The organism is Deinococcus metallilatus, from assembly GCF_004758605.1.
GTDB classification, from domain to species: domain Bacteria; phylum Deinococcota; class Deinococci; order Deinococcales; family Deinococcaceae; genus Deinococcus; species Deinococcus metallilatus.
Window position 1 is genome coordinate 417,501 of record NZ_CP038512.1, and the last position, 56,386, is coordinate 473,886.

General features: G+C 69.0%; 51 protein-coding genes and 1 tRNA gene (2 of these 52 only partly in view). 25 read left to right on the plus strand and 27 right to left on the minus strand.

Annotated elements, in window-relative coordinates:
• A protein-coding gene (gene folK / locus E5F05_RS07940; protein WP_129118099.1) for a 2-amino-4-hydroxy-6-hydroxymethyldihydropteridine diphosphokinase crosses the window boundary here: on the plus strand, positions 1–302 show its 3' portion. The gene continues 190 nt to the left of window position 1, outside the view; only the last 302 of its 492 coding nucleotides appear in the window; its start codon lies off the left edge, out of view; it ends in the stop codon at positions 300–302.
• Positions 303–343: 41 nt separating this feature from the next.
• Complete coding sequence (locus E5F05_RS07945; RefSeq protein WP_129118100.1) at positions 344–811, plus strand: hypothetical protein; 468 nt, start codon at positions 344–346, stop codon at positions 809–811.
• A gap of 73 nt (positions 812–884) precedes the next feature.
• Here the strand turns inward: E5F05_RS07945 and E5F05_RS07950 are convergent, their stop codons facing one another.
• Positions 885–1,199, minus strand: a complete 315-nt coding sequence (locus tag E5F05_RS07950) for a hypothetical protein (protein ID WP_129118101.1) — start codon at positions 1,197–1,199, stop codon at positions 885–887.
• Between the two features lie 15 nt (positions 1,200–1,214).
• Between E5F05_RS07950 and E5F05_RS07955 the strand changes: the two genes are divergently transcribed.
• Positions 1,215–1,493, plus strand: a complete 279-nt coding sequence (locus E5F05_RS07955) for a hypothetical protein (protein ID WP_129118102.1) — start codon at positions 1,215–1,217, stop codon at positions 1,491–1,493.
• Positions 1,494–1,535: 42 nt separating this feature from the next.
• Here the strand turns inward: E5F05_RS07955 and pnp are convergent, their stop codons facing one another.
• Positions 1,536–3,695 carry a polyribonucleotide nucleotidyltransferase gene (gene pnp / locus E5F05_RS07960; RefSeq protein WP_129118103.1) on the minus strand — a complete coding sequence of 720 codons (2,160 nt, stop codon included), beginning with the start codon at positions 3,693–3,695 and terminating at the stop codon, positions 1,536–1,538.
• Between the two features lie 137 nt (positions 3,696–3,832).
• On the opposite strand from pnp, the gene E5F05_RS07965 reads away from it, so the two are divergent.
• Positions 3,833–4,021 carry a helix-hairpin-helix domain-containing protein gene (locus E5F05_RS07965; RefSeq protein ID WP_129118104.1) on the plus strand — a complete coding sequence of 63 codons (189 nt, stop codon included), beginning with the start codon at positions 3,833–3,835 and terminating at the stop codon, positions 4,019–4,021.
• Positions 4,022–4,045: 24 nt separating this feature from the next.
• The gene (locus tag E5F05_RS07970; RefSeq protein ID WP_129118105.1) at positions 4,046–6,088 is read left to right on the plus strand and encodes a molybdopterin oxidoreductase family protein; all 2,043 of its coding nucleotides are present in this window, start codon (positions 4,046–4,048) and stop codon (positions 6,086–6,088) included.
• Here E5F05_RS07970 and E5F05_RS07975 read toward each other — a convergent pair.
• From E5F05_RS07975 to ruvB, 3 genes are all read right to left on the minus strand, one after another.
• Complete coding sequence (locus tag E5F05_RS07975) at positions 6,085–6,591, minus strand: hypothetical protein (RefSeq protein WP_129118106.1); 507 nt, start codon at positions 6,589–6,591, stop codon at positions 6,085–6,087. The genes E5F05_RS07970 and E5F05_RS07975 overlap by 4 nt on opposite strands.
• A 4-nt stretch (positions 6,592–6,595) precedes the next feature.
• Positions 6,596–6,952: an ArsC/Spx/MgsR family protein gene (locus E5F05_RS07980; protein ID WP_171029504.1), complete on the minus strand. Its 357-nt coding sequence runs from the start codon at positions 6,950–6,952 to the stop codon at positions 6,596–6,598.
• Positions 6,953–7,056: 104 nt separating this feature from the next.
• Positions 7,057–8,052, minus strand: a complete 996-nt coding sequence (gene ruvB, locus E5F05_RS07985; protein ID WP_129118107.1) for a Holliday junction branch migration DNA helicase RuvB — start codon at positions 8,050–8,052, stop codon at positions 7,057–7,059.
• A gap of 168 nt (positions 8,053–8,220) precedes the next feature.
• Here ruvB and E5F05_RS07990 point away from each other — a divergent pair, with 168 nt between their 5' ends.
• From E5F05_RS07990 to E5F05_RS08000, 3 genes are all read left to right on the plus strand, one after another.
• Entirely contained in the window at positions 8,221–8,997 is a 777-nt protein-coding gene (locus tag E5F05_RS07990) for a VOC family protein (protein WP_129118108.1), read from the plus strand.
• Between the two features lie 111 nt (positions 8,998–9,108).
• A complete protein-coding gene (locus E5F05_RS07995; RefSeq protein WP_129118109.1) occupies positions 9,109–9,879 on the plus strand; it encodes a VOC family protein in 771 nt (256 codons plus the stop codon).
• Positions 9,876–10,547, plus strand: coding sequence for a Type 1 glutamine amidotransferase-like domain-containing protein (locus E5F05_RS08000; protein ID WP_129118110.1), 672 nt, complete (start codon positions 9,876–9,878; stop codon positions 10,545–10,547). The genes E5F05_RS07995 and E5F05_RS08000 overlap by 4 nt, the downstream gene beginning before the upstream one ends.
• Before the next feature lie 122 nt (positions 10,548–10,669).
• Here E5F05_RS08000 and E5F05_RS08005 read toward each other — a convergent pair whose 3' ends face one another.
• The 5 genes from E5F05_RS08005 to E5F05_RS08025 form a co-directional block, all read right to left on the minus strand.
• A complete protein-coding gene (locus E5F05_RS08005) occupies positions 10,670–11,359 on the minus strand; it encodes an SCO family protein (protein ID WP_129118111.1) in 690 nt (229 codons plus the stop codon).
• Positions 11,360–11,476: 117 nt separating this feature from the next.
• Positions 11,477–13,939 (minus strand): cbb3-type cytochrome c oxidase subunit I, encoded by a 2,463-nt coding sequence (locus E5F05_RS08010; RefSeq protein WP_129118112.1) that lies wholly within the window; start codon positions 13,937–13,939, stop codon positions 11,477–11,479.
• The gene (gene coxB / locus E5F05_RS08015; RefSeq protein WP_129118113.1) at positions 13,936–15,153 is read right to left on the minus strand and encodes a cytochrome c oxidase subunit II; all 1,218 of its coding nucleotides are present in this window, start codon (positions 15,151–15,153) and stop codon (positions 13,936–13,938) included. The genes E5F05_RS08010 and coxB overlap by 4 nt, the downstream gene beginning before the upstream one ends.
• A gap of 228 nt (positions 15,154–15,381) precedes the next feature.
• On the minus strand, positions 15,382–16,320 hold the full coding sequence (locus tag E5F05_RS08020) for a heme o synthase (RefSeq protein WP_206732998.1): 939 nt from the start codon (positions 16,318–16,320) through the stop codon (positions 15,382–15,384).
• Entirely contained in the window at positions 16,317–17,300 is a 984-nt protein-coding gene (locus tag E5F05_RS08025) for a COX15/CtaA family protein (RefSeq protein ID WP_129118114.1), read from the minus strand. Before E5F05_RS08025 ends, E5F05_RS08020 begins: the two co-directional genes overlap by 4 nt.
• 148 nt (positions 17,301–17,448) lie before the next feature.
• Between E5F05_RS08025 and E5F05_RS08030 the strand changes: the two genes are divergently transcribed.
• Both E5F05_RS08030 and panB read left to right on the plus strand, forming a co-directional pair.
• Positions 17,449–17,928, plus strand: a complete 480-nt coding sequence (locus tag E5F05_RS08030; RefSeq protein ID WP_129118115.1) for a DUF420 domain-containing protein — start codon at positions 17,449–17,451, stop codon at positions 17,926–17,928.
• A 94-nt stretch (positions 17,929–18,022) separates the two neighbouring features.
• Positions 18,023–18,844 carry a 3-methyl-2-oxobutanoate hydroxymethyltransferase gene (gene panB, locus E5F05_RS08035; protein ID WP_129118116.1) on the plus strand — a complete coding sequence of 274 codons (822 nt, stop codon included), beginning with the start codon at positions 18,023–18,025 and terminating at the stop codon, positions 18,842–18,844.
• Between the two features lie 111 nt (positions 18,845–18,955).
• Here the strand turns inward: panB and E5F05_RS08040 are convergent, their stop codons facing one another.
• Positions 18,956–20,416, minus strand: a complete 1,461-nt coding sequence (locus tag E5F05_RS08040) for a sigma 54-interacting transcriptional regulator (protein ID WP_129118117.1) — start codon at positions 20,414–20,416, stop codon at positions 18,956–18,958.
• A gap of 55 nt (positions 20,417–20,471) precedes the next feature.
• Positions 20,472–20,969 carry a hypothetical protein gene (locus E5F05_RS08045; RefSeq protein ID WP_129118118.1) on the minus strand — a complete coding sequence of 166 codons (498 nt, stop codon included), beginning with the start codon at positions 20,967–20,969 and terminating at the stop codon, positions 20,472–20,474.
• Positions 20,970–21,008: 39 nt separating this feature from the next.
• Here E5F05_RS08045 and E5F05_RS08050 point away from each other — a divergent pair, with 39 nt between their 5' ends.
• The 6 genes from E5F05_RS08050 (at position 21,009) to E5F05_RS08075 (ending at position 26,004) form a co-directional block, all read left to right on the plus strand.
• Positions 21,009–21,446 (plus strand): GNAT family N-acetyltransferase, encoded by a 438-nt coding sequence (locus E5F05_RS08050; protein ID WP_129118119.1) that lies wholly within the window; start codon positions 21,009–21,011, stop codon positions 21,444–21,446.
• Positions 21,447–21,510: 64 nt separating this feature from the next.
• Positions 21,511–22,926 (plus strand): Asp-tRNA(Asn)/Glu-tRNA(Gln) amidotransferase subunit GatB, encoded by a 1,416-nt coding sequence (gene gatB, locus E5F05_RS08055; RefSeq protein WP_129118120.1) that lies wholly within the window; start codon positions 21,511–21,513, stop codon positions 22,924–22,926.
• 115 nt (positions 22,927–23,041) lie between these two features.
• Positions 23,042–23,671, plus strand: a complete 630-nt coding sequence (locus E5F05_RS08060) for a hypothetical protein (protein WP_129118121.1) — start codon at positions 23,042–23,044, stop codon at positions 23,669–23,671.
• A 46-nt stretch (positions 23,672–23,717) separates the two neighbouring features.
• A complete protein-coding gene (locus E5F05_RS08065; RefSeq protein ID WP_129118122.1) occupies positions 23,718–24,680 on the plus strand; it encodes a carbohydrate kinase family protein in 963 nt (320 codons plus the stop codon).
• Positions 24,677–25,708 (plus strand): endolytic transglycosylase MltG, encoded by a 1,032-nt coding sequence (mltG, locus tag E5F05_RS08070; protein ID WP_129118123.1) that lies wholly within the window; start codon positions 24,677–24,679, stop codon positions 25,706–25,708. The genes E5F05_RS08065 and mltG overlap by 4 nt, the downstream gene beginning before the upstream one ends.
• Positions 25,709–25,812: 104 nt before the next feature.
• Positions 25,813–26,004: a hypothetical protein gene (locus E5F05_RS08075; protein ID WP_129118124.1), complete on the plus strand. Its 192-nt coding sequence runs from the start codon at positions 25,813–25,815 to the stop codon at positions 26,002–26,004.
• 6 nt (positions 26,005–26,010) lie between these two features.
• Here E5F05_RS08075 and E5F05_RS08080 read toward each other — a convergent pair whose 3' ends face one another.
• The 10 genes from E5F05_RS08080 to ruvX form a co-directional block, all read right to left on the minus strand.
• Entirely contained in the window at positions 26,011–26,376 is a 366-nt protein-coding gene (locus E5F05_RS08080; RefSeq protein WP_129118125.1) for a 2Fe-2S iron-sulfur cluster-binding protein, read from the minus strand.
• 25 nt (positions 26,377–26,401) lie between these two features.
• Positions 26,402–27,238: an alpha/beta fold hydrolase gene (locus E5F05_RS08085; protein WP_129118126.1), complete on the minus strand. Its 837-nt coding sequence runs from the start codon at positions 27,236–27,238 to the stop codon at positions 26,402–26,404.
• Between the two features lie 2 nt (positions 27,239–27,240).
• Complete coding sequence (locus tag E5F05_RS08090; RefSeq protein ID WP_129118127.1) at positions 27,241–28,935, minus strand: adenine deaminase; 1,695 nt, start codon at positions 28,933–28,935, stop codon at positions 27,241–27,243.
• Between the two features lie 32 nt (positions 28,936–28,967).
• Positions 28,968–29,750 carry a hypothetical protein gene (locus E5F05_RS08095; protein WP_129118128.1) on the minus strand — a complete coding sequence of 261 codons (783 nt, stop codon included), beginning with the start codon at positions 29,748–29,750 and terminating at the stop codon, positions 28,968–28,970.
• A 109-nt stretch (positions 29,751–29,859) separates the two neighbouring features.
• Positions 29,860–30,927: a peptidase C39 family protein gene (locus E5F05_RS08100; protein ID WP_129118129.1), complete on the minus strand. Its 1,068-nt coding sequence runs from the start codon at positions 30,925–30,927 to the stop codon at positions 29,860–29,862.
• 84 nt (positions 30,928–31,011) lie between these two features.
• Positions 31,012–32,022, minus strand: coding sequence for an alpha/beta hydrolase (locus E5F05_RS08105; protein WP_129118130.1), 1,011 nt, complete (start codon positions 32,020–32,022; stop codon positions 31,012–31,014).
• A 289-nt stretch (positions 32,023–32,311) separates the two neighbouring features.
• Positions 32,312–34,009 (minus strand): long-chain fatty acid--CoA ligase, encoded by a 1,698-nt coding sequence (locus E5F05_RS08110; protein WP_129118131.1) that lies wholly within the window; start codon positions 34,007–34,009, stop codon positions 32,312–32,314.
• A gap of 130 nt (positions 34,010–34,139) precedes the next feature.
• Entirely contained in the window at positions 34,140–34,400 is a 261-nt protein-coding gene (locus E5F05_RS08115; protein ID WP_129118132.1) for a hypothetical protein, read from the minus strand.
• 72 nt (positions 34,401–34,472) lie between these two features.
• The gene (locus tag E5F05_RS08120) at positions 34,473–37,364 is read right to left on the minus strand and encodes a phage tail tube protein (protein ID WP_241687086.1); all 2,892 of its coding nucleotides are present in this window, start codon (positions 37,362–37,364) and stop codon (positions 34,473–34,475) included.
• Positions 37,365–37,824: 460 nt separating this feature from the next.
• Positions 37,825–38,214 (minus strand): Holliday junction resolvase RuvX, encoded by a 390-nt coding sequence (gene ruvX, locus E5F05_RS08125; RefSeq protein WP_129118133.1) that lies wholly within the window; start codon positions 38,212–38,214, stop codon positions 37,825–37,827.
• Between the two features lie 119 nt (positions 38,215–38,333).
• Here ruvX and E5F05_RS08130 point away from each other — a divergent pair, with 119 nt between their 5' ends.
• The 3 genes from E5F05_RS08130 to E5F05_RS08140 all read left to right on the plus strand — a co-directional run bounded on the left by E5F05_RS08130 (position 38,334) and on the right by E5F05_RS08140 (position 41,310).
• On the plus strand, positions 38,334–39,119 hold the full coding sequence (locus tag E5F05_RS08130) for an enoyl-CoA hydratase-related protein (protein WP_129118134.1): 786 nt from the start codon (positions 38,334–38,336) through the stop codon (positions 39,117–39,119).
• Between the two features lie 464 nt (positions 39,120–39,583).
• Positions 39,584–40,318 (plus strand): M23 family metallopeptidase, encoded by a 735-nt coding sequence (locus E5F05_RS08135; protein WP_129118135.1) that lies wholly within the window; start codon positions 39,584–39,586, stop codon positions 40,316–40,318.
• Entirely contained in the window at positions 40,315–41,310 is a 996-nt protein-coding gene (locus E5F05_RS08140) for a TolB-like translocation protein (RefSeq protein ID WP_375791559.1), read from the plus strand. The genes E5F05_RS08135 and E5F05_RS08140 overlap by 4 nt, the downstream gene beginning before the upstream one ends.
• Before the next feature lie 24 nt (positions 41,311–41,334).
• On the opposite strand, the gene ilvA is transcribed toward E5F05_RS08140, so the two are convergent.
• The 3 genes from ilvA to E5F05_RS08155 form a co-directional block, all read right to left on the minus strand.
• Entirely contained in the window at positions 41,335–42,885 is a 1,551-nt protein-coding gene (gene ilvA, locus E5F05_RS08145) for a threonine ammonia-lyase, biosynthetic (protein WP_129118136.1), read from the minus strand.
• 411 nt (positions 42,886–43,296) lie between these two features.
• The gene (locus E5F05_RS08150; protein WP_129118137.1) at positions 43,297–43,785 is read right to left on the minus strand and encodes an SRPBCC family protein; all 489 of its coding nucleotides are present in this window, start codon (positions 43,783–43,785) and stop codon (positions 43,297–43,299) included.
• Positions 43,786–43,846: 61 nt separating this feature from the next.
• A complete protein-coding gene (locus E5F05_RS08155) occupies positions 43,847–45,022 on the minus strand; it encodes an FAD-dependent oxidoreductase (protein ID WP_129118138.1) in 1,176 nt (391 codons plus the stop codon).
• 116 nt (positions 45,023–45,138) lie between these two features.
• On the opposite strand from E5F05_RS08155, the gene E5F05_RS08160 reads away from it, so the two are divergent.
• Genes E5F05_RS08160 through E5F05_RS08170 form a run of 3 tightly spaced genes read left to right on the plus strand, consistent with a single transcriptional unit; the run spans position 45,139 to position 50,261 of the window.
• On the plus strand, positions 45,139–46,347 hold the full coding sequence (locus E5F05_RS08160) for a SpoIID/LytB domain-containing protein (protein ID WP_129118139.1): 1,209 nt from the start codon (positions 45,139–45,141) through the stop codon (positions 46,345–46,347).
• Complete coding sequence (locus E5F05_RS08165) at positions 46,337–49,114, plus strand: LPS-assembly protein LptD (protein ID WP_129118140.1); 2,778 nt, start codon at positions 46,337–46,339, stop codon at positions 49,112–49,114. The genes E5F05_RS08160 and E5F05_RS08165 overlap by 11 nt, the downstream gene beginning before the upstream one ends.
• Before the next feature lie 43 nt (positions 49,115–49,157).
• The gene (locus tag E5F05_RS08170) at positions 49,158–50,261 is read left to right on the plus strand and encodes a hypothetical protein (RefSeq protein ID WP_241687087.1); all 1,104 of its coding nucleotides are present in this window, start codon (positions 49,158–49,160) and stop codon (positions 50,259–50,261) included.
• A 483-nt stretch (positions 50,262–50,744) separates the two neighbouring features.
• Here E5F05_RS08170 and E5F05_RS08175 read toward each other — a convergent pair whose 3' ends face one another.
• On the minus strand, positions 50,745–51,770 hold the full coding sequence (locus tag E5F05_RS08175) for a serine hydrolase domain-containing protein (RefSeq protein ID WP_129118142.1): 1,026 nt from the start codon (positions 51,768–51,770) through the stop codon (positions 50,745–50,747).
• Positions 51,771–51,803: 33 nt separating this feature from the next.
• Between E5F05_RS08175 and E5F05_RS08180 the strand changes: the two genes are divergently transcribed.
• Positions 51,804–53,879 (plus strand): S9 family peptidase, encoded by a 2,076-nt coding sequence (locus E5F05_RS08180; protein ID WP_129118143.1) that lies wholly within the window; start codon positions 51,804–51,806, stop codon positions 53,877–53,879.
• 83 nt (positions 53,880–53,962) lie between these two features.
• Here the strand turns inward: E5F05_RS08180 and E5F05_RS08185 are convergent, their stop codons facing one another.
• The gene (locus E5F05_RS08185; RefSeq protein WP_129118144.1) at positions 53,963–54,967 is read right to left on the minus strand and encodes an asparaginase; all 1,005 of its coding nucleotides are present in this window, start codon (positions 54,965–54,967) and stop codon (positions 53,963–53,965) included.
• A gap of 89 nt (positions 54,968–55,056) precedes the next feature.
• On the opposite strand from E5F05_RS08185, the gene E5F05_RS08190 reads away from it, so the two are divergent.
• Both E5F05_RS08190 and speA read left to right on the plus strand, forming a co-directional pair.
• A tRNA-Asp gene (locus E5F05_RS08190) sits at positions 55,057–55,132 on the plus strand.
• A gap of 245 nt (positions 55,133–55,377) precedes the next feature.
• Positions 55,378–56,386: the 5' portion of a biosynthetic arginine decarboxylase gene (speA, locus tag E5F05_RS08195; RefSeq protein WP_164973397.1), read on the plus strand. Its footprint extends 902 nt past the window's final position; 1,009 of the gene's 1,911 nt are visible here — the first part of the coding sequence; it begins with the start codon at positions 55,378–55,380; the stop codon falls past the right edge of the window.

Here is a 56,386-nt window from a genome sequence, read left to right on the forward strand (position 1 = left end):
CCCTCGCGCCCGCCGAACTGCTCGCCGCGCTGCACGCTACCGAGGCCCGGGCGGGGCGGGTGCGCCGCGAACGCTGGGAGGCGCGGACGCTGGACCTCGACCTGATCCTGTACGGCGGCCGGGTGCAGGACACGCCGGGCCTGACCCTCCCCCACCCCCGCGCCTGGGAACGGGCCTTTGTGCTGGCCCCCCTCGCGGACCTCGACCCGGAGCTGGCGCATCCTGTCTCGGGCGAGACCGTGGGTGCGGCGCTGAACCGTGTCGGCCTGGGTGGCGTCACGCGCGTCGCTACCGACTGGTGAGGGCCCTCCCGCCTGCCCGGCCACGCTATGCTGGGGCCGACATGAGCGAGTTGACCTCTTCCCAACGTCACGGCAACGTGGGCCGCACGCTGCTGTGGGTCGCCATCCTGCTGAGTGTCCTGCTGCTCGGCTTCGTGACGGCCCTGACCGTCCGGCACAATCCCTACTACAGTGACCGCGCCGCCAACGGCATCAGCAAGTTCCGGTTTCTGGAAGCCTGCAAGGAAGGGATCGGCCAGGCCGAGCAACTGACCACCCTGAAGAGTGTTCTCCAGCAGACCGGGCAGCTTCAGCCGAACCAGAACCTGCGCGCGGAGATCGCCGCCGAACCCCGCCAACTGGTGCAGAGCGTCCAGACCCTGCCGGGCGGCGGCTGGACGCTGGCCGCCCCCGCGAATATCGGCATCCGGGGGCAGACCGCCGTTCTGGGGCAGCTCGGGGCGCAGTGCGTGTACGACAAGGCGCAGGGCCGCACCGTCGCCCAGCTCCAGTTGCCGGGTCAGCAGTAAGCCCGCCTCAGACAAGACGCTGCCCGGCCAGGTTTGCCTGCCGGGCAGCGTTCCTCTTGCGTTCTCCCGGCAGTCACAACACCACGTCCAGCCCGCTCAGGCACTCTTCGGCAATCGCGCGGGCGAGGGGATCACGGGTCGAGCGCGCGTAGCTGACGCCGAGGTGCAGGTGTTCCTGTCCGGCCTCGGGGTCCATCAGGGCGAGCGTCTGGTAGAAGGCCAGGTGCGTGTGGGCCAGCAGCACGTCGCGGGTGCGTTCGGGGGGCAGCGCGCGCAGGATGGAGAGGGCCTCCTCGTAGGCGTCGAGCGCCCGGTCCTGGTCCCCCTCGACCGCCCACTCGCGCCCGAGTTGCAGGTTGCGGGCGGCGGTCAGGTAGGCGGGCCTCATGCCGGGGATTCTAGCGTGGGCCGCTATGCTCTGGGCATGGGCTGGCCGGGCATAGGGTGGTTGGGGGCGCTGCTGCTGATCGTGTCGGGCTACGGCTGGGGCAGGCGGGTGTCCAGCCGCGCCGGGTCGCCTATGCCGCTCCCGGTCACGCTGCTGCTGATCCTGGGCATGAGTGTGCTGGGCCTGGGCCTCGTCATCCGGGCCTTTCTGGACGGGCAGGATGGGCCGCTGGTCACGGGTGCGGTTGGGGCGCTGGGGGCGGCGGCTCTGGCGGTGTTCACGGCGCGGGAATAGCGAGAAGGCCGCCCCACACGGAAGCGGCCCTCTCGGATTTGCCTACTCGCGCCGTTGAGGGCGCGGTCCCCGGTCGCCCCCCGCGCGGGCGGGACGCGGTTCGCGCGGCGCGATCTTGCCCTCCAGCTCGGGACGGATCAGGTCGATCTTGCCCCGGTCGTCGATGTTGGCGATCTTGACCCGCAGCCGGTCGCCCACGTTCAGCACGTCCTCGACGGCATTCACGCGGTTCTCGCTCATCTGGCTGATGTGCAGCATCCCGTCCTGACCGGGGTACAGGTTGACAAAGGCGCCGAAGGGAGCGGTCTTCACCACCGTGCCCTCGTACTCCTCGCCCACCTTGGCGGTCTTGGTCAGGCCCTCGATCTTCTGGCGGACGGCCTCGGCCGCCGCGCCGTCCGAGCTGAAGATGCGGATGGTGCCGTCCTCCTCGATGGTGACCTGCGCGCCCATCGCTTCCAGCTCGCGCACCTGCTTGCCGCCGGGGCCGATCACCTTGCCGATCAGTTCGGGGTTGATCTTGAGGGTCAGGATGCGCGGCGCGGTGGGGGAGAGTTCGGGGCGTGGGGTGGGCAGCACTTCCGCCATCTTGCCCAGGATGTAGAGCCGTCCCTCGCGGGCCTGCGCGAGCGCCTCCCGCATGATCGCGGGCGTGACGCCGCTCACCTTGATGTCCATTTGCAGCGCGGTGACACCCTCCGCCGTGCCGCAGACCTTGAAGTCCATGTCGCCCAGCGCGTCTTCCAACCCCAGGATGTCGGTCAGGATGCGGTACTTCTCGCCCTCCATCACCAGGCCCATCGCCACGCCCGCGACAGGGGCCTGGATCGGCACGCCCGCGTCCATCAGCGACAGCGTTCCGGCGCAGACGGTCGCCATGCTGCTCGACCCGTTCGACTCCAGCACCTCGCCCACCACGCGGATCACGTAGGGGAAGTCGTCGAAGGAGGGCAGCACCGCGCGGATGGCGCGCTTGGCGAGGTTGCCGTGGCCCACCTCGCGGCGCGACTGGCCGCCGACGCGCTTGACTTCGCCGGTCGAGTAGGGCGGGAAGTTGTAGTGCAGCAGGAAGCGGTCGTTCGTCTCGCCGGTCAGGTTGTCCACCAGCAATTCGTCGCGCTCGGTGCCCAGCGTGGTCACGCCCAGCACCTGCGTCTCGCCGCGGGTGAAGATCGCGCTGCCGTGCGCGCGGGGCAGGGGCCGGACCTCGATCCAGATCGGGCGCACGGTCTTGGAGTTGCGCCCGTCGGCGCGCAGGTCTTCTTGCAGGATCAGGCGGCGCAGTTCCTGCTTCTCGACCTTGGCGAAGGCGGCCTTGAGGGCTTCCACCTGTTCCTCGTTGCCCTCGCCTTCCGGCACGCGCTCCGCGATCAGCCGGTCACGCAAGGCCTTGAGGTTCGCGCTGCGCTCCTTCTTCCTGGTGGTCAGCAGCGCGTCCCGCAGGCCCGCCGCCCGCGCCGCCTCGCTCAACTCCGGCACCAGATCGGTGCTGAGGTCGCTGTCCGCCAGGAAGTTGAACTTCTCGCGGCCCACCTCGGCGCGCATCGTCTCGATCAGGTCCAGCACGCCCTGCATCTCGCGGTGCGCGAACTCGATGGCGCCCACCAGCACTTCCTCGCTGACACCCTGCGCGCCCGCCTCGACCATGTTCACGGCGTCGCGGGGCCCCGCCACCACCAGATCGAGGCTGGAGCGCGTGAGCTGGTCGCTGGTGGGGTTGATCACGTACTCGCCGTCGACCATCCCGACGCGCACGCAGGCGGTCGGCCCGTTCCAGGGAATGTCGCTGATGGTGAGGGCCGCCGACGCGCCGATGGCGCCCAGCACGTCCGGCGCGTTCTGCTGATCCGCCGACAGGACGCTGATGATGACCTGCGTCTCCTGACGGTAGCCCTTGGGAAAGAGGGGGCGAATCTGGCGGTCGGTGATGCGGGCGCTGAGGATGGCCTGCTCGCCGGGCCGCCCCTCGCGGCGATGGAAGGAGCCGGGAATCTTCCCGACGGCGTAATGCCGTTCCTCGAACTCGACGGTCAGCGGCAGGAAGTCCAGCGTGCTTCTTTCCTCGCGCGCCTGCGCGGTCACCAGCAGCAGCGTGTCGCCGTAGCGCAGCGTGACGCTGCCGCTGACGAGTTTCGCCAGCTTGCCGGTTTCGATGCTCAGTTCACGCCCGCCGAGCATCGTGGTGTAGGTCTTTGCGATCATCGCAAGATTCTACTGTGCTGGTGAGCGGGGAAATGGATGCGCGTTGGGCTGTTTGAATAGACCCGGGTGGCCTTGACCGTTCCCCAACGCCCCGTGTGCCCTCACCCTACGAGCGGGTGGGTGACTAGACTTCCTGCATGACTGACCTTCCCCGACTGGCCGCCCCCGCCCGCCGCGCCCTGATGGCAGCAGGCATCACGCGCCTGGAAGACCTGGCGCGGCATTCCGAAGCCGACCTGCTCGCCCTGCACGGGCTGGGGCCGAACGCGCTGGAGCAGTTGCGGGCGGCGTTGGCGGCGCGGGGTCTGGAGTTCCGCCCCGCCTGAAGGTTCGGGCGTAGACTTCCCCCCATGACCGCCGCCCCCACCCGCGAAGTCCTCCTCACCTGCCCGCTCGACTGCCCGGACGCCTGCCGCCTGCGCGTGACGCTCGCGCGCGGCGAGGACGGCATGGAGCGGGCGCTGAAGCTGACGGGCGACGCCAGCCATCCTTACACCAAGGGCTTCGCCTGCGCCAAGACGGTGCATTACCCGGTGCGGCAGAATCACCCGGATCGCCCGCTGTATCCCCTCCGGCGGGTGGGCAAGAAGACCGACCCCGAACCCCGCTTCGAGCGTGTGACCTGGGACGAGGCGCTGGACGACATCGCGGCACGCCTGCGGACGCTGCTGGACCGTAACGGCCCTTCCGCCATCCTGCGCTACAACTACGCGGGCACGATGGGTCTGATGGAAGGCTCGCACGCCCACGCCCTGTGGCGCGCGCTGGGCACCCCCGAACTGGACGAGACGATCTGCGCCACGGCGGGGACGGCGGCCTGGAGCATGGGCTACGGCGCCCGCTACGGGGTGGACCCGCTGGACGTGCCCCACGCGAGATTGATCATCCTGTGGGGCATCAACTCGCTCAGCACCAACGTCCACCTCACGCCGCAGATGACGGCAGCCCGCAAGAACGGCGCGCGCATCATCCACATTGACCCTTACCGCAACCGCACCAGCCAGTACGCCGACACCCACCTCAAGCTGAAACCTGGCACCGACGCGGCCCTCGCCCTGGGCGTGATGCATGAACTCTTCGCGCACGGCTGGACCGACGAGACGTACATCGCGGAGGCAACGCAGGGGGTGGGGGAACTGCGCGAGGCGGCGCGGGAGTGGACGCCCGAACGTACCGCGGAGGTGACCGGCCTGACGGTGGAGGAGGTGCGCGACCTCGCCCACGCCATCGGCACCACGCGGCCCACCTACATCCGGGTGGGGTACGGCATGACCCGGCACGAGTACGGCGGGACGAACCTGCGCGCCGTGACGCTGATTCCCGCGCTGACCGGCGACTGGCGGCACCGGGGCGGGGGCGTGGTCCTGAGTACCAGCGGGGCCTTTCCCCTCAACCGCTCGCGGCTGGGCGGGGCACACCTGGTCCGGCCTGACGTGCCCCACGTCAACATGAACGAACTGGCGAACGCCCTCGCGCCGGAAGCCGGGCTGGGTGCTCTGGTCGTCTACAACACCAATCCCGCCGTCGTCGCGCCCGACTCGGCCCGCGTGCGTGCTGGGATGCAGCGGGACGACCTGTTGATGGTCGTGCTGGAACAGGCGATGACCGAGACGGCCCGCCTGGCGGACTACGTGCTGCCCGCGACGACCTTCATGGAACACCCGGACCTGTACACCAGCTACGGCCACCACTGGCTGGGCTACAACCCCGCCGCGCTGGAGGCCCCCGGCGAGGCCCGCCCGAATACCTGGGTCTTTCAGCAGCTCGCCCGCCGCCTGGGGGTGACCGAGCCGTCGGTGTACTGGACGATGGATGAGCTGCTGGCCGAACTCCTGAATACGGATCACCCGTACCTCTCCGGCATCACCCCGGAGCGCCTGAAGGCCGAGGGCAGCGTGCATCTGAACCTCCCCGAAGGCTTCCTGCCCTACGCACACGGGGCGGACACGCCGAGCGGCAAGGTGCAGCTCTCGCCCGCGCCGCGCTACCGTGAACCGCAAGCGGTGCTGAACGCCGACTACCCCCTGCGCCTGATCACGCCGCCCGCGCACCACTTCCTGAACAGCACGTATGGGAACCTGCCCCAACTCACCCGCGCCGAGGGCAGCGAACCCCACGTCCTGATCCACCCCGCTGACGCGGAAGCGTACGCCCTGCTTGACGGCGAATACGCGGTGATTGCCAGCGAGGTCGGGCGGGCCACCCGGCGCGTCAAGGTGACGGAGGTGGTCCAGCCCGGCGTCGCCGTCCTGGAGGGGACGTGGTGGGGTCTCAGGGCTCCCGACGGCACCAGCATCAACGCCGTCACCGCGCAGACGCTCACCGACCTGGGCGGGGGGAGTACCTTTCACAACACGCGGGTGCGGGTAGGGCGGGCCGTACCCCAGGGCTAAAAGTCAAAGTAGACCCGGAGGCCCTGGAACTTCTGTCCCCCCGCCGTTCTGACAAAGCATTCCACTCCGTAGTGGTCATCGGTGAGCAGTTTGAAGGCCGTTGCGTTCGCGGGAATGCGCCTGTAGCACTCCTCAAGCGCTGCCGCCGTGTACTGCTTGCCGAAGGAACGCTCGATCAGACGTATGAGAAAAGCACTGGCGCCAGCGTTGTCTGCCGGGGTCACGGCCTGAATGCCCATGATGGAATGGGACGGCGAGAGCGAGAGGCCCAGCTTCACGTCCAGCCTGAGGAGCTGCAAGGACTGGAAGGCCCCATCGCCTGCCGGGCTCGTGGAGAGAGCCTTGCAGCCGTACATCTGGCAGAGTTCAAAGGTCCCGAGGTCAAACTTCGCGCCCAGGTAATCGTTGGAGGAGTACATCTGGGCCAGGGCAACGCCACCCGACAACATGACGCCAGCAATGGCGGCCCGGAGCCAGGAATTCAGATTGAAGCGGCGTCCCATGGCCTCACCCCTCCAGCATCCGCGCCCAGCCCTCCGGGTCTTCCCCCACCGTCAGCACCTTGCCGCCGCGCACCAGCGGCAGCCGCAGCAGCTCCGGCGTCTCCATGATGCGGGCGATGATGCCCTCCTCGGTCGTGCGGAGGTAGGCGAGGTTGCTGCGTTCATAGGCCTTGCCCTCCAGGTCCAGCAGGGCATTCAGGCCGAATTTCTGGACAAAGCGGGTGAGTTCCCCCTTGGCGATGGGCCGCTCCTTGAGGTCCACGAACTGCACCTTCACCCGCCGCTCCTTGAAAAACCGCTCGGCGGCACGGGTGGCGGCGCTCTTTTTCAGGCCGAACATCTGGACTTGGGGGTCGGGCATGGGGAGAGTGTAGCGGTCAGCTTTCAGCGGTCAGCCGTCAGCAAGACGAAAGCCCTGGCCTGAGCCAAGGCTTGCTGAAAGCTGACCGCTGACGGCTGAAAGCTTCAGTTCGTATACAGCCCCAGATCCCCGTCCGCCGCGCCCACCGGCAGCCCCAGGTGGTCGTAGGCGTGGGCGGTGGCGACGCGGCCGCGCGGGGTGCGCTTGATGAAGCCGAGCTGGATCAGGTACGGCTCGTACACGTCTTCCAGCGTCAGCGCGTCCTCGCTGATCGCGGTGGCGAGGGTGTCCACGCCGACCGGGCCGCCCGCGAAACGGTGGATCAGGGTTTCGAGGTACTTCTTGTCGCGGTCGTCGAGTCCGGCGGCGTCCAGCCCCTGCTTGTCCAGCGCGTCATGCGCGCGCTCCAGCCGGATGGTCGTCTCGCCCGCCACGTCGGCGTAGTCGCGCACACGCCGCAGCAGCCGCTTGGCGATCCGCATGGTGCCGCGTGAACGTGCGCCAATTTCCAGCGCGGCGTCCTCCTCCAGCCCGAAGCCCAGCAGCCGGGCGTCACGCAGCAGGTTGGTGCCGATTTCCTCGGCGGTGTAGTACTCCAGATGCTCGATGATTCCGAAGCGCGACCGCATCGGGGCGGTGATCAATCCGGGCCGGGTGGTCGCCCCCACCAGCGTGAAGCGCGGCAGCGGCAGCTCGATGGTGCGGGCCGCCGGTCCCTGCCCCAGCACGATGTCCAGCTTGAAATCCTCCATCGCGGGGTAGAGGTGTTCTTCCGCCACCCTTCCCAGCCGGTGAATCTCGTCGATGAACAGCACGTCGCCTTCCTCCAGACTGTTGGTGAGGATGGCGGCCAGGTCCCCCGGTTTCTCGATGGCCGGGCCGGACGTGACGCGGATATTCACGCCCAGTTCGGCGGCGATGATGTGCGCGAGCGTGGTCTTGCCCAGGCCGGGCGGGCCGAAGAGCAGCGTGTGGTCGAGGGCTTCCTTGCGGCCCTTGGCGGCCTGGAGGTACACCCCCAGCTTTTCCTTGAGCCGCTCCTGGCCCACGTACTCCGTCAGGCTCTTGGGACGGAGGGCGGCGTCGAGAGGTTCGGTCATGTGGGTATATTACGCTATTTCCGAAATAGGAAGGCCGGGTACGGAGATCAAGCCCTGATATTCTCCCCCTTAATGAAAAGTGCCCCCTTATTCTGCTCTTGACAGAACAAGAATTGTGACTTAAGCTAAGTTGTCAGCCCACTCCGCCTCACTCCCAGGAGGGACAGCATGCCCGTTCAGACCCACCACGCCGCCGGAACATCCGCCTGGTACGATCTCACCACCGGCAAACCCGAGGAGAGTAAGCGGTTTTACAGCGACCTCTTCGGCTGGACCTTCGAGGATCAGGGGCCGGAGTTCGGCCATTACCACATGGTCCGTCAGAGCGGTCATCCGGTCGCCGGGTTCATGCCGAAAGCTCCGGAGATGGCGCAGATGCCCAGTGCCTGGACGATCTATTACGCCAGCGACGATGCCCAGGCCGACGCACAGCGCATCCGCGAGCTGGGCGGGCAGATTCTCGCCGAACCCATGCAGGTCGGTCCGCTGGGCCACATGCTGGTCGCCAGCGACCCCACCGGGGCGGTCTTCGGCCTGTGGCAGCCCCTCGCGTTTCAGGGGTCCGAACTGGAGAACGAACACGGCAGCATGACCTGGCAGGAAGTGAACACCCGTGACGCGGACCGGGCGCGTGACTTCTACACCCAGCTTTTCGGCGCGACCAGCGAACCCATGCCCGGCGACATGACCTACCACATCCTCAAGCAGGGGAACGACAACGTCGGCGGCATCATGCAGATGGACGAGGAACACTGGCCCGCCTCCGTGCCCCCGCACTGGATGCCCTACTTCGACGTGAACGACCTTCAGCGGGCCGTCCAGGTCGCCGGGGAGGGCGGCGGAAGCGTCCGCGTGCCCCCCTTCGACACGCCTTACGGCCAGATGGCCGTGCTGGCCGACCCGGACGGCGCAGTGTTCAGCGTGGTGCAGGTCGACAGGAGCTGACCTTTCAGGTGGTGGAGAAAGCCGAGCGCAACTCCACCACGCTTCTTGGGTGATGTGGCGGCGAATCACGCCCGGCTGCCGCCCCGCATCCCTGCTTTCAGGAGGTTGTTCATGCAGACCCACCCCGCCGCCGGAACCCCCACCTGGCTCGACCTGATGACCCCCGCTGCGGAGACGATCCGCCCGTTCTACGAGGCGCTGTTCGGCTGGACATTCGAGAAGCAGGGTGCCGGGGACGGCGAATACAGCGTCGCCTTTGCCAGCGGACGTCCTGTCGCCGCCGTCGTTCCGCCCTTCGAGGGGCAGAGTCTCTGGCACCTCTACTTCGCCAGTGACGACGTGTCCGCCGATGCTGCCCGCATCCGTGACCTGGGCGGGGAGGTCAACGTGGGGCCCATGTCGGTCGGTGATCACGGTCACCTGCTGATGGGCCGTGATCCGACTGGCGCCCTGTTCGGCCTGTGGCAGGCGGAACGGCAGGCGGGCATGGGCCGGACCGGCACCCCCGGGACCTTCACCTGGGCCGAGTTGCAGACCCGCGACGCCGACCGCGCCCGCGACTTTTACACCTCGCTGCTGGGCAACACCAGCCAGCCCCTCCCCGACATGGGCTACCACGTCCTCTACCAAGGCGCAGACCAGAACGCCGGAGTAATGCAGATGGACGATATCCACTGGCCGCCGGACCTGCCCTCCCACTGGATGATCTACTTCGCGGTGGAGGATACCGACCAGGCGGTGCAGACGGCTCAGGCGAACGGCGGCCAGCTCCAGGCCGGGCCGCACGCTTCCCCCTATGGCCGGATTGCCGTACTGCAAGACCCCGGAGGCGCGACCTTCTCGGTGATTCAACCCCCGCAGCCGGAAGGAGAGGAACCTTGAAACTTCTGCTCACTTCGGCTGGGATCACCAACCCCAGTCTCCAGGGCGCGCTGGTCGACCTCCTGGGCAAGCCGATCACCGACTCCAACGCCCTCTGTATCCCCACGGCGGGGTACGGGCATCCCCAGGGCAGTCCTGGTGGGGCATGGCGATTCATCAGCGGACGAGAACCCAGAACCCCCATGTGCGAGCTGGGGTGGAAGTCCTTGGGCGTGCTGGAACTCACGGCACTGCCCAGCATCGGCGAAGAGCGCTGGATTCCCTGGGTCCGGGAGACAGACGTCCTGCTGGTGAATGGCGGCGACGCCCTGTACCTGTGCCACTGGATGCGGGAGTCCGGGCTGGCGGACCTCCTGCCGTCGCTGCACGAAACCGTCTGGGTGGGGCTGAGCGCCGGGAGCATGGTGATGACTCCCCGTATCGGGGAGGACTTCGTCGGTTGGAAGGCACCCACCGGGAGCGATGAAACGCTAGGTATCGTTGATTTTTCGATCTTTCCGCATCTGGACCACAAGGATCTGCCGGAAAACACCCTGGCCGACGCGGAAAGGTGGGCGGCTGGCATCCAGGGCCCGGCCTACGCGATTGACGATCAAACCGCGATCAAAGTGCAGGGCGGTAGCAGCGAAGTTATCTCCGAGGGGCACTGGAGGCTCTTTACGCCTTAGCACCGAGAGCCTCAGTGAATTCGCCTGCGATTCAACTCTGTTCTTGGCAGCTTCTGGTAGAGCCCGATGGTAAAAAGGAGCCGAGCGAATGTCCCCACCGGATGAGGGTGGGGACGTTCGCTTCAGCTCCCATACTTCCGGATCAATCCCGGCAAATCGCGCTCCAGTTCGCCGCCGATCACCTCGGCGTTGTTGTACACCCGCACGAAGCGGCCCTGCGGGTCCACCACGCTCACCTGATCGCCGTGGATGCGGGCGGCCTCGGTGGCCCCGCCCGGCGCCTCGTCCTCATGGTTCTCGGGGTCGGCTCCCGCCCCGCCACTGTGCTGGCCCTGGTGCGCGCTGTGATCGGTCACCGGTTGCGGCTGCACGTTCGCCACGAACATCACGCGGGCAGCCTCGTCGATAGTGGCGGCGTCGCCGGTCAGGCCCGTGAACGCGGGGTCGAAGCGGTTCAGGTAGTCGCGCAGCACCGCCGGGCGGTCATGCACCGGGTCCACCGTCACCAGTTGCACCTGCACGCGCTTCCGCTGCCCCGGCGTCAGCCCCGCGTAGATGTTCTTCAGGGCCGCCAGCGTCGCCGGGCACACGTCCGGGCAGCGCACGTAGCCATAGAACATCAGCCGCAGCTTTCCGCCCGAATCGTTCAGCGCCGTTGCCTGCCCCCGGTCATTGACCAGCCGCAGCGCGGGAAGCTTCACCGGATTGTCCAGCACGGTGCCGCCCGTCGGAGCCGGGGAGACGTTCCGGTACAGCAGCAGCCCCCCCAGAACCGCCGCGAGGGCCAGCAGCGCCGCCGTGAGCCACTTCATGACGTGCAGGCTAGGGGAGGGGAGGGGGGCGGGGTGTCCCAGGAGCGTTCAGCCGTCAGCCAAAAAGAGCAGCGGGGACGCTCCTCACGTCCCCACTGCTGATTGCTGAAAGCTAACTCACCATGCGTAGAAGATCGCCACGATGAACAGCCACACCACGTCGACCAGGTGCCAGTACAGGCTGGCGGGCCCGATAGAGCCGTGGTTGTACTTGTCCAGCTTGCCGGTCATCGCCTGGTAGTAGGGCAGGGCGACGCCGGTGCCGCCGATCAGGATGTGCAGACCGTGCAGGCCGACGATGATGAAGAAGCACGACTGCCAGAGGTTCTGCTTCCAGTCGCTCTCATGGCCGAACAGCGAGAACTCGTACACCTGGAACAGCATGAACAGCGTGCCCAGCAGCAGGGTGATGAAGAGGCCCAGCCGGAACCAGGTGTAGCGCCCGTGGTGGTGGTCCTGCTCGGCCTTGTGGATCACGAAGGAGGAGCTGACCAGGATCAGGGTGTTCAGCGCGGCCAGCCAGATGTTGGGGCGCATGGCGGGCGGCTCGGCGTGGCCGCTGATGCGCAGGTACACGTACCCGGCGATCAACACGCCGAAGAGGCCGACTTCGGAGATGATGAACCAGGCCATGCCCATGAAGCCGTTGTCGTACTTGGTGAGGTGGTGGTGCTCGACAGGCACGGCGTACTCGCGCGTTCCCGCCCACTTGAACAGGCCCCACATGAAGAGGGGAATGCTGAGGTACAGCAGGATGCTGGCGAACACGTGGTTGGGGCTGGCGGCGAAGAACGGTTGCAGTCCGGCCGCCGGGGTGTAGTTGGTGAACCAGCCGAAAGCGAGGCCATAGCCCATCAGGAACATCGCCAGCGCCGTCACGAACGGCCAGATGGAATCCACCGGCAGGTGAATGCTCCGGGGGTCCACCGGCGTGAGCTTCTCGCCGCCCTTTTCCCAGTCGTACAGCGGCCGCTCAGTGGGGAAGTTGGTGGGGAACTCGTGGGCGAAGTTGTAGGCGGCGGGGGGAGAAGCCGCCGTCCACTCCAGCGTGAAGCCGCCCCAGGGGTTGGGGCTGGCGGTGATGGGCCGCCGCATGCTCTGGAGCATGTTGTAGACCCACATGATGCCGCCCACCAGCAGCGTCAGCGCGCCCAGGGTGGAGATGAAGTTCAGTTCGGTCCAGGCGAAGTTGCCTTCCGGGTAGGTGTAGTAGCGCCGGGGCATGCCCAGCAGGCCCAGGATGTACTGCGGCAGGAAGGTCATCCACGAGCCGATCATGGTCACCCAGAAGTGCCAGAGGCCCAGCCGCTCATCCAGGAAACGGCCCGTGATCTTGGGCCACCAGTAGGCGAGGCCGCCGAACACCAGGAAGGCGGTGCCGAACATCATCACGTTGTGGAAGTGCGCCACGACGTAGTAGCTCATGGTGACCTGGTAGTCGAAGGGAATCATGCCCAGCGAGACGCCGGTGATCCCGCCCACCAGGAAGTTGAAGATGAAGCCCACCAGCCAGTAGGTGGGGGTCTTCATCATGATGCGCCCGCCCCACAGGGTGCCGATCAGGTTGAAGATCTTCACGCCGGTCGGCACGGCCACGATCAGGGTGGCGACCGCGAAGGCGATCTGCCAGGCTTCGGGCAGACCCACCGCGAACATGTGGTGCGCCCACACCAGCAGGCTGACCAGCACGATGCCCAGCAGCGAGTACACCATCACGCGGTAGCCGAAGAGCGGCTTGCGGGCCATGGTGGAGGCGATCTCGGCGGCGATGCCCAGGTAGGGCAGCAGCATCACGTACACGGCGGGGTGCGAGTAGAACCAGAAGAACTGCTGCATCAAGATCGGCGTGCCGCCGATGCCCGGGTTGAACATCGAGAGGCCCAGCTTGATCTCCAGGTAGGTCACCAGCGCGGCGGCGGTCAGGCCCCCCAGGCTGACGAGCTGGAGCAGGCTGGTGGCGAAGATGCTCCAGGTAAAGATCGGCATCTTCCACAGGCCCATGCCCGGCGCGCGCATGTTCACGATGGTGGCCGCGAAGTTGGCGCTGCCCAGCAGTGACCCGATGCCGTTGAGGGCCAGCGCGACCATCATGGCGCTGATGCCCGCCTGCTGGGTGGGGTCCACCGACAGCGGATAGTAGAAGGTCCAGCCCGCGCCCGGCGTGCCGCCGTTCCACATGGAGGCGATGAAGATCACCATGCTGAAGACGAAGAGCCACACCGCGAAGGTGTTCACGCGCGGCAGCGCCACGTCGCGCACGCCGAGTTGCAGCGGCAGCAGGAAGTTCCCGAACCCGAAGAGCCCGATGGGAATCAGGAAGAAAAAGACCATCAGGGCCGCGTGCCCCGTCAGCACCTGGTTGTAGTCGTGGCCGACCAGCAGCCCCTGGTTGGGCAGCGCCAGTTGCAGCCGGATCAGGACCGCGAGGATGCCCGCGATGGCGTACGCAACGACCGACGTCACCATGTACAGGATTCCGATCTTCTTGTGATCGGTGGTCATCATGTAGTCCTTGATGACCTCCCAGGCGCCCCGGCGGGCAGCGATGGTGGTGGGGGGTGGAGCATGCTGGACCGTCACGGGTTCCCTCCTTCGGTGACGGTGTTCAGGTCAATGACCGGCACACCGCGCCAGTAGTCCGCTTCTTCCGGCAGACGCAGGCTGCGCAGGTAAGCGGCGAGATCGTCGATCTCCGCGTCGGTGAGCAGGCCAGCCTTCTGCACCTTACCGTTCACCGTGTAGCTGCTGCCGTCATAGGGGGGCATCAGGCTGCCGGGCTTGACCGCCGGGCTGTGCTTGATCCACTCGTGCAGCATCTCCCTGGCCCGCTCGTGTTCCCACATGCCCGCGCCCAGCGTCTGCCGGGTGCCGAAGAAGCTGAGGTCGGGACCGGCCGCACCCGCCGCAGGCGTGCCCTGGACCCGGTGGCAAGCGGCGCAGGCGAGCGCGCCGGTGGCGGGCTTGCCCTGCATGAACAGGGTGTAGCCGCGTTCCTCGGCGCTGCCGGTGGCGGGGGTGGGGGCGCGGTACGCCTGGGCCGCCGCCAGGAACGACTGGTAACGGGCCGGGTCGAGCGCGATCACCTTGAAGCGCATGTTGGCGTGGCTGGCCCCGCACAGCACGTTGCAGTTGCCCTGGTAGACGCCGGGGCGCTCGGTGTTGATCTGCCAGGTCTTCTGGGTGCCGGGGGTCGCGTCGCGCTGCCCGCCCAGGTTGGGCGCCCAGAAGGCGTGGATCACGTCACCGCTGGTCGCGGTCAGGGCCACCCAGCTGCGGGTGGGTATCACCATCTCGTTGCCGTTGGTGACGTGGCCGCCTGCTGCGGCCGGGGCCGCCGGGTAGCTGAAGTTCCACCAGAACTGCTTGCCCAGCACGTCCACCTTCACGGCGTTCTGCGGGGTGGGGTTCAGGCGGGCCAGCGAGCGCACCGTCAGCACGCTGAGCAGCATCACAAGCAGCATGGGCACGACCACCAAGACCGTCTCCAGGCGGTTGTTGCCGTGGAACTGCGCCGGGGGCGCGTCATTCCGGTCCTCCCGGAACTTCCGCACCGTGTAGAACAGGGCGTACGACACGCCGATGAAGATGATGATCGAGAGGATGATGGCGGGCACGCTCATCCACAGGATCTCGCGGTTGTACGCGGACGCCATGTCCCCCATGGACAGGAACTGCGCCGACTGGCAGCCGGTGAGCAGCGCCGCGGCGACGCCGAGCAGTCCGGCACGGACCAGTTGCCGCGGTCGCCCCCTGTGTGGTCCGCGCCTGTGGCGGCTATGGTTGGTGTTCAACATCACTCCTTTCCTCGCCCCCAGTCTAGAACGTTGGCCGGGGTTTTTCGCCCCCCAGATGGCCCCGCCACCCGTGTCTCCACGGGCGTTCGACCGAACGGTCAGGCTCCAGGCCATGAGAGCAGCTTGAGGGGTGGGCAAGTGTCCTGACGGGCGTGGGGGAAGGGGCTGGTGCGAAAAGAAGAAGGGCGGCCTCACGGGACCGCCCTGGCACGTCTTCCCAGCCCCTGCCTAGCCGATCAGCACCCGGTCCACCGCGCCCGCCACAAACAGCAGCGCGAGGTACAGCATCGAGTACAGGTACAGCGGCACCGCGACCCGCCGCTCGACCTGGTGGCCCGCCATCACGTGCCGGTACAGCTTCCACGACCGCTGAAGCAGCAGCCCTCCCAGGATCAGCGCCGACAGGAAGTAGAGCCAGCCGACCTCCTGCAAGAACACCGGCATCAGCGACAGCACCACGGTGTAGATCGCGTACAGGCCGATCTGCGCCACCGTCAGCCGGTCGCCGTGGACGACGGGCAGCATGGGGACCCCCACCTGGCGGTACTCCTCCTTGATCATCAGCGCCAGCGCCCAGAAGTGGACGGGCGTCCAGAAGAAGATGATGGCGAAGAGGAACCAGGCGAAGAGGTTGAGGTCACCCGTCACCGCCGCCCAGCCCACCAGCGGCGGGAAGCACCCGGCGGCCCCGCCCAGCACGATGTTGTGCCAGGTATTGCGCTTGAGCCAGAGCGTGTACACCACCACGTAGGTGAGGAAGCCCGCCAGGCTCATCCAGGCACTCAGGGGCGTGGCCCAGACCCACAGCATCACGAAGGACAGGACTTGCAGCGCGCTGCCGAAGATCGCCGCGTCGCGGGTGGAGATCAGTCCGCTGCTGGTAGGCCGCGCCGCCGTGCGCTTCATCTTCAGGTCGATATCGCGGTCGATGATCATGTTGAACACGCCCGCCGACCCCGCCGAGGCATACCCGGCCACACTGACCACGATCAGCAGCCACAGCCCCGGCCAGCCCCGCGCCGCCATGAACATCGCGGTGAGGGTGGTCCACAGCAGCAGGCTGATGACCTTGGGTTTGGTCAGCGCCAGGTAATCGCGCCAGGTCGCGCGCACGGGCCGGGCCGGGTGGCCCACGCCGGAAGGCGGCGTCATGCGGTCGACGGTCATGCCGCCACCGATTGCGGCGTCAGCGGGCGGGCGCGGCGGGGGGCCGTCAGGGCCTCATAGCTCAGCAGGACGGTCACGAGCCACATGATGCACGCCAGCAGCAGGTGCGTGAGCTGCATCCAGGCCGGTGCCCGGAGCGCCACGTTCACGAAGCCCGCCAGCACCTGGGCGCCGATCACGCCCAGCAGCACCATCCCCCAGCGCGTCACCTCCGGCGCGGGCCGCAACCGGCGCAGCGCTCCCACCAGCCAGATCAGGTACGCGCTGGTCAGGATGGCGAGCATCGGGTGAATCACGCGCAGGTTCTCGATCAGGCCAGCCGTGGTGCCGAAGTCGCGGCGCACCGTGTCGATGGGCGTGCCCGCTGCCGGAGTGAAGAGCAGGTCACCCAGCGCGGTCACCGTCCCGGCCAGGCCCACCAGCAGGGCCAGCACCAGACCCAGCGCGATCCATCCCAGCGTGCGCCCCTGCCCGCGCAGCCGCAGCGCCGGGCGGCCCGAGGCCCACAGCGCTGTGAGCAGCAGCGCCCCCAGCAGCAGGAAGGTGTTCGCCAGATGCACGCCCTGCACGAAGCCGCGCGCGGGGTCGGTCGAATCGGCAGTCAGGCCCAGCAGCACCTGCACGCCGCCCACCAGCCCCTCGGTCAGGATCAGCAGGAAGGTCAGGACCGCGCCCAGCCGCGCGGGGTGGCCTCTGCGCGTCGTGGCGAAGGCCAGCGCGATCAATCCGAGCGCCAGCAGACCGCTCGCGCCGCTGGTCAGGCGGTGGCTGAACTCGATGACGGTGTGGAGCTGCGGACTCTGCGGCACCACCACGCCGTTACACAGCGGCCAGTGGTCGCCGCAGCCCGCGCCCGCCCCGGTCAGGCGCACCACCGCGCCCCACAGGATCACCAGCACGTTGTATGCGAGGGCCGCCCAGGCCAGCCGGGGCAGCCAGGCACCCGCCCGGGACCGGGGCACCGTCAATGCGCTGCTCACTTCACTTCACCTTCCTTCCGACCGCCGGTGGCGGGTCAGGTTCATCCCCGCATTCTAGGCAGGTCGGGAGGCTGAAGATTGTCCCCTGCCTCTCCTCACCTCCGCTCCCCGGACACCTGCCCCCGCGCCCGCCGCCTAGACTGCGCCCGTGGCGGCGATCATCAATCAGTGGGCAGTCATTACCATCGTCCTGAGCGGGATCACGCTCCTGGTCGGCGTCTTTTTCATTCGGCGCGGCAACCGCGAGGCGCACATGCGCGCGATGCTGATCGCCAGCAGCCTGGCGACCATCTTTCTGGTGCTGTACCTCACCCGCCTGGGCCTGGGGTACGAGAAGAAGTACGCCGGGCCTGCCGAGTGGCGCGGGGCGTACTTCTTCCTGCTGATCAGCCACATCATCCTCGCGGCGGCGAACCTCCCGCTGGCGCTGCTGGCGCTCTGGAATGCCTGGCGGGGGCTGAAGGCGGCGGGGAACCTCGGCAACATCGACGCGCCCGCCGCCCGCCCCTGGTTCAACCGCCACCGCGCCTGGGTGCGCTGGACGGTGCCGGTGTGGCTGTACGTGGCGGTGACGGGCTGGATCATCTATCTGGTCCTGGACCGCTACGGGCAGATCATGGGGGGATAGCGGTCAGCCGTCAGCTCTCAGCCAGAAGCGGGGGCTTCAGCCAAAGCGGCCCGACGGCTGATTGCTGACGGCTGGAAGCTGATAGCTTCCCCCCATGAAACGCAGTGTCCCTGACCTCATGAACGCGCAGGAACCGCTGGTGATGGTCACCGCCTACGACTATCCCGGCGCGCGGCACGCCGAGGCGGCGGGCGTGGACCTGATCCTGGTGGGGGACAGCCTGGGGAACGTGGTGCTGGGCTACGACTCGACCGCCCCCGTCACGCTGGACGACATGATTCACCACGCGCGGGCCGTGCGGCGGGGAGCGCCGGATACCTTCCTGGTGGTGGACCTGCCCTTCGGGACGTACCACACCGGGGTCACGGACGCGATGCGGAATGCCGTGCGCGTGATTCAGCAGACGGGCGCGGACGCCGTGAAGCTGGAAGGCGCGACGCCCGAGGTGCTGGAGGTCGTGGGGGTGCTGACCCGCAACGGCATCCCCGTGATGGGGCACGTGGGCCTGCTGCCGCAGACCGCGACCGCCCAGGGTGGCCTGAAGGTGCAGGGCAAGGACGAGGCCAGCGCCCGCCGCACCCTGGAGGGGGCGCTGGCGCTCGAACAGGCCGGGGCCTTTAGCGTGGTGCTCGAAGCCATTCCCGCCCGCCTGGCCCGCCTGATCACCGGGCGGCTGCACGTGCCCACCATCGGCATCGGGGCGGGGGTGCATTGCAAAGGCCAGGTGCTGGTGTACCACGACCTGCTCGGACTGTACGAGGGCGAGGAGAAGAAGCTCGCCAAGCGGTATGCCGAACTGGGCCGTGAGGCGCGCGAGGCCATCGCCGCCTATGCCCGCGAGGTCCGCGCCCGCGAGTTCCCCACCCAGGACCAGAGCTTCGTGATGAAGGATGACGTGCTGGGGAAGTTGTATTGAGGAGGCGGTCACTTTCAGCGGTCAGCCGTCAGCGAAAGACGAAAGAAAAGGGCGTTCGCCTGTGCTCCGGCGACGCCCTTCTTGCTGAAAGCTGACCGCTGAAAGCTTCCCTCAGTTCCAGCGGCCCCCGCGCTGCTGGCGCACTTCCGGTTCGGGGGCGGCGTAGGTTTCCTCGGCGCGCGAGAGCTTCTTGCGCCCGTACAGCCCTTCGAGGATGAACTCGGCGGCGCTCGTCCGCACCGCGTCGTCACTGCTGCCCGCCACCTGGGCGGCGAGGTCGGTCAGGCCCGGCACGGTGCGCGCGGCCTTCATCGCCGCCGCGGCGTCGCCCGACTGCGGGAAGCGGAAGACGTTGCCGTCCTCGAACCACTTTTCCAGTCCGCGCGTGTCGAAGCTGGCGTAGCGGCGGGCGTACACGGCCCCCGCCGCCTTGCGGATCACCTCGCGGGCCACCACGTCGGCACCCTTGAGTTCGCCCTCGTACTCCAGTTCGAGCTTGCCGGTGATGGCGGGCAGGCCCGCGTACACGTCCGAGACGCGCACCACCGGGCCATCCCCCGACACCAGGCTGCGGCGTTCGGCGTTGGCGGAGGCGACCTCCATCAGCGAGATCGGGAGGCGCTGCGAGACGCCGCTCATCTTGTCCACCCGCCCGTCCTCGCGGGCCTGGAAGGCGATTTCCTCGATCAGTTCCGCGATGAAGTCGGGCACCACGACGCCCGGCGCCTTCACCGCTTCCTGCTCGGTGATGTCCATCCCGAGCTTCACGTCGGTCGGGTAGTGGGTGCGAATCTCGCTGCCGATGCGGTCCTTGAGCGGCGTGACGATCTTGCCCCGCGCGGTGTAGTCCTCGGGGTTGGCCGAGAAGACCAGCATCACGTCCAGTTCCAGCCGGATCGGGTAGCCCTTGATCTGCACGTCCCCTTCCTGAAGGATGTTGAAGAGGGCCACCTGCACCTTGGGCGCGAGGTCGGCCAGCTCGTTCACGGCAAAGATGCCCCGGTTGGCGCGCGGCAGCAGCCCGAAGTGCATCGAGCGGGTGTCGCCCAGCGAGGTGCCCAGGCGGGCGGCCTTGATGGGGTCCACGTCCCCGATCAGGTCGGCCACCGTCACGTCGGGCGTGGCGAGCTTTTCCACGTAGCGGTCGCCGCGCGGCAGCCAGCGGATCGGCAACTCCAGCCCGTGCGCTTCCAGCAGATGACGGCCCTCGGCGCCGATGGGGTTGAGGGGATCGTCGGGCATGTCCACGCCGTCGATGACCGGCACGTATTCGTCGAGCAGTTCCGTGATCGCGCGCAGGATGCGGCTCTTGGCCTGGCCGCGCAGCCCCAGCAGGATGAAGTTCTGGCGGGCCAGCAGGGCGTTGACCAGTTGCGGGATCACCGTCTCGTCGTAGCCGACCACGCCGGGAAAGAGTTCTTCCCCGTTGCGGAGTTTGCGCGTCAGGTTGTCCCGCACCTCGTCCTGCACGGTCCGCACCTGGCCGTCGAAGGGCGCGCGGCCCGCGTAGTCCGGCGTCTGAAGCAGTTCTCCGAGCGTCCTGGCCTTCACCTGTCCCTGTACGGCTGTCATGGTGCGCGAAAAGTAGCACGCGGGAGAGCGCGGGAATGTGCGGCTGGCTGGAGAATCAGGAGGACGCGGCAGAGCTGCTGGCCGCGTGCGCCTCGTCGTCTTCCAGCACCTTATACGCACAGACGGCGGCCAGCGCCGCCAGTTCGGGCGGCACGTCCCCGAAAGTCAGATGTACGTCCTTGCCATCGAAGGCGCCCCCGATCCGGCCCGTGAGCCGTTTCCCGTCCGCCCGCAGGTCCACGTCCTTGCCGATGATTCTTCCCGAGAAGCGCCCGGTGATGCGTTCTCCGTCGGTGACGAGGTGAACGTCGTTCCCGACCGTCTGCCCGCCCAGCCGCACGTCCACCCGCTCCGGCGTCACGTCCCCGTCCACGTCGAACCCGGCGAAGGTGCCCCCGACGCGCCCATCCACATCCCCCGCGTGCCGCGTGAGGTCCAGGTCCTTGCCCTGAATTCTCCCGCCGATGCGCCCGCGCAGATGCTGGCCGTCCCACTCGGCGTGCAGGTCGTAGCCGTAAACCGTGCCGCCGATGCGTCCATTCAGTTCGCTCATGCCTTCCGGTACGCGCCCGGCTGGCCCGGAGTTGCCAGAATGTGCCGCGTGATTCGCCCCGCCTGCCCCGCCGACGCGCCCATTATCGCCTGCCACCGTTACCCCGCCGGAGCCGACGCCGCCGAGCGTCCCGTCTACGCTGCCTGGGTCACGGAGGCGCTGGAACGCGGCGTGTACCTCGGGTTTCTCGCCGTCGCGGACGGGGGAGGGGTGGTGGCGGGCGCTGGCCTGACCTTGCTGGAATGGGGGCCAACCAGGGGCGACCCACAGCCGTACCGGGCGCGGGTGGTGAACGTCTGGACGCACCCCGACTATCGGCGCCGGGGCCTCGCCCGTGAACTCGTCACGCGCTGCCTGCAAACCGCTCAGGAACGGAGCATCACCCGCGTCAGCCTGGGCACCAGTGAGATGGGGCGGGCGCTGTATAAGGGACTGGGCTTTCAGGCGAGCGGGACGGAGATGGCGCTGCGTTTGTAACGGGCTGGAAGTCGAGGCTTTTCCTTCGCGCTCTGCTCTTCCCCCCCGCGCTAGACTCCCCCCCATGTACCGTGCCGTCATCGGGCTGGAAGTCCACCTGCAACTGCGGACGCGCTCCAAGCTCTTCAGCGCCTGCCCCGCCGACTACCACGGGGCCGAGCCGAACACCTACACCGATCCCCTCACGCTGGGGCTGCCCGGCACGCTGCCCACCCTCAACCGCGAGGCGGTGGACCTCGCGCTGATGTTCGGCCTGGCGCTCAACTGCGACGTGTCGGGCTTCACCCAGTTTCACCGCAAGAACTACTTCTACCCCGACGCGCCCAAGAACTTCCAGCTCTCGCAGTACGACCGCCCGATTGCGCGGGACGGGTATCTGGAGGTCGGCGGTGAGCGCGTCCGCATCAAACGCGCCCACCTGGAGGACGACGCGGGGAAACTCATTCACCCGACCTACGCGCCCTACAGCCTGCTGGACCTCAACCGCGCCGGGTCGCCGCTGATCGAGATGGTGACCGAGGCGGACATCACCGACGCCGAGCAGGCCCGCGCCTTTTTAGAGGCCGTGCAGGCCATCGCCCAGTCCCTCGGCGTGTCCGACGCGACGCCCGAGGAAGGCAAGATGCGCTGCGACGTGAATCTCAGCATTCACAAGCCCGGCGAACCCTGGGGGACCAAGGTGGAGGTCAAGAACCTCAACTCCTTCCGCTCGGTGGCCCGCGCCATCGAGTACGAGACGGCGCGGCAGACGCGCGTGCTGGACTCGGGCGGCCAGATCACCCAGGACACCCTGGGCTGGGACGAGGGCGGCCAGAAGACCTTCGTGATGCGGACGAAGGAAGGCGAGGCCGACTACCGTTACTTCCCCGAGCCGGACCTGCCGCCGCTGGAGATCACGCCCGAGTGGATCGGGCGCGTGCGGGCGCGGATGCCCGAACTGCCCAGGCAGAAGCGGGCGCGGTATGTGGCGGCGGGCGTGCGCGAGAGCGACGCCGAGACGCTCAGCCTGAACGTCCCCCTCAGCCGCTTCTATGACGAGGCGCTTTCGGCCCAGCCTGCCCCCGACGCGCAGAAGCTCGCCAACTGGCTCTTGACCGACGTGGCCGGGCTGCTGGCCGCGCGGGAAACCGGCATCGCGCAGGCGGACCTCCAGCCGCAGCACCTCGCCGCCCTGGTGCGCCTGATCGACGCGGGCACCATCAGCGGCAAGATTGCAAAAGACCTCCTCCCCGACGTGATGAATGGGCAGGACCCGGAGGCGCTGGTCCGCGAACGCGGCCTGACGGTCGTGACCGATACCGCCGCTATCGACGCCGCCATCGACGCCGCGATGCAGGCCGACCCCGCCACCGTGGAGAAGGTCCGCGCCGGGAACGCCAAGGCGATGAACGCCCTTTTCGGCCCGGTGATGAAGGCGACCGGCGGCAAGGCCAAGCCGGAGGTCGTGCGCGAGCGGCTTCAGGCGAAACTGGGGCTGTGAAGGCTCGCTGCGCTCGCCGTCTAACCGTCAGACCGTCGAACGGTCTAAGGGCATGGGTGTCGCAGGCCGTTCGACGGTCTGACCTTTTGACCGTTCGGCGCGCCGCAGGCGCCCCATGATGCGGTCCGCCGCCCTCGCCGCCCTGTGGGTGCAGGTCGTGGGGACGTTCGGGCTGGCGGCCTATGCCCTGTGGCGTGGGAATTTCTCCCAGGAGGCCTGGTTCTCGGGGATCGAGGCGTTTCTGGGTGGGCTGGTGCTGGCGTGGTGGACGGTCCTCCTGGGGCGCTTCACGGCGGGGCGGGTGGTGCCGCTGACGGACGGGACGCTGGTGTCATTGCGGATCGCCTTTCCCGGGCTCACGTCCTTCCGGCTGGTGCTGTGGTTCCTGACGCTGCTGGGCGTGCTGGCGGGCCTGGCCCCGGAGGCGAACACGGTCGCCCTCACCGCGCTCTTTACGGTCTGGTTCGCGGCGATCCTGGCGAGCAACGCCGTCTACGGCACCCTCGCCCGCCTGGCCCCCAATCCCGCCGACCTGACGGGCCGCCGCAGGCTGGCGGATTGGCTGAACGTCGCCGCCGCCCTCAGCCTGGGGATGACCGTGTTCAATCTGGTGCCCATCGCCGGGTTCAGCACGCTCCCAACGCTCACCGATCAGCTCGTCTACGGCCTCAGCGGCGGACTGGACGTGCTGGCGACGTTGCTGGCGCTGGGGGCGGTGCAGGCTGCGCCGTGGGCGGAGGGCTGAGGGTCAGCTTCCCTGCCCGCTGCTCCCTGTATGCTGCATGGCACGCATGATGGAACGTAAACCTCTCGTGTCGCTGGGCGACCTAGCCTGGGACGTGCTGGCTAAACCCGATACCATGCTGCTGCCGGGCGGGGACACCACCGGTCGCATGGAACTCTCCGGGGGCGGATCGGCGGCCAACCTGGCCGTCTGGGCCCGCCGGGCCGGGTATCCCGCGACCTTCGTGGGCAAGATCGGCCGCGACCGCTTCGGGGAACTGGCGACCGCCGAACTGCACGCCGAGGACGTGCGGACTGCCCTCACCCTCAGTGACGTGCACCCCACCGGCGTGATTCTCGCGCTGATCGACCGCCGCGGCCAGCGCGCGATGCTGACCGGGCAGGGCGCCGACTGGGAGCTGCTGCCCGAAGAAGTGCCGCAGGAGGTGCTGCGGGAGGCGCGGCACCTGCACCTCACCGCCTGGAGCCTCTTCCGCGATCCGCCGCGCGCCGCCGCCCTCACCGCCGCGCGCCTTGCCAAGGAGGCCGGGGCCACCCTCAGCCTCGACCCCGGGAGCTTTCAGATGATTCAGCAGATGGGCCGCGAGAACTTCCTGAAGATCGTGGACGGTGTCCCCTTCGATCTGATCTTTCCCAACGCCGACGAGGCCCGCGCCATGAGCGGCGAGGACGACCCCGGCCGCGCCCTGGACTGGCTGCGCGCCCGCTATCCGCACGCGCTGGTCGTGCTGAAGCTGGACGAGGAAGGCGCGCTGCTGGAAGGTCCCGCGCAGCCCCGCACGCACGTTCCCGCCAGCCAAGACCGCCTGATCGACGCGACCGGGGCGGGCGACGCCTTCGGTGGCGCGTTCCTGGCCGGATGGCTGGCCCACGGGGACGCCGTGCGCGCCGCGCGGCTGGCTGTGCAGGTGGGCGGCTGGGTCGTGTCGCGCTTCGGCGCGCGGCCCCCCGCCGACGCCGACCTCGAAGCGCGGCTCGCGCCATTCCGGACAGAAGGGGTGGGCGCGTGACCCGCCTGCAAGGCCGGGGGACGGCGCTGTGGGTCAAGGTGCTGCTCGCGCTGGTGGCACTGCTGCTGCTGGCGGCGCTGGGAGTCTTCCTCTATCTGCGCAGCCTCACGCAGCCCGCCGGAGGCGGCCCCTACACGCTGGAGGTCAAGCCGGGGGATACCCTGCCGCAGGTGGCCCGCACCCTGCAAGCGCACGGCATCGTGAAAAACGCCGACGCCCTGCGTTTCGTGATGCGGCAAAACGGCACGGCGGGGAGCCTCAAGGAAGGGCTGTACGACCTGAACGGCGGCATGAACGTCTATCAGGTGGCCGACAAGCTGGCCGGTCCGGCCCGCATTCCCACCGTGGACGCGACCATTCCCGAAGGCTGGCGCCTCAAGGACATTCCCCCGATCCTCGCCAAGGCCGGGTTCGACGCGGCGGCGGTGAAGGCCGCCCTGGGCGACCCCAGCCTCAGCCCCTACACGGCGGGCAAGCAGAAGAACCTCGAAGGCTTCGTGTTTCCCGCCAAGTACGAGTTCCGGGTGGGCGAGGCCCCCAAGGAGGCCGTGCGGGAGATGGTCACGCGCATGAACGAGGAATTCACGCCCGAGAACGTGGCCAAGGCCAAGGCGCTCGGCCTCAGCGTGCGGGGCTGGGTGACGCTCGCCAGCATGGTGCAGGCCGAGGCCGCCAACGACGGCGAGATGCCGGTGATCGCCGGGGTGTTCCTGAACCGCCTGAAGGACGGCATCGCGCTGGGCAGCGACCCCACCGTCGCCTACGGCCTGGGCAAGAACCTGCCGGAACTCGACCGCAGCGCCGGAGACTTCACCAGGGACACGCCCTACAACACCTACACCCGCCAGGGCCTTCCCCCCACCCCCATCAACAACCCCGGTCAGGCCGCGCTGCTGAGCGTCCTGAACCCCAAGCGGCAGATGGCCGACGGCCGCGACGCGCTGTACTTCCTGCACGGGCTGAACGGCAAGATCTACGTGAACCACGACTATGCGTCGCACCTGCGGGACGTGGCGCGTTATCGCTAGGCGCCTGGCGGCGCCGTCTAAAGGTCGAAAGTATAACGGAAGGCGGCCCTTCAGCGGTCAGACGGTTAGACCGTTAGACGGGTCAGGACCGTTAGACTCCCCCCATGCCCTCCCGTGCCTTTCTGGAACGCCGCAATGCCCTCTGGGCACGGCTGCGCTCGCTCACGCCCGGCACGCCTGACTTCGAGGCCACGCTGGAGGAACTGGCGGCGTTGACCGGCTGGAACCGCGAGCGGGTGCTGGCGGGGCTGGGCCTGACGCCTGCTGAGGCGCCCCGGCCCGGCGAGGCGCGGTAAGGGCCTTCAGCCCTGGGCCGGGACGGGCACCCACACCGGCTCGGGTTCGATGTGGTCGGCGGGTTCCTTGCCTGGTTCCAGGCCGGTGTTCTGAACAGTCTGAAGGGGCCGCAACACCATCTCGCCCCGGCACTCGATCTGGCAGGAGAGCCGGGCCTCGCCCAGCAGGCCTTTTTCCAGCAGCTTGTCGCGCTCGGCCACCGTCATCCTTTCCGGCTCGCCCTCGGTGAAGTGGACGCGGCAGGTGGTGCAGCGGGCGTGGCCGCCGCAGCGGTGCAGGATGTCCACCCCGCCGCGCTCCAGCGCCAGCACCAGCCGCTCCCCCTCCTGGGCGTCAATGACTCCGTATCTCTCCGCGGTGATTCTCGGCATGCAGGGAGGATGGCATGAAATCCTCTCAGATGGACAGGAATCCCAGCAGGAGATTGTTCACCCGCACCGGCTCATCCCGCATCACCCAGTGGCTGGCGCGGGGGAAACGCACCACCCGCAGGTCCGGCACCCAGCGTTCGAGTCCGTCCGCCAGTTCGGGCAGCAGCGCCACGTCCCGCTCACCCCACAGCACCAGCGTAGGCACCCGCACCTCATTTTCCTTCACATTGCCGAAGCGGGGCAGGGCGCGGTAGTAGTTGATCATGGCGGTGGCGGCACCGGGCTGTTCCCAGGCCCGCTGGTACAGCTCGCGGTCGTGGGGGGTGTAGGCGGCCGGGTTCGTTCCCCGCAGCATCTTCCGCCCCGAACGCAACAGGAACCGCTCGGGCAGCCAGGGAAGCTGAAAAAAGAGGATGTACCAGGAGCGGAGCCACTGCCGGGGCATCCGCAGCATCCGGCGGGCGGCGGCGGGGTGCGGCGCGTTGAGGATCACCAGGCGGTCCACCACCTCCGGCTGCCGGATCGCCAGCGCCCAGGCGATGATGCCGCCCCAGTCGTGCCCGACGACATGCGCGCGCTCGTAGCCCAGGGCGTGAATCAGGGCGGCCACGTCCTCCCGCAGCCTGCTCAGGCGGTAGGCGGGGACCCCCGGCGGCTTCTCGCTGAGGTCATAGCCGCGCAGGTCCGGCGCGACCACCCGGAAGCCCGCGCGGGCCAGCGGGCCGATCTGCCGCTCCCAGGCCCGCCAGAACTCGGGAAACCCGTGCAGCAAGACCACCAGCGGCCCGTCCACCGGTCCCGCCTCGACGACGTGCAGACGGACGCCGTTCACCACCAGCTCTCTCCCGGCCAGGTCCGCCATCTTCAGTTCTCCGTTCCGGCGGGCACGCGCCCTGCGGGCAGAAGCTGCCAGGCCTGCACGTCCAGCAGCCCGCGCGGCGTGAGCTTGAGGGCCGGAATCACGCTCAGGCCCAGGAAACTCAGGGTGGTGACCGGGTAGGGGAGGGTGCAGCCCAGCGCCCGCGCCGCCGCCGTCACCTGCGAGAGGCGCGCGGCGACTTCCTGCGGGGGGCGGTCGCTCATCAGGCCCGCGTAGGGGAGGGGGAGACTGGCGCGCACCTCGCCCCCCGCCACCACGACCACGCCGCCGCCCAGCGCCTCCAGTGCCCGGCCCGCCGCCCGCACGTCCGCGTCGGTACCGCCCAGCACCGCGACGTTGTGCGCGTCGTGCAGGATGCTGATCGCCAGCGCACCCCCGGTCATCCCGGTGCCAGAGGTCCAGCAGGCGGCATAGTCCCCCCGGCCGTAGCGGTCCGCGACGACCAGCCGCGCGTCTCCCGTTCCCGGCGCGCCCACGCCGGTCGTGATCTGGTCGGGCCGGACCTGCATTACCGGCCAGTGGGCGGGCACGTCGAACGTCGCCGTGTCCCAGCCTGGCCCCAGGTTCACGCTGTCTCCCGGGAGAGGGGGCGTGACGGTGCCCGCCCGGGCTTCCACACCGCCCACAAAGGTTTCCAGCACCTCGAACCCGCTGAGGTCGCGCAGCAGCACGAAATCCGCCTGGTAGCCCGGCGCGACCAGGCCCAGGTCGTGCAGGCCCCAGTACTCGGCGGGGTTGCAGGTCACCAGCGCGACCGCGTCGGCGGGGTGCAGGCCACCCGCCACGCAGGCCCGCAGCAGCCGGTCGAGGTGCCCCAGCGAGAGCAGTTCGTCCACGCTCACGTCGTCGCTGACCAGCAGCGCGCGGCGGGGACGCTCGCGCAGGACGGGCAGCAGGGCCTCCAGGTTCCGCGCCGCCGATCCCTCACGCACCATCAGCCAGAGGCCCGCGCGCAGGCGCTCCCGGGCTTCCTCCGGGGTGGTTGCCTCGTGGTCGGAGTGGGGGCCCGCCGCCGCGTAGGCCTGGAGGTCGCGGCCCGCCACACCCGCCGCGTGCCCGTCGATCCGGCCTCCGCGTCCGGCCTCCAGCACGTCCCACACGCCCGGGTCTTCATTCAGCACACCCGGGTAATTCATCAGCTCGGCCAGGCCCAGCACGCCGGGCAGACGCAGGGCCGCCGCCACCTCCGCCGCGTCCAGCACCGCGCCCCCCCGCTCGAAGGGGCTGGCGGGCACCGAGGACGGCACCGAGCCGAAGACCCGCAGGCCGGATGTCCGCCCCGCCTCCAGCATCCACGTCAGGCCGCGCACGCCCAGCACGTTCACCACCTCGTGCGGCTCGGCCACCACCGCCGTCGTGCCGCGCGGCAACACCGCCGCCGCGAAGCGCGCGGGCGTCAGCAGGCTCGACTCGATATGCACGTGGGCGTCCATGAACCCCGGCGCGAGGAAGGCGCCGCGCGCCTCCACGGTCCGCGCCGCCCGCACGCCCGCCCCGGCGCCGACCAGCGCCGCGACCCGGCCCCCGGCGACCAGCACGTCGGCCCCGAACACCTCGCGCGTGACGGGCTGCACCACCTGCGCGCCGCGCACCAGCAGATCACCGTCCTCCAGGCCCCGCGCGACGCGCACCAGCCGCTGCCTCGCCGCCCGCTCTTTCGCTGCCTCTCCCGCTGTCATGGCGCAGTCTAGCGGGGCGCATCGGCCGCGGGCTACCGCCCCTTGAACACGTCTAGCCCCGGCCCCCGCTCGGCCAGCGCCCGCGCGAAGGCCTGCGCGTCGTTCAGGGGAGGGGCGGTCTTGCCGGGCACCGCCGCCTTGTCCCCCGGCGGTCCCCCGAAGCGCCGGGCGCGGAACATGCCCGGATGCTCCTCGAACACCGCCGTCACCCCTTCCGGCAGGGTCGCCAGATGGGCGGCGAAGGCCTGCTCCTGGGCCAGTTCCGCGTGCGCCGTGCTCCCGCCCAGCTCGGTCAGCAGACGGTCAATCAGGGCGAATACCTGCGCCGCGTAGGCTTCCACCTCCTCCCGGCGCGGCAGGTAGCCGCGGTGAACGACGCGGTTGCGGAAGTCGGCGCCCAGCGCCCTGGGGGTCAGGAAGTCCGGGGCGCGGCCCTCGCGCAGCAGGTACGCCAGCGCCAGCATCCCCACCTGGCGCTCCGACTGGCTGGCGACATGCCGCCAGGTGCCCTCCAGCGCGGCGAGGGCCTCCGTGAAGTCCCCCTCCGCCCCCGCCGCCCGCTCCAGCGCGAACGACCGCACGTAGAACTCGAAAAACCGCTCCAGCGCCGCCGCGAAGCTCGCCACGGCCTCGCGGGCGTAGCCGTCCATCAGCGCCCGCGTCCCCAGGTCGAACAGCACCTCGAACTTGTGCTTGCGGACGAACACCACGTACCGCGCCCCGCAGGCCGGGCAGATCACGTCATGAACCGCGCTGTCCGCGAACTCCACCGGCACCTCACGGGCGCAGGCGGGGCAGGTGGTGGGGAAGTGCATGGGCAGGAGTCTAACCGTCTGACCGTCTCACCGCCTGGAAGTTCCAGTTGGCAGGGTTTTGAGCGGCTCGACAGGTAGACCTTCAGACCGTTAGGCGGCAGACCACCCCTCAGGGCAGCTTCGCCCCCGGCGGCGTGATCACGTAACTCAGGCCGCCCGAGTGCGTGAGCCACTGCCGCTCGAAGGCCGCGCGGGGATAGGTGCGGCGCACACCCGCTTCGTTGGGCGCGGCGGGATCGTTCAGCACCGGGTTGCCCTGGGCGTCGAAGCCCACCAGGACCATCAGGTGACCGTCACTGTAGGTGAGGGGGGCGCCGGGCAACTCGCCTTTGTTCCAGCCCAGGCTGACAGCCAGCGGCAGGCCCGCCGCCGTGTACCGCTCGGCCTCCGCGAGACTGGGTAGCCGGGTGACGAAGGCCCGCAGGCCCAGCGCCCCCGCGTAGGCGGTGTTGAAGGGCCAGTTGCCGGTGCCGTTGTAGGCGCGGTCGAAGGTGCCGCTGGCGGCCTGCGGGACGGTCACGTTCAGGCCATGCTGCGCCAGGATCATCGAGACGCTGGTGGGACTGCACCAGACCTCGCCGCCGCCCGGGTAAAGCATCTGCGAACGCTGCGGCACGTTCACGACCTTGCCCCAGTGGCCCCGGTCGCCCGGCTGCCCCAACCCCGCCGTGCGCCGGGCGCGGTCAGCCGTGTTGAAGGCCAGCAGCCGCACGTTCGTCCCCGCGCCGCGCAGTGTCACCCGGTACTGATACGCGCTGGCCTTCGCGTTCAGGCGCAGGGTGTCGGTCAACACCTGTCCCGCCGCGTCCTTTTGCCCGTTCAGGCTGCTGCGGCCCTCGCTGCTCTGCCAGGTGCCGAAGGAGAACCAGCGGCTCCAGCCCGCGCCGGTCTGCGCGCGCACCTCCACCGTCACGCTGCCCGCGCCGGGCGTGACCGCGTTCCACGACGGGACCAGCTCGTCGAAGGGGGCGACTTTCAAGGGCTGGCTCGTCAGGGTGCCGGATGCGGCCCCCGGTGCCAGGGCCAACGTGTCCCCCTGCACCTGCACGCCCTTCAGCTCCGCGCCTGCCCAGTCGCCCGCGCGCTCGTGAATCACCGTCGTCGAATGGGGATATGTCATGGTCAGGGCCTCGGCACCGCCCGCGAGGGCCAGCGCCATCAGGAAGGCGGCACGCATGGAGGGGATTTTGCCGTGAAGGCGGGGCGGGTGGGTGAGACGGGAGGGGGCGCGGGAAAGGCTCTGCCTGCGCCCCGCCTCCCCTCACCCCCCCTGCATGTACAGGAACGCTTCGGGCAACGCCTCCCGCCAGGTCACCCAGTTGTGGCCGCTGGGATATTCGCGGTACTGGTGCAGCAGGCCCGTGTCGGCCAAGGCGCCCGCCATCCGCCGGTTCGGGCCAGTCAGCCATTCGAGCGTGCCGGTGTCCAGACTGATCTTGAGGTGGCGGGGCGGCTCAGCCGTGAGCTGTTCGCGCAGCCACTCGCCCGCCGTCGTCGTGTTGATGGTGCCGTCCGGATCGGTCGCGCCGGGCCGGGCAATAAAGGCCCCGGAGTGGCTAACCACCCGCGAGAACAGCTCCGGGTGCTGACTGCCCAGATACATCGAGATCAGGCCGCCCAGCGAGGCCCCCCACAGCCCCCGCTCGCTGACCGTCACGAACTCGCCCTCCACGCGCGGGAACACCTCTTCGCGCAGGAAGTCGAGGTAACGGTCATTCAGGTAGTACTCCGCGCTGCGGTCCCCCGGCTCCACGAAGACCAGCACTGCGCCGGAGGCCAGCCCCGCCTCCACCGCCCGGTCCATCACCTCGCCCAGCTTGCCGGTGCGGTAAAAGGCCACGCCGTCCTGCACGTAGTACACCGGGGTGGGACGGCCTGGATCATGCCCGTATGGCGTGTAGACGACAGCGCGGCGGGTGCCGGGAAAGACATGGCCCTGCCAGGTCAGGCGGTGGGCCGTGCCCTTCCGGGTGGCGTCGGGCAGCCGCCACAGCGGATGGCGGAGGTACTCGCCGACGACGACCGCGCGGGGGTAGGGCCACCAGGGGTTCAGCGACCGTTGCGGGTTGTCGGGGTCCGCGAAAGGCTCCCCCGCCGCGTCCAGCCAGGCATATTCCACCCAGGCGCCACGCGGCAGCGTCAGCGTGATGGGCTGGCCGTCCTGAACGGGGATGGCCGGTTTTTTCTTCCAGTCGGTCATGTCGCCCACAAGAGCAACGGCGCCCGCCGGGGGAGAGAAGGTGACCTGCTGTCCCTGCACTGAAACGGCCATGAGGGGGATTGTACGGGGCGGGGGAGCTTTCAGCCGTCAGCGGTCAGCTTTGAGCCGTGAGCTATGGACAAGAGGGGGATGCTCTCCCCCTTGCGGGGACTGGCGCAGCTTTGCAAGCAACTCTACGAGTCCGAAGGAGAGGGGGGTGGTAAGCGTTAGCTTGCCCTCACCGCGTCGCCTGAAAAGAGGGCGTGACCCTTCCGACTGGCCTTCGACGCCCGGCCCGTTCACCCCGTCCCGGCCTCCCCCCTCAAGGGGGAGGGGCTTTTTTAGCGTTCTACAACCCCCACTACTCCCCCCGTTCCGGTGCCGCCGTCGCCCCCACGCCGCCCGCGCTCCCGTAGCCCCGGTACTGCTCGCGCAGTTCGCGTTTCAGGAACTTGCCGGTCGCGCCGATGGGAATGCTCTCGGCCACGACGGTCGCGTCGGGGAGCCACCACTTGGCGAACTTGGGGGCGAGGAAGTCGCGCAGTTCCTCGTGGGTGACGGTCTGGCCGGGCTTGAGGGTGATCACCGCCAGGGGCCGCTCGTCCCACTTGGGGTCGTCCATCGCGATGACGGCGGCCTGGGCGACGGCGGGGTGGGCCATGAGCGCGTTTTCGAGGTCCACCGAGCTGATCCACTCGCCGCCCGACTTGATCAGGTCCTTGGCGCGGTCCTGAATGTGCATGAAGCCGCGCTCGTCCAGCGTGGCGATGTCGCCAGTGTCGAACCACAGCTCGCCGTCCAGATCGAGGAAATTCTGCTGTCCCTCGCCCCCGTAGTAGCTGCCCGCGATCCAGGGGCCGCGCGTGATCAGGCGGCCCATCGTCTTGCCGTCGTGTGGCAGGCGCTCGCCTTCCTCCGAGAGGAGGTCGAGGAACACCAGGGGCAGGGCGCGGCCCTGCTTGGCCCGCAGGGTGTACCCCTCGTCGCTGCGCTCGTCCACGCCGGGCGGCATGGTGCTGACGGTCCCGAGCGGGTGCGTCTCGGTCATGCCCCAGCCCTGTGCCAGGTGCAGGCCGTGCCGGGCCTCGAAGACGCGGATCAGGCTCTCGGGCAGGGCGCTGCCGCCGACCAGCACGCGCTGGAGGCAGTGCAAGTCGTAGGGCTGGCCCGCGGCCTTCGCGCGGTCGAGTTCGGCCAGCAGGCCCATCCAGATGGTCGGCACGCCCGCCGTCAGCGTAACCTCCTCGTCCTGCATGAGCCGGGCGAGGGTGGGACCATCGGTGAAGGGACCGGCGTACACCTGTTTGGCGCCGTACATCGCGCAGGTGTACGGGATGCCCCAGGCGTTCACGTGGAACATCGGCACGATGGGCAGCACGCTGTCCCGTTCCCCGATATTCAGCGCGTCCTTGTGGGCGGTGGCGAGCGAGTGCAGGATGGTCGAGCGGTGGGTGTACAGCACGCCCTTGGGGTTGCCGGTGGTGCCGCTGGTGTAGCACATGCCCGCCGCCTCATCTTCGTCCAGTTGCGGGTAGCGGCTCAAAGGTTCCTGACTCGTCACCCAGGTGTCGTAATCCTCGGCGCCCTCGATAGGCGTGGGTGTCGGCCCGAACACGAACACCCGTTCGAGCTGCGGGCAGGCCGCGCGCAGGGCCGGGATCAGGGGCGCGAAGAGGTTCTCCACGAGCAGCACCCGGTCCCCGGCGTCGTTCAGAATCCAGGCGATCTGCTCGGGGTGCAACCGGATATTCACCGTATGCACCACGAAGCCCGCCGACGGGATGCCCAGGTACGCCTCCAGGTGCCGGTAGGAGTTCACGGCCAGCGTCGCCACCCGGTCGCCGCGGTTCAGGCCCAGGGCCTGCAACCCGGCCCCCAGCCGCAGCGCGCGGTCGGCCACCTCGCCGTAGGTGATGCGGTGCTTCTGCGGCACCGGCTGTCCCGCCTCGTCCCGCCCGCCGACCACCAGACTCACGACCTCGCGCTCCGCGTACTGCGTGCGGACGCGCTCCAGAATGAAGGGGAGGGTGAGGGGAACGTCCATCATGTTGCCTTGCATCGCTGACCTCCGGTGAGCTGGGCGAGGGGGGGCGCGGGGCCTGCCGCGTGGGCGGACCGCTGAAGCTGAACCTGCGTGTGCGAGCATTCTAGCCGCAAGCTGAACCGGGTCCAGAGAGTTGGCTGCGCGGTCAGCGGCGGGCCGGTTCCCGTTCGCCCGGCGGCCTGGCCTGCGCGCCGCCGCGCCGGGGATACGGCCCGACCGGAACGGGGACACCCAGCCCTTCATCCTCGTCGTCATCCTCGGGGCGCCGCACGCTGTTCGCGGTTCGGAGGGGAGGTCCGAGGCCGCCCAGCCACTCCAGCCAGCGCCAGAACCGGCTTGTCATCCCCGAGTTGCGGTTCATGCTCCAGCGTACCCGCTCGGGGACCGGGAAGCGCAGGCCCGCCACCGCTTTCTCCCGCTGCTTCCAACGAAACAACGAAAAGCACCCCGCTGGGGGGTGCCTTCCGGAAAGAGGGGGTTACTGGTTGACGACGCTGGTGGGTTCGCTGGACGCACCACCAGCGGTCTGCCCGTCGTTGACGCCACGGCCCGTCCAGTTGAAGCCGCTGTAGTACTGGCGGGGGGCCGTACCTGCCGGGACCGTCACCGTGTGGCGGAGGAACAGCACGCCGCCGGGCTGGATCGCGAAGCCGGAGGTCAGGTTGACCGTCTGGGTACCCTGGGCCGCGCCAGAGAGGGTGTAATCGGTGCCTTCGGTCAGGCGCTGGCTGCTGCTGTGGGTGTAGTCGCTGTTCACCGCGCCGGTCTGCGGGTCACGAACGGGGGTGGGGTCGTAGTACAGCTCAGTGGCCGCCACGTTGAACACACCGGGCGTGAGGGCGCGGGGGTCGGTCGAGCCGAAGTTGAAGGCGACCATGTTGTTGTTGACGCCCTCGTTCGACTGCGGCTCCACGATGAGCGAGCTGGTCAGGACCGTGGAGTCCGTCCCGTTGGCGTTGATGGGGTCGTTGGCGTCCACCATCTGCGTCTGGGTCGAGACGAAGTTCACCACGTTGACGCAGTCCTGCGCCTGGCCGTTGCCGCCGTTGCCGCTGGTGTAGCTCGCCACGTCGCAGTACGTCCCGGCGGGGGCGCCAGCAGGGATGGTGCTGGTCAGCGTCAGCGTGAGGGTCTGGCCGGGGTTCAGGGTGAGGCTGGCGGGAACGGTGGTGACCGTGTTGTTGGCGAAGGTCACGCTGCCGGTCTGGTCGGTGCCGCTAATGCTGTAGCGGCCGCTGCCGAAGTTCACGTACTGCGTGCCGGTCTGGAGCTTGCCCAGGATGTCCTGCACCGCCAGCGTGGTCGCGGCGCCCGTCCCAGTGTTGCGGACCGTGATAACGCTCTGGTAGCTGCTGCCGGGGTACAGGTTGTTGACCGGCGTGGTGCCGTTGAGGTTCTGGTTGACCTTGGTGATGCTCAGGTTGGGGCTGACGACCTCGAAGCAGGCCTGCTGGCTGGTGCCGTTCAGCGCCTGGCCGTTGTTGCTGGTCGCCGTGAAGCTGCCGGTGTCGCAGTAGGTGCCGTCCTGCGTGCCCACCGCGCCGAAGCGGAAGGTCCGGGTTTCACCGGGCGCCAGGGTGAAGGGGTCGCTGGTGAAGCCGTCGTCCCCGTTGGCCGTGGTGCCCTGGGCCTGGGTACGGATCGCGTAGCTGGCCGCCGCGCCGCTGATCAGGTTGTCGGTCACGACCACGTTGGTCGCGGGGGCGCTGCCGCCGTTGCGGACGGTGATCGCCGCGAAGACTTCCTGGTTGGGGCCGACCTGCTGGCCGCTGGGGATCGGGTTGTTGTTGGCGTCCACCAGGCTCTTGGTGATCGTCAGCTCGGGCGCCTGGACCGTGAGGCAGGCGTCGTCATTCAGGTTGCTGCTGACCACGCCGAACGCGCCGTTGGTGTACTGCGTGACCGTGGCCGTGTCGCAGAACACGCCGACCGCGCTGCTGCGGGCGGGGAAGGTGAAGGTGCGGGCCTCGCCGGGCGCGAGGTCGAAGGTCGAGTTGAAGCCGCTGTCGCCCTGGGCGGTGGTGGTCGCCGCGCCGTTCGCCGTGACGGCCCCGATGCTGTAGGTGTCGTCCGAGCCGCTGGTCAGGCGGTCCTGAAGCTGGATGCCGGTGGCGGGACCCTGGCCGACGTTGCGGACCGTGACCGTGAAGCTGCCGTCCTGGTTGAGGCCGACCGTCTGGTTGGCTTCCTTGACGATCTCCAGCTTGGCGCTGGGCGCGAAGGTCTTGTCGAGGAACCGCTTGGTGATCTCAGTCCCGTTCACGGAGGCGATGGCGCGCACGCGGGCGGTGGCCGCGTTGAACTTGGGATCGTGGTTGAGCGCCGTCCACGTGAAGCCGGTGATGTCGGGCGTGTTCACGCCGGTCACGTTGTACAGCGGGTACTCACGGCTGGAGGGGAAGCGCACGTTGTTGCCGCCCGCGCTGTTGGTGTAGGTGTTGGCGCTGAGGGCGTTGTCGTTGATGTCCTGCTTGCTGATGGGCGCGCCCGAAGCCTGGGTCCCGTCATCCGCCGCCGAGAAGCGGACGCTTCCCGTCTGCTCCAGAATGTCCCACTTCACGTTGGCTCCCACGATGGGGTACACCTGGCCGTCGGCGGCCCGGTAGCCCACGTACCCCGCCGCGAGGTTCTGGGTGTTGAGGGGAGCGACTTCCTGCATCTCGGCGGCGGTGGGCATCCCGGCGTCGGTATTGCCGCCCACCTTGCTGGGATCGATGCCGCCGTCCTTGTTCTCCAGCCAGGCATAGAACACGAAGCGGGTGCCCGCGTTGTCCAGGTCGTCCTTGGTGATCGCGACCTGCTTGCCGTTGGCGTCGATGTAGAAGGCGCCGCTGGGGGTGGTGGGCGTGACAGCGACCAGCGTGGGCGCGACCAGCGAGACGCTCTGACCAGCGGTCACAGTGAAGGTCTGCGTCTGGCTGACGTACCCTTCCTTGCTGTAGGTGACGGTGTACGTGCCGGGCTTCAGGTTGCCGTACTGGTCGCTGGTGACCGTGTTGCCGCCCGCATCCTTGATGACGACCATGTAGCCGTTGGGGTTCTGCACGCTGACGGTGCCGACCGTCGCCCCCACGGGCAGCAGCGTGGGCACCACCAGGTTGGTCGTCTGACCGGCGGTGACGGTGAAGGTCTGGGTCTGGGAGATGTAGCCTTCTTTGCTGTAGGTGGCGGTGTAGGTGCCGGGCTTCAGTTTGTTGTAGTCGCTGCTGGGAATCACGTTCCCGTTGGCGTCCTTGATGACCACCGTATAGCCGGTGGACGTGGGAACACTGACAGAGCCTTCCGTCGCAGCAACGGGCGCGGGATTCCCACCGCAGGCTGCGAGCAGAAGAACACTGGTGAGAGCGATGATGCCGATTTTTGCGTTCATAGAAGCCTCCTGAAAGATGCTCGGTCGTTGTGTCGATTGACTGCCCTAAAAACCCCAGTCACACCCGGACAAAGACAGGCTATGTGCACAGTTCTGAAGCAAACCCCTGGTCGGAGCTCCTCAATGTGATCACATTTGCTTCTCAGAGACAATCCCAAAATGCGTCATGACCGTTTAGTTTCGATTAGGAGATTTCTCAGGGGCCGTAAGAATGCCGTGCAGGAGTGTAAAAAATTTCACGCCCTTCTCAAGAAGAAAATGAAACGTATGAGGGTACAGTAAAACGCCTGTTTGCATGGAGTTTGAATTGGCGGATGTGGCTTGAATTTAGTGGAGCTTCATTTTTAGGGGTCACTGATGGGGGCATACCCTTGTGGTCCGTCGGCCGATTCGGCCTGCTGGCCGGACAAGCGGGAGACTGCTGCACGGGGCAGTTCCTCGGCTGGTTTTTCCGTCCGGCTCAGGGCTGGCCCAGCAGATACAGCTCCAGAATCTGCACCGCCGCCGCCTCGTCCTCGTCGCGGGCGCCCAGGGCGCGGGCACGCTGCGTGGTGAAACGTTCGTCCTGGTAGGCGACGCGGTAGCCCTTGTCCGTGAGGACCTTTCCAAAGGCCCGCACGCGGTCGGCACTCGGGCTGTGGGCGCCGTCGGTGCGGAGGGGCAGCCCCAGCAGCAGCAGTTCGGCGCCCGTCTCCGCGACCTTCAGCCGCACCGCCTTGAGGTCCAGCGGGAGCCGTTTGCGGTCCACGCTGCCCCGCCCGAAGGCCAGCCGCCCGGCACTCACCGCGAACCCGATGCGCGATTTGCTCACGTCCAGCGCCAGGACGACGGGGGAAGGGGAGTCAGTCATCGGGGCGAGTGTAGCGGAGGGGGAAGGGGCTGACAGCCTGGCGGTCGTGGCTTGTGGAAAAAGCGGTGGCCGCCTCGGCAGGCCGCAGGCCACCCGCCCGGACACGCTACGCTGCCCCCATGACCAGCGAACCTGTGATTCTGGCCGAAACCCGCGCGGGCGTCCGTACCCTGACCCTCAACCGCCCCGACCGGCTGAACGCCGCGAACGACGCGCTGCTCCTCGCGCTGACGGAGGAACTGAAGGCGGCCAGAGCCGACGCGGCCGTGCGGGTGGTCGTCGTGACGGGCGCGGGCCGGGGATTCTGCGCCGGGCAGGACCTGGGGGGCGTGTCGGGGCGGAACCTGAGCTTCACGGAACATCTCCAGCGCACCTATAACCCATTGATTCGCACGATTCGCGGGCTGGGCAAGCCGGTGATCACCGCCGTGAACGGGGTCGCGGCGGGAGCGGGGGCCAGCCTGGCGCTGTCGGGGGACATCCGGCTGTGGGCGCAGTCGGCCACACTGATCGAGGTCTTTTCCAATATCGCGCTGGTGCCGGACTCGGGGAGCACCTGGTTCCTGCCGCGCGCCGTCGGCTATAACCGGGCCTTTGAGCTGATGGCCCTGGCCGAGCGGGTGAGCGCCGAGGACGGGCTGCGCCTGGGCCTGTGCGAGCAAGTCTACCCTGACGAAACCTTCCGCGAGGACGTGCAGGCCTACGCCGAACGGCTGGCGGCCCGGCCCGCGCACGCGCTGAAGCTCACCAAGCAGGCGCTGACGGCGGCGATGACCAGCACGCTGGACGAGGCCCTCGACCGCGAGGCCGAGTTGCAGCAACTCGCCGGGGACCACTGGGAACACGAGGAAGGGGTGACGGCGTTCAAGCAGAAGCGGGCGCCGGAGTTCGTGCGGGAAGAGTAGGGGGAGCCGTTAACCCGCCCCCTGCAAAATGCTTGATGTGCGATAGAAAACTCATCGTCCCAGACAGGTCTTTTTCTCCCTCTCCCCCTGCGGGAGGCTCGTAGAGCTGCTTGCAGAGGGCTGGAGAGAGGGGTGGCGGGCGAAGCTCGCCCTCGTGCCAGCCGAGGAAAACACCTCGTCACCCTAAACACGATCCTGTAATGCACATCAAGCGTGTAAAGGAGAGGGCAGGGGGGCGTGGGCGGCGGCTGACATGGCAGCGAGAAACTCTCGCCTCCGCCTTTCCAGAAGAGGATTTTTCGTCACCGGGCGAATACCCGCCTGCATAAGTTGACTTCCCCTGCATCCCAAGCTATCTTTTTTTTATCACCGCCCGAGAGGCGGCTTTTTTATTGCCTGCGCCTCGCCTCCCTTCCTGTAACCCCTCCCACCGTCGTGCCTCCGCGCGTGGAGCAGCATCGTGCATGTTGACCAGAACGTGCCTGTTGAGAAAGGGGGCGACGGGTGCCTTGCTCGCCGGGCTGGGGGTGGCGCTGGCCCATTACGCGCCCCCGCTGCCGGAGAGCGTGATCGCCAAACCCGCGCGGCAGTTCGGGTTGCCGTTCGCGGGCGCGCCGGGGCCGGACACCTGGTTGCTGGGCCAGGGGTACGGGAACACGACGGGGGCGTACCGGCAGCGGCGCAGCACGTACGGGAACCTCCAGGGGTTGCACGCGGGCCTGGATTTCAGCGCCCCGTGTGGTACACCCGTCCGCGCCATTGGGGACGGGGTGGTGGCCGAGGTGGACGGCCCGCACGGCAGCCCGCCGCATAACGTGGTCATTGACCACCCGGGGAACCTCAGCAGCCTGTACGGGCACCTGCTGAAGCGGGCGTCCGTGCGGGTGGGGCAAAGGGTGACGCGGGGGCAGGTGATCGCGGAGAGCGGCGACTCGCAGCTGACCTGCATCAGCGCGCCGCACCTGCATCTGGAAATCCGCGACCGCTCGCACCAGCGCCTCTTCAACCCGGTGCCGTACATCGCGGCCGACTGGGAGTCGCTGGCGTTGGCGGGCAGCTTCGGGCGCGGGTACGAGTATGACCTCTCGGCCCCCCGCAAGTGGCAGACGCCCGAATCCCAGCCGGAGGTGCGGCGGGGCGGCCCCCTGCTGAACGACTTTGCCCGGCCCTGGCCACCCGCGCCGGGAGGTGCGCGGTGAAGCGGTTGCTGACATGGGGGGTCCTGACGCTGATCATCGCCCTGGGGGCGTTTGCCCTCGCGGCCACCTTGCCGTCGAAGGCGGTGCTGAGCGGCACCTGCTGTCCGGGGGCGGAGTGGACCCCCGACTCGCAGGCGCTCCTCTTTCTGGACGGCCCGCCCGCGCGGGGTAGCACGGGTATCTATCAGGTTCCGGCAGAAGGTGGACCGGTCACCCGCCGTTTTTCCAGCGTGGCCTTCTACTCGCCCCGCCTGCTGTGGGCGGTGCGGCCCGGCACGGGCGTGAACACGACGCTGGAGCGTCTGGCGGACGGCCGGAAATTCACGCTGCCGACCTATGGCGCGGACGTGACCTGGAACCGCGCCGAGACGCGGCTGGCCTATACGCGCGGTGACACGACCGGGAACTACGACCGCCGCGCGACCCGCGTGTTCGTGGCGGACGTGTTCGGTACGCCCCGGCAGGTCGCCACGGTGTACGGCGGGGACGTCGTGGGGTGGCTGAACGACAGCACACTTCTGCTGACCGGGAAGCGGAATCCCACCGACCGCGACCGCGAACTCTTCACGCTGGACACCCGCACCGGGGCGCGGCGCACGCTCGCCTCCGCGCTGGCCTTCCGGGGCGTCAGCCTCAGCCCCGATGGCGCCCAGGTCGTGTATTACGTCGCCTTCGACTCGCCTACCCGGAACGGCCTTTGGCTCCAGCCCACGGGGGGCGGGACAGCGCGCAAGCTCGACGCCTTCGGCGCCTACCGTTGGCGCGACGCGGACCACCTGCTCCTGATTCCCCTGCAACCTGGCGGCGGTCCCCACGTCCTGCGCGAGTACGACCTGCGGACGAACGTCTGGCGGACGCTGGGCGACCTGGGCGACCAGGTGCGGCAGGGCGACTGGTCCGTCAGCCCCGATGGGCGCAGGCTCGCCTACCTGAGCGCGCGGGACGGGAATGTGCGGGTGGTGGAGCTGCCGGAGGGAGGAGGGAGGGATTAGGAGTCAGGGTTTTTCCTAACGCCTTCACGTCAAAAACAGCCGATACGCCGCGTTCCCTGTCATGTCCTCTGCCGGATACCCCAGCTCACCCAGAAAGGCGGCGAAGTCGCCCAGGTCGGCGTCCGGCACCTGAATTCCGGCCAGCACGCGGCCGTGGGCGCTGCCGTGGTTGCGGTAGTGGAAGAGGCTGATATTCCAGCGGGCGTGGAGATGGGTCAGGAATTCCAGCAGGGCGCCGGGGCGCTCGGGAAAGGTGAAGGAATAGACGCGCTCGTCTACGGCCTCGGGGGCGCGTCCGCCGACCATGTGCCGCACGTGGACCTTCGCCAGTTCGTCGTCGGTGAGGTCGGTGACGGCGTAGCCCCGCGCGGTGAGGGCGCCTGCCAGTTCCGCCCGCTCCGCTGGGTGCGTGAGTTGTACGCCCACGAAGATGCGGGCGTCGGCACGCGGCGCGTAGCGGTAGTTGAACTCGGTGATGGCGCGCGGGCCAATCACCTCGATGAACTGACGGAAGGCGCCGGGCCGCTCGGGGATGGTGACGGCCAGGATCGCCTCGCGCCGTTCGCCGATCTCGGCGCGTTCGGCCACGTGGCGCAGGCGGTCGAAGTTCACGTTCGCGCCACCGGTCAGGGCCACCAGCGTTTCCCCCTTCAGGCCCCGCTCCTGGGCGTACTGCTTCAGACCCGCCACCGCGAGCGCCCCGGCAGGTTCCATCACCGCGCGGGTGTCGTCGAACACATCCTTGATCGCCGCGCACACCTCGTCGGTGGTCACCCGCACCCAGTCGTCCACGTAGCGCCGGGTGAGGTCGAAGGTGTAGGCCCCCACCTGCTTCACCGCCACGCCGTCCACGAAGATGCCGACCTGATCGAGCCGCACCCGTTCCCCGGCCTGAAGGCTCCGGTACATCGCGTCGCTGTCGTCCGGCTCCACGCCCACGATCCGCACGTCGGGCCGCAGCGCCTTGAGCACCCCCGCCACGCCCGCGATCAGGCCGCCGCCGCCCACCGGGACGAACAGCGTGTACCCCTGGGGCGCCTCCACCTGCCGCAGCAGTTCCAGCGCCACGGTGCCCTGCCCGGCCAGCACGAGCGGATCGTCGTAGGGATGTACGAAGGTCAGGCCCCCCCCCTGCTGGAGGGCGTAGGCGTGCGTCTCCGCGTCGCTGAAGGAGTCGCCATAGAGCACCACTTCCGCGCCGCGTTGGCGACACGCCTGCACCTTGATCTCGGGCGTGGTCGCGGGCATCACGATCACCGCGCGGAGGACGAGCTGCTGCGCGGCGTAAGCCACCCCCTGCGCGTGGTTCCCCGCCGAGGCGCAGATCACGCCGCGGGCGGCCTCCTCCGGCGTGAGCTGGCTCATCTTGTTGTAGGCCCCGCGCAGCTTGAAGGAAAAGATCGGCTGCTGGTCCTCGCGTTTGAGCCATACCGCGTTCCCGGTGCGGGCGCTGAGGCCGGGGGCGGCGCTGAGGGGTGTTTCCACCGCCGCGCCGTACACCTTGCTGGTGAGCGCGAGGCGCAGCACGTCCTGCGCGTCCAGCGTCCCCGGCTTGAAGTCCTGCGTCTGCGTCATCTGTCTCCCCGAAAAGAAAAATCCCCCGCTACGGTTGCGGGGGAAACGTGCAGCGCGTGGGCCGGAAGCGTTATTCCCCGAACCTGCCAATAATTCGCGCCGCCTTCATAGGGGCAGCATAGGGGTGGGGTGGAGGGGAGGGGGCGGGAGGGGTAGACAAGCAGGCCCCGGAGCATTGGTCAAAAAGACTCCCGCACCCCTTGCTTCGCCAGGCCCTCTCTGCTTCGCAATCGTCGTGAACGGACGCCCCTGGGGATGCCACTCCTCAGCTTTGCAAGTCCCACCAGGGGAGAGGGTCAAAAACAAAGGCATCTTTACGACAAAGGCTCTAGAATGCGGTGAGGTTTCTGAAAATCAAACACGCCAGAAAGTCATTGAGGCAGTGATCCAGTTTTGCTCCCCAGACTGGCCTCAATCCCCGCGTTCAGTGAAGGCGGCGAGGTTTTCGAGGCTCGCCCTCAAGCCCTCATCGTGATCTTCCTGCCGTATTCCGGTCGGTACATTTTCACAGCGGAAAATTACTTCTGTCCCTCCTGAAACATGCCTCAAGGCCCAGGTCATGGTCATTGTCCCGGCGAAGGCTGGGTCATCGGACTCGAACTCGACGAGTTGCACGATTCGCTCGTCGGGAACCAGTTGCAAGAATTTCCCCCGGATCACATCGGTGTGCTCCGAACTTTTGCCGGGCGCGCCGTGGTCTGCCTCCTGATAAGTGAGCGCCATCCGGTACATCCCGCCTTCTCGGGGATCGAATGCATCAAGGTGGCCTCGCATCCCCTTTGGGGGAAGCCACGTCATCAGGGCCTGAGGGTCTGTCCAGGCCTGATAGATGACGGGCGGTGGCGCCTTGATGACGCGTGCAGCGGTGTCAATTCTCTTCTCTCCGGACGCGCTCTTCATGACACACTTCTCCCTCTCTCTCTACTGGCGTCAGTCCTGAGTTCATGGCTCACGGCCCCCCTCACTCCCACGGCCTCCCCTCCACCCCCGCCACCGCCCCTGCCAGGTCATAGGCCACCGCGAGGCCGAGCGTGTCCGCCAGGGGACCGCCCAGGAGGAGGTGAACGCCGTCCGTGAGGCGCTGGTGGGTGGGTGGGGCACCCACGCGGCCCTGGGGGAGCGCGAGCCACGCGCCTGGCACGTCCGCGAGGCTGTGGCCGACCTCCAGGGCGTCCGTTGACAGTGGGGGCAGGGCGTCCATCAGGCGGATCAGGTCTTCGAGCGTCTCGCGGCGCACGCCGACGGGCACACTGGTCAGGCGGCCCCCGGTGGGCCGGTAGCCGTGCGGGTCGCGGTGATGGATGGGCGGAACCAGGGTGAAGCCGCCGTGCTGGGGGCGCAGGGTCAGGCCGCCCGCACGGAGGGTAGGGGTCTGGTCGGTGCTGGGCGTGTTCAGGCGCGGCAGTTGGCGGTACGCGCGCCCGTGGGCCGTGTGAAGGCCGAGATCATGTTCGGCGGCGTGCGGCCCGTCCGCCCCCATCGCCACCACGACCACGCCCGCCCCCAGCCCGTGCGTCTCGTGGGTGACGATCTGATGGGTGTTGGTGACGGTCAGGCGGTCCAGCCTCACCCCGCCCGGAGTGAGGTGCGCGTGCGTGTTCAGCAGCAGGTCCGCCCCCGCCCGCACCGCGCCCTGCCCGCAGGCGAGGGCGACCGCGCCGGGGCGATAGGTCGCGGCCTGCTCGTCCACTTGCCCGCAGGGGAGGGCCGTGGGACCGAACAGCCCGGCGGCGGCCGGAAAGCGTGCGAGGAGGTCCGTGCTGGGGACGCGGCCCGTCCCCTCCGCCCGGTGGAGGTCCAGCAGGGGGCGGGGCTGAAACTGCACATTTCCGAAGTCGTGTTCCAGGGCCGAACGCACCCACGCCGCTTCCCGTTCGCGGCCCCCCGGCACGTCCAGCGCGGTCCAGACCCCCGGCGCGAGGATCGTCGCCCCCTCCTCGTTGGGGAGGCCGCCCCGCTCGACGATCAACAGGCGCAGGTGCGGCGCAAGTTGCCGCAGGAACAGCGCGCAGGCGGTGCCCATGCGGCCCGCGCCCACCACCACCACGTCGTAGGCCGTCTCCGCGAACGCCTGCCCGACGTGGGCCCAGACCCGCCCTGCCGCTCCCGCCCCGCCTGTTCCCGAACTGCCCGCCATGCTGCCCATGATGCCGTCTGCCGGGGCAGGGCTGGGTCTGGGGGCGAGAGAGGTTGCTCCATCTCACGTTCCTGTCAGACCGCGCACAGAGGGCGCCCCGTATACTCCCGGGACAGATGCGCTCCTTGATGCTTACGCTGGCGCTCGGTTCGGGTGCCCTTTCGGCCGCGCAGGCACTGAATGTGCGGGTGCTGGTGGCCAGCGGCCCGCAGCTCACCGTGCGCCTGCCAGTCACGGCCGCGCCCGACCCCGCCTCCTCCCTCGCGGCGGCCCCGGTCCCCGAGAATGCCTGGACCGTGAGCGCGGGCGGGGCCAACCTGCGGCTGAACGGCCAGGACGCGGGCAGCCCCACGCTGTACCTGCCGCCCGCGCCGGGGAGTCTGGTCACCGTCGCGGGGCAGACCTACCGGGGCGGCGTGCTGCTGCGGGCCGAGCGGGGCGGCGTGCAGGCCATCAACGTGCTGGACGTGGAGGACTACCTGCGCGGCGTGGTGCCCGCCGAGATGCCGCCCGGCTGGCCCGCCGCCGCCCTGGCCGCCCAGGCGGTGATCGCCCGCACCTACGTCTCGGCGCGCATCAACCCGGCGCTGCCCTACGACACCTGCGCGACCGAGAGTTGCCAGGTCTACCGGGGCGTGGCCGCCGAGAAGGTCAGCACCGACGCCGCGGTCCGGGCGACCGCCGGGCAGGTCGTCGCGTTCGGGGGGCGGCCCGCCAGCACCTACTTTTCCAGCGACTCCGGGGGCTTCACCGCCTCCAGCGCCGAGGTCTGGGGCAGGGACCTGCCGTACCTGATCGCCCAGGCCGACCCGTACTCGGTGGGTGGGCCGCGGGCCCACTGGCGGCTGGAGGTCAGCGCCGCGCAGGTGGCGCAGGCGGCGGCGGCCTATCGGGTCCGGGTGGGGACGCTGCGGGACGTGCGCGTGACCCGTGCCAGCGAGTCGGGCCGCGCGCAGGAGGTCACCCTCACCGGGACGGCGGGAGTGGCCCGCCTGAACGGGGCTGACGCGGGCGGCTTCGTGCGGGCGCTGGGGGCGGCCAGCAGCCGCGCGGTCCTCAGCGGTCCGGTCGGCCCGGACACGCCGCTGGTCGTGGAGGGGTCGGGGTCGGGGCACGGCGTCGGCCTCTCGCAGTACGGGGCGCGGGGGCTGGCGCAGCAGGGCCAGGACCACCTGCGTATCCTGGGCTTCTACTATCCCGGCACCGCCTTGAGCCAGCTCGCCGCCGTGCCGGGCACCGGCCGTGCGGTGCTGGCCCAGGTCCGGCCGCTGCCCGCCCTGCTTCCCCCGGCTCCGCTCGCGCTGACCTCCTCACATGGCGAATAAGGCGCCCCGGAAGCGGACCCGGCGGCTGAGGCGGGGGGCACTGGTCGCCCTGACCTCGCTGCTGGGCCTGTTCGCGCTGGGGGAGGCGGGCGCGCGCACGGTGCGGATCGTGCAGGCGCAGACGCTGGAACTGCGCCGCCTGGACGACCAGGAAATCGTGATCATCGGCGGGGGCGAGAACGGCGGTCTGGTGGAGTTGCGGGTGGACGACGACGTGGTGCGGGCCACGCGCGTCGAGTACAACCGCACCCGCCGCACCCTGACCCTGATCGGGGCGGCCACCTACCACACCGCCAGCGACGGCCAGGACCTCAGCGGCGAGAACCTGGTGGTGGACCTGGCCCAGGAGCAGCTCACCGGCGAGGACGTGCTGATCAGCGACGCCGACATCGAGATTCGCGGGCAGGAGGTCGAGCGCATTCCGGGGCAGCTCCGCGCCACCGGCGGGTACTTCACCCCCTGCGCCAAGTGCGGGCGCACCCCCAACGACTACGCCTTCCGCGCCGAGCGGCTGCTCCTGTATCCCGGGGACCGCCTGGTCGCCTACCGCGCGCAGCTCCTGCTGGCCGACTACCCGGTGCTGTACCTGCCGGTCGTGGTGATCCCGCTGAACGACCCCGAGCGCCAGCCTCGCCTGGCGGTGGGGAGCGGCGCCCCCGACGGCGTGACGGTCGAGGCCGACCTGCCCTTCAGCATCGGCGCGAACACGCTGGGGACCACCCTGGTCCGGTACTACCAGAACCGCGATCCCAGCTTGGGCCTGGGCGTCAGCCTGCGGTCCTACACGCCGCTGCCCTTCGTGGACCGCCTGGACCTCTACACCCTGGCGAATCCCAAGCCCTTCGCGGCGGACGGCACCCGGCAGGTCGGCTACGACGTGGACCTGGACTTCAGCGTGCGGGGCCGGATTCCCCTGGCGCTCGCGGTGCGTGACCTGGACTACAGCCTCAACGTGGTGCGGCGCGACATCGGACGCACGGAAACCGACCCCGAACGCGGCGTGACCCGCGTCGCCTTTACCGCGAACGTCGAGTACCCCAGCTTTGCCGCGCAGTTCAACTACGTGGACCGCTTCGGTCCCGAACCCACCACCGCCCTGACCCTGCCCCTCAAGCAGCCGGAGATCGTGGTGGACCCCAAGCCGTACACGCAGGGCAACTTCAGCGCCGACACGCGGTTCACGGCGGGCCGCTACACGGCGCAGAGTAACCCCCTCTCACGCAGCGCCTCGGCGCAGGGAATCAACATCAGCACCACCCGGCTGGAAGAACAGCACAGCCTGAGCTACACCGCCCAGCCCTGGAAGAACGCGGACCTGGCGCTGCAAAACACCTTTACCGGCCGCTACTACGGGACCGGGGCCAGGACCGTGCAGCTCGACGTGGGCGGGCAGCTCACCCAGCGCTTCAACGTGACGAACACCGTCACCGCCCGCTACCACTACATCCGCATCGAGGGCACCAGCCCGTTCGCCTTCGACGCGCTGTATGGCCGCCAGCTCAGCGCCCCGCTGACCATCGACCTGAACACCGTGCCGGTGAAGGACGTTTCCTTTGGCGTGACCTACACCCGCGACCTGTTCCTGCCCTGGTTCCAGCAGCCCCCCACCACCTTCCGCCTGAACGTGAACCGCGCTCCGCTGAACCTCAGCTACAACCTGGCCCACAACTTCGCGACCGGGGAACTGGAGAGCAGCAACTTCAGTCTCACGCTGGGGGACAGCGGCTCCGCCTTCACCCCGCTGCCGCCGCGTCCGGGCGAGCCGCGGCCTTTCCGCGCGGTCTGGCCCGCCCCCAGCCTCACCCTGACGGCCAGCGGCGGCTACACCCGCACGAGCGGTTATCAGCCGTTCACGGTGCGCGCCACCGTCACCGGGGACAACCGGGCGAACAGCTTCAGCGTGTACGCCACGCACGACATCCAGACGCCGCGCCTGAGTGCGGTGGGGGCGGAGTTCAGCGGCGTGACCCGGCAGGACACGGTGCTCAACCCGGTCAGCTTCAATGGGCGCGAGAACCTGAACCTGCTCACGCCGCGCATCACCGGCAGTTACAGCCTGACCTGGCGCGGCACGTACACCGTCGCCACCGCGCACGACCTGGCGCTGGAGCAGCCCGAGAACGTCCGGGAGAGCGGCACCGTAAGTTTCAGCGTGGGCACCGCGCCCGGCCTCGCCACCAACTGGCAGCTCATCTACGGCGGCCCCTACGACCTGCGGCGGGGCGGTTTCACCCGGCCCACCGTGACCGGCACCCTCAGCGCCACCCGCCCGGGGCAGCGGCTGGGCCTGGCGGCGGTCGTGAACACGCCGGGGCTGGACCAGCCGCGGACCGAACTGGTGCGCGCCGACGTGAACGCCGACTGGCAGTTCGGCACGCGGGTGGCGCTGTCGGGCCGCGCCGTCTACACCCGCTTCCGCACCGGCATCTACCCCGACGACATCCCCACCGACACCCTGATCCTCGACCCCGTCCGGGTGGCGGTCGCTCTGGGCAACGGCCCGAAGCCCGGCGCGTACCTGACCGCCAGCCTGCGGCAGACCTTCACCTGGCAAAACGGCGTGCGGCAGAACCCCGCGCCCCTGGCCCCGGTGATCGGCCTGACCATCGACCGCTGCTGCTGGGCCCTCCAGGCCGAGATCGACATGAGCCTGCGCCGCTACCGCCTGGGCATCAGCCTGCCCGGCAGCACCAGCTATCCGCTGTTCGAGTACGGGACGGAAGGCTTGAACGTGCCGCTGCTGCCGCTGAATCCCAGCACACCCTAGCCTTTCTCGCGGCCCCGTCCCGCTTTTCCCGGAGGTGTTCCCCGTGAACCGCACCCTGCTTCTGCCCCTCACCGCGCTGCTGCTGGCCGCCTGCACCGGCACCGAGGAGGCGGCCCCGCCCCTGCGCCTCGCCGTGCTGACCGACGGGGGCGGGACGGTCCGCACCGTCACCACCGGCAGCAGCGGCGTCACCCCCGCTCCCGCCGAACCCAGCGTCAGCGTGCAGGGGGGCGTAACCCTCGACACGCTGCCGGGCGGCAAACGCCTGGCCCTGACGCTGGCGGCGGGCCTGGAGAGCCGGGACGTGAACCTGGGGGACGTGCAGCCCTTCGCGCCGCCCTTCGACGTTCCCGGCTTCACGCCCCCCTGCCTGACGGCGACCGTGCTGAACGCGCAGCGTGACCGCCTGTTGACCCTCAGCCAGTGCGGGAGCGGGGGCACGGCCAACGGGACGCAGCAACTCGCGCTGTACCGCACCGACGGCTCGCTGGTGTGGCGCGCGGCCCTGCCGACCTACACGCCGCCCCCGCCCACCCTGGACGTGCCGCCCACCCGGCTGGCCCTGGTGCGCGAGAACGGGGTGGACGTAGGCATCGTGGCCCGCGCGGCGCTGAGTGGCGGCAGCGAGGTGATGCGGGCGGCCGTCACCACGACCGGTGCCGACCGTGCCGACGTGAGCACGCCCGTCCCCACGCCCGCCATCCGCGACCTGGCCCCGGCTCCCGCAGGTGGCGTGGTGTACGCCGCGACCGATACCGGCGTGCAGCCGCTGCGGGGCACCGGCATCCCCGACGCCAGCGCCACGCTGACGGCCTTCGGGACCAGCCGGGTGGACCGGCTGTGGACGGCGGCGGGCAGTGGTGTCAGTGGGAACCTGATCGCCGCGTGGCGGGACACGTCCCTCAGCGGCAACCCCACCGAACCGCTGCGCCTCTGGGACGGGGTCCGCAGCAGCGCCGCGAACGTGGACTTTCTCACCGATCTGCGGGACGTGACCTTCGCGCTCGACGGGAACCTCTACGCCCTGACCCGCACGTCCCTCGTGAGCTACGACGTTCTCTTCGGCCTCAGTCAGAACAACTGGCGCGCGACCACGCTGCTGAGCGGTCTGAACGATGCGCGGGCGGTGACCTGGCTGGTGCCGTAGGAAGCTCTGGGGGGCTGGTGGAGAAAGCGGCTGCTCTGTTAGGGCGGTTGAGTTGGAAGGCATTCCCCCCACCCCCCAGCCCCCTACCTCCCACCGGAGGGCAGGGGGAGCTTTCCGCTGCGCTCGGCAACGGGAGACTCGTTCAGCGGCGGAGATGTTTGGGGCGTGGACGGTTCCTGCCTGGAAGTTGCTGATTTCCACCTGGCGGCTGCGGGCCTGCGGCCCGAAAGCTCCTCTGCTCTGCCTGCCCATTTGAAAGGTGGAACTTGGCCGTCGCCTCCAGAATTTTGAAAAGACAAAAGACAGGGGCTTCAGCTTAGGACTTGCGCGATTGGGAAGGAGAGAGCGTGTAGAGCGGCTTCTTACTCCTCCCCCCTTGTGGGGGAGGCCGGGAGGGGGGAGGACGGCGCAGCCGTCCCAGTGTGGGAAACCGAGATTTCCCTCTGCCGCCGAGAACCGCGTTTCGCGGAAGTCCCAAGACTCTCAGCGGTCAGCTTTCGGGCCACTCAGCATGGCCAGCAGTGCTCCCGGCACCGCCCCCCTCACGCCCAGCAGCGGCAGGCCGCCGCGCACGAGCAGGGTCACCACCGCGCCGTCTGCGGGGCGGAAGCCGAGGGCGGTGCGGGTGCCGCGCGCCACGCCGTCGTGCCACCACACTTCGCGGGTCTGGAACCAGCCGGGGGCCACGCCGGTCAGGTGGGGGGGCAGGCCGGGGGGCCTGATCACGCTCCGCCACGCCTCGCCCGCACGTCCGTCCAGCTCCGCCGCGCCAAAGGCCAGGAGGTCCGCCGCCGTGCCGAACAGGCCGCCCGCCCCGACCAGCGGTCCGAAGCCCGTCACGCCCTCGCCCAGCAGGGTCGCGGTGGGCGTGACGAGCCGCGCGGGGTGCGGGGTCAGGGCCACGCTGTCCAGGTCCAGCGGCCCGGTCACGTACCGCGAAAGGGCCCGTCCGTAGCCTGCCGCGCTGACCTCCTCGCTGGCGGCGTAGGCGAGGGCCAAGGCCAGCGCGCCCGCGCCCAGGTTGGAATAGGCGAAGCGGCCCGCCACGCGGGGACTGGCCCAGCGCCGCGCACTCGCCAGGGCGTCCCGCGCACTCATGCTGCCGTAGGGGTCCTGAAAGCGGGTGAAGCTGGTCACCAGTGCCCGCGCCGGGTGCGGGGGCAGGCCCGCCGTATGGGTCGCCAGCGCCCGCGCAGTCACGAAGGGGGGAAAGCCCCGCAGCGGTCCCCCCAGCCGCGAGAGCGGCGCGTCCCACCCCAGCCGCCCCTCCTGCACCAGCCGGGCCGCCAGCGCCGCCGTGAAGGGCTTGGTCACGCTGGCGAGTTCAAAGACGCCGTCACGCGGCACCCCGCCCAGACCGGCCAGGACCACCCGGCCCTCCCGCGCCGCTCCCAGCACACCGCCGCGCCGCAGGGCCAGCCGGAGGAGGGGCAGGGCAGCCCGCAGGTCCTGGCCCAGCACCTCCTCCACCCCCGAGAGGGCGGCGCGGAGGGGGTCACGGCGAAACATGCGGCCAGGGTAGCGTCCCTGGTACGCTCGGGCATGACCGTCACCCCACCGCGCGCCACGAAGAAGCACCTCACCCATGAGCTGCACGGCGAGCCCCGCCCCGACGACTACCACTGGCTGAAGACGCAGGGCAAGGCTGACCCGGAGGTCCTGGCCTACCTGCACGCCGAGAACGCCTGGCTGGACGAGGTGATGGCGCCCCTGCGCGGCACCCAGCAGGCCATCTACCAGGAACTCCTCTCGCATGTGCAGGAGCGCGACGACCAGCCGCCCGTGCCGGAAGGCGACTTCGCCTACTTCACCCGTACCGAGGAGGGCAGGGCGCACCCGATGTTCCTGCGCCGTCCGCTCGGCGGAGGAGAGGAGGAGGTGCTGCTCGACCTGAACGCCCTGAAGGAGCGCGAAGGCCACGCGAACGTCTGGGTGTATGCCACCCGCCCCAGCCCGGACGGACGGTACTGGGCCTACCTGCTCGACACGACCGGGCAGGAGGTCTTCGAGTTGCGCGTGCTGGACACCCGGACCGGCGAACTGGCCGAAGCTCCCCTGACCGGCGTCGGCGGTTGGACGCTCGCCTGGGGCGCGGACAGTTCCCACCTGTACTATGTCCGCGACGACGCCACGCAGCGGCCCTACCAGCTCTGGCGGCACACCCTGGGCCAGCCGCAGGACACGGACGAGTTGCTGTACCAGGAGGATGACCCGACCTTCCGCGTGGGGGCCTTTCTCTCCGAGAACGGGGACACGCTGCTGCTCGCCAGCGAGGCCGGGGTCACCTCCGAGTGGCACGCGCTGGACGCGCACGATCCGCAAGCGCGCCCCCAGCTCATCCTGCCCCGTGAGCGCGGCACCGAGTATTCGGTCACGGACGGTGGCGACCACTGGCTCGCCCTGACGAATCAGGGAGGCGCGTCCGAGTTCCGGCTGGTCACCCTGCCCAAACAGGCGGGGCTGACCTGGGCCGACGCGACGGACGTGCTGCCCCACGATCCGGAGCGTTACCTGACCGGGATGCACCTCTTCCGCTCGCACCTGCTCGTCTCAGGCCGTGAAGGTGGCTTTACCCGCCTGTGGGTGCTGCCCCGCCTCGCCGAAGGCTACGGCGCGGCCCGCCGGGTCGAGTTTCCCGAGGCGAGCTACACCGTCAAGATCGGCCCGAACCACGTGTTCGAGACGACTTCCGCCCGCATCCTGTACACCAGCCTCACCCGACCCCCCGAACACCTCGACCTCGACCTGAACACCCTGGAGACAGTGCTGATCAAGGTCACGCCGGTTCCCAACTACCATCCGGCGCTGTACGTCAGCGAGCAGGCCTGGGCGGTCGCCCCCGATGGCGAGCGGGTCCCCGTCAGCCTGGTCCGCCGCCGGGACACGCCCCTCCCCGCGCCGACGCTGCTATACGGCTACGGCAGCTACGGCTTTCCCATTGACCCGGAGTTCCGCTCTGTGCGCCTGCCGCTGCTGGACCGGGGCTGGGTGTGGGCCATCGCCCATATCCGGGGCGGCAGCGAGCTGGGCCGCCGCTGGTACGACGCGGGCAGGCTCGCGCACAAGATGAACACTTTCACCGACTTCATCGCCGCCGCCGAACATCTCCGGGCGAGCGGTGTGGCGACCGACCTCGTGGCGATGGGCCGCAGTGCGGGCGGCCTGCTGATGGGCGCCGTGCTGAACCTGCGCCCCGACCTCTTCCGCGCGGCCTTTGTGGGCGTGCCCTTCGTGGACGTGCTGTCCACCATGCTCGACGAGTCCATCCCCCTCACCACCGGCGAGTACGACGAGTGGGGCAACCCGAATGAAGCGGAGGCCTACGCTGGCATGCGCGCCTACAGCCCCTACGACAACCTGAAGGCGGTGACCTACCCGCACCTGTTCGTCTCGACCGGCCTGAATGACCCCCGCGTGGCCTACTGGGAACCCGCCAAGTACGTTGCCCGCCTGCGTGACCTGCGGCAGCCGGGCAGCGGCGAACTGGTGCTGAAGACGAACCTGGGGGCCGGACACGGCGGCTCCAGCGGAAGGTACGACGCCCTGCAAGAGATCGCGGAGGAATACGCCTTCGCGCTGGCCGCAGTGGAGGGGGAGCTGGACGCGGAAGGACAATAAAAAAGCCGCCTTTTGGGCGGTGATGAAACAAGCATAGCGTGGAATGCAGGGGAAGTCAACTTATGCAGCCGACTTCGCACCCCTCAGGCCCACTTCAGCGGCACCTCCACCTCCACCGTCCCCACCTCCCGACCCGCCCAGTTGTGCAGCGTGGCGGGGGCGAGGGCGCGCGTCTCCTCCGTGACGGGCAAGCCCAGCGCCCCCAGCACGGCGAGGGCGACGTGGGGCCGCGCCCGCTCGCCGCCGTCCTGCACCTTGAACGCGATGCCCAGCGGGCCGTGGGGTGTCTCGCGCAGGGCCATGCCGTAAAAGGCTTCCGCGCCCATCTTGGCCGCGAGGCCGGGAACCAGCGGCATCAGGGTGGTGTCCAGCCGTCCGGGTCCGGCGACCAGGAAGGGATGGGTGGTCATCGCCTGAAACACCCGCTCCAGCGCCGGGGCGAGGGGTCCGGAGGGGGCCGCCAACCGCGCGAAGAGGCGGGCCATGCCATGCAGCGGCAGGGCGAAGGCGGGCACACTGCATCCGTCGGTGCCCGCGTGAACATGGTTCAGCGTCACGCTGCCCAGTTCCGCGTGCAGTTCCCGGATGCAGACCTGGAGCGGATGGGCGTGTTCCGTGTACCCCTCGCGCGGCCAGCCGTTCAGGACGCAGGCGAGCAGCATCCCGGCGTGCTTCCCCGAGCAGTTGTGATGCAGCGGCGTGGGAGCCTCGTTGTGGCGGATCAGGTCGGCCGCCGCCGCAGGGTCGAAAGGCGGATGCGTGCCGCAGCGCAGGTCGGCGGCCGTACTGCCCGAACGCGCCAGCAACCGCTCCACCACCGCCAGATGCTCGGGCGTCCCCGCGTGGCTGGCACATGCGATGGCGAGTTCATCCCCCGGCAACTCCGGCGCGGCCAGGGCCAGCGGGAGCGCCTGCACCGGCTTGCTGCTGCTGCGCGGGAAGGTCACGAGGTCCGCGTCCCCACAGGACGCCACCTGCTGCCCGCCCCCGTCCACCACCGCGACGTGAACCATGTGGATGCTCTCCGGCAACCCCCCGCGCATGAAGATGACCCGTCCGGCCTGCCCCGTTTCCCGCTGCCCTGTCATGCCGCTCAGGGTAGCGCGGCTTGACTTCCTGCGCCCGGCCCTTTAATCTTCTGTCCGCTGGCCTCCGCCAGTGTTGGTCCGGTAGTTCTGGTCCGGTAGTGTAGCGGTTAGCATAACTGCCTGTCACGCAGTAGGTCGCGGGTTCAAATCCCGTCCGGACCGCCAGAGAGGGGAGCGAGGTGAAGAGCCTCGCTCTTTTTGTTTTTAAGCGGCCAGCCGCCAGCCAGAACATTCTTTGCTGGTCGATGGAAGCTGGTCGCTCAATTGCCATCCATGCCCCCACCCTCCGCCGCGCCTTGCCGTATCATGCGCGGCGGTTTCGCACGGCGTCCGTGAGCGGCTTCCGCAAGGCAGGCACCCTCAAGGCCCCGCGCACGGCGAGCCTACCTTACCCATGGAGGACGCCTGAATTGACGACTTCACCCTCTTTTTCTGTTGCTGACGCCGCCGAACTGTACCAGGTGCCCAACTGGAGCGGCGGCTGGTTTCGTGTGAACGACAAGGGTCAGGTCGAAGTGACCCCCGCGCCCGGCCTGCACGCCCCGCTGCGCCCGATGATCGACGAGATCGTGGAGCGCGGCGAGAGCTTGCCGGTGATCCTGCGTTTTCCGCAGGTGATCGCGGGCCGCGTCAAACATCTGAACGAGGCTTTCCGCAATGCCATTGCCGAATATGGGTACAACGGGCATTACCAGGGCGTGTTTCCGATCAAGGTCAACCAGCGCCGGGTGGTGGTCGAAACCATCGCCGCCGCCGGGTACGAGTACGCGCACGGGCTGGAGGCCGGGAGCAAGGCCGAACTCGCGCTGTGCCTGGCGCAGAAACTCAACCCCAATGCCCTGCTGTGCTGCAACGGCTTCAAGGACGACGGCTTCATCAAGCTCGCGCTGTGGGGCCGGACCCTCGGCAAGAACGTGGTCATCACCATCGAGAAGTACAGCGAGCTGGACCGCATCCTCAAGCAGGCCCGCGCGCTGGGCGTGAAGCCCGCCATCGGCGTGCGCTTCAAGCTGCATGCGCGCGGCTCCGGCCAGTGGGAGGAATCCGGCGGCGACCAGGCCAAGTTCGGGCTGAACGCCTACGAACTCCTGCGCGTGGTGGAGCGGCTGCGCGAGGAGAACATGCTCGACTCGCTGGTGATGCTGCACACCCACATCGGCTCGCAGATCACCGACATCCGCCGCATCAAGGTGGCGGTGCGCGAGGCCACCCAGACCTACGCGGGCCTGATCGCGGCGGGCGCGCAGCTCAAGTACCTCAACGTGGGCGGCGGCCTGGGCGTGGACTACGACGGCTCCAAGACCACCTTCTACGCCTCCATGAACTACACCGTGGGCGAGTACGCCGCCGACGTGGTGTACACCGTGCAGGAGGTCTGCAAGGCGCGCGAGGTGCCCGAACCTACCATCGTCTCCGAGT

Excerpts from the sequence above, each read along its gene's own strand:
- E5F05_RS08050 (WP_129118119.1), top strand. The coding sequence starts at position 21,009 with ATGTGCCGCGTGATTCGCCCCGCCTGCCCCGCCGACGCGCCCATTATC.
- coxB (WP_129118113.1), bottom strand. The coding sequence starts at position 15,153 with ATGTTGAACACCAACCATAGCCGCCACAGGCGCGGACCACACAGGGGG.
- E5F05_RS08005 (WP_129118111.1), bottom strand. The coding sequence starts at position 11,359 with ATGAAGTGGCTCACGGCGGCGCTGCTGGCCCTCGCGGCGGTTCTGGGG.
- E5F05_RS08120 (WP_241687086.1), bottom strand. The coding sequence starts at position 37,364 with ATGAACGCAAAAATCGGCATCATCGCTCTCACCAGTGTTCTTCTGCTC.
- E5F05_RS07995 (WP_129118109.1), top strand. The coding sequence starts at position 9,109 with ATGCAGACCCACCCCGCCGCCGGAACCCCCACCTGGCTCGACCTGATG.
- E5F05_RS08090 (WP_129118127.1), bottom strand. The coding sequence starts at position 28,935 with ATGACAGCGGGAGAGGCAGCGAAAGAGCGGGCGGCGAGGCAGCGGCTG.
- gatB (WP_129118120.1), top strand. The coding sequence starts at position 21,511 with ATGTACCGTGCCGTCATCGGGCTGGAAGTCCACCTGCAACTGCGGACG.
- E5F05_RS08040 (WP_129118117.1), bottom strand. The coding sequence starts at position 20,416 with ATGACAGCCGTACAGGGACAGGTGAAGGCCAGGACGCTCGGAGAACTG.
- E5F05_RS08150 (WP_129118137.1), bottom strand. The coding sequence starts at position 43,785 with ATGAAGAGCGCGTCCGGAGAGAAGAGAATTGACACCGCTGCACGCGTC.
- E5F05_RS08060 (WP_129118121.1), top strand. The coding sequence starts at position 23,042 with ATGATGCGGTCCGCCGCCCTCGCCGCCCTGTGGGTGCAGGTCGTGGGG.
- ruvB (WP_129118107.1), bottom strand. The coding sequence starts at position 8,052 with ATGACCGAACCTCTCGACGCCGCCCTCCGTCCCAAGAGCCTGACGGAG.
- E5F05_RS08105 (WP_129118130.1), bottom strand. The coding sequence starts at position 32,022 with ATGGCCGTTTCAGTGCAGGGACAGCAGGTCACCTTCTCTCCCCCGGCG.
- pnp (WP_129118103.1), bottom strand. The coding sequence starts at position 3,695 with ATGATCGCAAAGACCTACACCACGATGCTCGGCGGGCGTGAACTGAGC.
- E5F05_RS08165 (WP_129118140.1), top strand. The coding sequence starts at position 46,337 with ATGGCGAATAAGGCGCCCCGGAAGCGGACCCGGCGGCTGAGGCGGGGG.
- E5F05_RS08185 (WP_129118144.1), bottom strand. The coding sequence starts at position 54,967 with ATGACAGGGCAGCGGGAAACGGGGCAGGCCGGACGGGTCATCTTCATG.
- E5F05_RS08095 (WP_129118128.1), bottom strand. The coding sequence starts at position 29,750 with ATGCACTTCCCCACCACCTGCCCCGCCTGCGCCCGTGAGGTGCCGGTG.
- E5F05_RS08085 (WP_129118126.1), bottom strand. The coding sequence starts at position 27,238 with ATGGCGGACCTGGCCGGGAGAGAGCTGGTGGTGAACGGCGTCCGTCTG.
- E5F05_RS07970 (WP_129118105.1), top strand. The coding sequence starts at position 4,046 with ATGACCGCCGCCCCCACCCGCGAAGTCCTCCTCACCTGCCCGCTCGAC.
- E5F05_RS07980 (WP_171029504.1), bottom strand. The coding sequence starts at position 6,952 with ATGCCCGACCCCCAAGTCCAGATGTTCGGCCTGAAAAAGAGCGCCGCC.
- E5F05_RS07990 (WP_129118108.1), top strand. The coding sequence starts at position 8,221 with ATGCCCGTTCAGACCCACCACGCCGCCGGAACATCCGCCTGGTACGAT.
- E5F05_RS08135 (WP_129118135.1), top strand. The coding sequence starts at position 39,584 with ATGTTGACCAGAACGTGCCTGTTGAGAAAGGGGGCGACGGGTGCCTTG.
- E5F05_RS08155 (WP_129118138.1), bottom strand. The coding sequence starts at position 45,022 with ATGGCGGGCAGTTCGGGAACAGGCGGGGCGGGAGCGGCAGGGCGGGTC.
- E5F05_RS08020 (WP_206732998.1), bottom strand. The coding sequence starts at position 16,320 with ATGACCGTCGACCGCATGACGCCGCCTTCCGGCGTGGGCCACCCGGCC.
- E5F05_RS08075 (WP_129118124.1), top strand. The coding sequence starts at position 25,813 with ATGCCCTCCCGTGCCTTTCTGGAACGCCGCAATGCCCTCTGGGCACGG.
- E5F05_RS08180 (WP_129118143.1), top strand. The coding sequence starts at position 51,804 with ATGACCGTCACCCCACCGCGCGCCACGAAGAAGCACCTCACCCATGAG.
- E5F05_RS08045 (WP_129118118.1), bottom strand. The coding sequence starts at position 20,969 with ATGAGCGAACTGAATGGACGCATCGGCGGCACGGTTTACGGCTACGAC.
- E5F05_RS08100 (WP_129118129.1), bottom strand. The coding sequence starts at position 30,927 with ATGCGTGCCGCCTTCCTGATGGCGCTGGCCCTCGCGGGCGGTGCCGAG.
- E5F05_RS08080 (WP_129118125.1), bottom strand. The coding sequence starts at position 26,376 with ATGCCGAGAATCACCGCGGAGAGATACGGAGTCATTGACGCCCAGGAG.
- E5F05_RS08065 (WP_129118122.1), top strand. The coding sequence starts at position 23,718 with ATGATGGAACGTAAACCTCTCGTGTCGCTGGGCGACCTAGCCTGGGAC.
- E5F05_RS08160 (WP_129118139.1), top strand. The coding sequence starts at position 45,139 with ATGCGCTCCTTGATGCTTACGCTGGCGCTCGGTTCGGGTGCCCTTTCG.
- E5F05_RS07950 (WP_129118101.1), bottom strand. The coding sequence starts at position 1,199 with ATGAGGCCCGCCTACCTGACCGCCGCCCGCAACCTGCAACTCGGGCGC.
- E5F05_RS08175 (WP_129118142.1), bottom strand. The coding sequence starts at position 51,770 with ATGTTTCGCCGTGACCCCCTCCGCGCCGCCCTCTCGGGGGTGGAGGAG.
- E5F05_RS07945 (WP_129118100.1), top strand. The coding sequence starts at position 344 with ATGAGCGAGTTGACCTCTTCCCAACGTCACGGCAACGTGGGCCGCACG.
- E5F05_RS08110 (WP_129118131.1), bottom strand. The coding sequence starts at position 34,009 with ATGCAAGGCAACATGATGGACGTTCCCCTCACCCTCCCCTTCATTCTG.
- E5F05_RS07975 (WP_129118106.1), bottom strand. The coding sequence starts at position 6,591 with ATGGGACGCCGCTTCAATCTGAATTCCTGGCTCCGGGCCGCCATTGCT.
- ruvX (WP_129118133.1), bottom strand. The coding sequence starts at position 38,214 with ATGACTGACTCCCCTTCCCCCGTCGTCCTGGCGCTGGACGTGAGCAAA.
- ilvA (WP_129118136.1), bottom strand. The coding sequence starts at position 42,885 with ATGACGCAGACGCAGGACTTCAAGCCGGGGACGCTGGACGCGCAGGAC.
- E5F05_RS07965 (WP_129118104.1), top strand. The coding sequence starts at position 3,833 with ATGACTGACCTTCCCCGACTGGCCGCCCCCGCCCGCCGCGCCCTGATG.
- E5F05_RS08130 (WP_129118134.1), top strand. The coding sequence starts at position 38,334 with ATGACCAGCGAACCTGTGATTCTGGCCGAAACCCGCGCGGGCGTCCGT.
- panB (WP_129118116.1), top strand. The coding sequence starts at position 18,023 with ATGAAACGCAGTGTCCCTGACCTCATGAACGCGCAGGAACCGCTGGTG.